The organism is Ruegeria sp. (assembly GCF_965221235.1).
Classification (GTDB): domain Bacteria; phylum Pseudomonadota; class Alphaproteobacteria; order Rhodobacterales; family Rhodobacteraceae; genus Ruegeria.
Genome location: NZ_CBDCRS010000004.1, coordinates 853,449 through 910,321 on the forward strand (window position 1 = coordinate 853,449; position 56,873 = coordinate 910,321).

At 58.5% G+C, this 56,873-nt stretch carries 55 protein-coding genes and 1 pseudogene (1 of these 56 only partly in view); 22 read left to right on the forward strand and 34 right to left on the reverse strand.

Annotated features, from left to right (window positions below; translation table 11 throughout):
- The first annotated feature begins 143 nt into the window (after positions 1 to 143).
- From ACOQOY_RS07270 to ACOQOY_RS07280, 3 genes are read left to right on the forward strand one after another with little or no spacing between them, the layout of a single operon-like run.
- On the forward strand, positions 144 to 620 hold the full coding sequence (locus ACOQOY_RS07270) for an MATE family efflux transporter (protein ID WP_420584796.1): 477 nt from the start codon (positions 144 to 146) through the stop codon (positions 618 to 620).
- Positions 621 to 647: 27 nt separating this feature from the next.
- Complete coding sequence (locus ACOQOY_RS07275; protein WP_420583443.1) at positions 648 to 1,751, forward strand: IS4 family transposase; 1,104 nt, start codon at positions 648 to 650, stop codon at positions 1,749 to 1,751.
- A 15-nt stretch (positions 1,752 to 1,766) separates the two neighbouring features.
- Complete coding sequence (locus ACOQOY_RS07280; protein ID WP_420584797.1) at positions 1,767 to 2,678, forward strand: MATE family efflux transporter; 912 nt, start codon at positions 1,767 to 1,769, stop codon at positions 2,676 to 2,678.
- Positions 2,679 to 3,232: 554 nt separating this feature from the next.
- Here ACOQOY_RS07280 and ACOQOY_RS07285 read toward each other — a convergent pair.
- Positions 3,233 to 4,153 (reverse strand): LysR family transcriptional regulator, encoded by a 921-nt coding sequence (locus ACOQOY_RS07285; RefSeq protein ID WP_420584798.1) that lies wholly within the window; start codon positions 4,151 to 4,153, stop codon positions 3,233 to 3,235.
- A 110-nt stretch (positions 4,154 to 4,263) separates the two neighbouring features.
- Between ACOQOY_RS07285 and ACOQOY_RS07290 the strand changes: the two genes are divergently transcribed.
- The 6 genes and pseudogenes from ACOQOY_RS07290 (at position 4,264) to ACOQOY_RS07315 (ending at position 10,997) form a co-directional block, all read left to right on the forward strand.
- Positions 4,264 to 5,187 (forward strand): SDR family NAD(P)-dependent oxidoreductase, encoded by a 924-nt coding sequence (locus tag ACOQOY_RS07290; protein ID WP_420584799.1) that lies wholly within the window; start codon positions 4,264 to 4,266, stop codon positions 5,185 to 5,187.
- Positions 5,188 to 5,204: 17 nt separating this feature from the next.
- Positions 5,205 to 5,579 (forward strand): DUF4345 family protein, encoded by a 375-nt coding sequence (locus ACOQOY_RS07295; protein ID WP_420584800.1) that lies wholly within the window; start codon positions 5,205 to 5,207, stop codon positions 5,577 to 5,579.
- 242 nt (positions 5,580 to 5,821) lie between these two features.
- Complete coding sequence (locus tag ACOQOY_RS07300) at positions 5,822 to 6,112, forward strand: hypothetical protein (RefSeq protein WP_420584801.1); 291 nt, start codon at positions 5,822 to 5,824, stop codon at positions 6,110 to 6,112.
- 113 nt (positions 6,113 to 6,225) lie between these two features.
- Positions 6,226 to 6,938 (forward strand): annotated as a pseudogene (locus tag ACOQOY_RS07305) (IS5 family transposase).
- Between the two features lie 619 nt (positions 6,939 to 7,557).
- Entirely contained in the window at positions 7,558 to 9,549 is a 1,992-nt protein-coding gene (locus ACOQOY_RS07310; RefSeq protein ID WP_420584802.1) for a DEAD/DEAH box helicase, read from the forward strand.
- 650 nt (positions 9,550 to 10,199) lie between these two features.
- Positions 10,200 to 10,997 carry a hypothetical protein gene (locus tag ACOQOY_RS07315; RefSeq protein WP_420584803.1) on the forward strand — a complete coding sequence of 266 codons (798 nt, stop codon included), beginning with the start codon at positions 10,200 to 10,202 and terminating at the stop codon, positions 10,995 to 10,997.
- A gap of 212 nt (positions 10,998 to 11,209) precedes the next feature.
- Here the strand turns inward: ACOQOY_RS07315 and ACOQOY_RS07320 are convergent, their stop codons facing one another.
- From ACOQOY_RS07320 to hutI, 12 genes are all read right to left on the reverse strand, one after another.
- Entirely contained in the window at positions 11,210 to 12,268 is a 1,059-nt protein-coding gene (locus tag ACOQOY_RS07320; protein WP_420584804.1) for a 2Fe-2S iron-sulfur cluster-binding protein, read from the reverse strand.
- Between the two features lie 12 nt (positions 12,269 to 12,280).
- The gene (locus tag ACOQOY_RS07325; protein ID WP_420584805.1) at positions 12,281 to 12,754 is read right to left on the reverse strand and encodes a hypothetical protein; all 474 of its coding nucleotides are present in this window, start codon (positions 12,752 to 12,754) and stop codon (positions 12,281 to 12,283) included.
- On the reverse strand, positions 12,751 to 13,932 hold the full coding sequence (locus ACOQOY_RS07330) for an aromatic ring-hydroxylating oxygenase subunit alpha (protein WP_420584806.1): 1,182 nt from the start codon (positions 13,930 to 13,932) through the stop codon (positions 12,751 to 12,753). Before ACOQOY_RS07330 ends, ACOQOY_RS07325 begins: the two co-directional genes overlap by 4 nt.
- 60 nt (positions 13,933 to 13,992) lie before the next feature.
- Complete coding sequence (istB, locus tag ACOQOY_RS07335; protein ID WP_420583779.1) at positions 13,993 to 14,796, reverse strand: IS21-like element helper ATPase IstB; 804 nt, start codon at positions 14,794 to 14,796, stop codon at positions 13,993 to 13,995.
- Positions 14,793 to 16,301, reverse strand: a complete 1,509-nt coding sequence (gene istA / locus ACOQOY_RS07340) for an IS21 family transposase (RefSeq protein WP_420583780.1) — start codon at positions 16,299 to 16,301, stop codon at positions 14,793 to 14,795. Before istA ends, istB begins: the two co-directional genes overlap by 4 nt.
- Before the next feature lie 231 nt (positions 16,302 to 16,532).
- Positions 16,533 to 16,796, reverse strand: coding sequence for a hypothetical protein (locus ACOQOY_RS07345; RefSeq protein WP_420584807.1), 264 nt, complete (start codon positions 16,794 to 16,796; stop codon positions 16,533 to 16,535).
- Complete coding sequence (locus ACOQOY_RS07350) at positions 16,793 to 17,383, reverse strand: TetR/AcrR family transcriptional regulator (RefSeq protein ID WP_420584808.1); 591 nt, start codon at positions 17,381 to 17,383, stop codon at positions 16,793 to 16,795. Before ACOQOY_RS07350 ends, ACOQOY_RS07345 begins: the two co-directional genes overlap by 4 nt.
- A gap of 67 nt (positions 17,384 to 17,450) precedes the next feature.
- Positions 17,451 to 17,627, reverse strand: a complete 177-nt coding sequence (locus ACOQOY_RS07355; RefSeq protein ID WP_420584809.1) for a hypothetical protein — start codon at positions 17,625 to 17,627, stop codon at positions 17,451 to 17,453.
- A 139-nt stretch (positions 17,628 to 17,766) separates the two neighbouring features.
- Positions 17,767 to 19,449 (reverse strand): urocanate hydratase, encoded by a 1,683-nt coding sequence (gene hutU / locus ACOQOY_RS07360; protein ID WP_420584810.1) that lies wholly within the window; start codon positions 19,447 to 19,449, stop codon positions 17,767 to 17,769.
- Positions 19,446 to 20,240, reverse strand: coding sequence for an N-formylglutamate deformylase (gene hutG / locus ACOQOY_RS07365; RefSeq protein ID WP_420584811.1), 795 nt, complete (start codon positions 20,238 to 20,240; stop codon positions 19,446 to 19,448). Before hutG ends, hutU begins: the two co-directional genes overlap by 4 nt.
- Positions 20,237 to 21,775: a histidine ammonia-lyase gene (gene hutH / locus ACOQOY_RS07370; RefSeq protein ID WP_420584812.1), complete on the reverse strand. Its 1,539-nt coding sequence runs from the start codon at positions 21,773 to 21,775 to the stop codon at positions 20,237 to 20,239. The genes hutG and hutH overlap by 4 nt, the downstream gene beginning before the upstream one ends.
- Positions 21,772 to 22,980 carry an imidazolonepropionase gene (gene hutI / locus ACOQOY_RS07375; RefSeq protein ID WP_420584813.1) on the reverse strand — a complete coding sequence of 403 codons (1,209 nt, stop codon included), beginning with the start codon at positions 22,978 to 22,980 and terminating at the stop codon, positions 21,772 to 21,774. Before hutI ends, hutH begins: the two co-directional genes overlap by 4 nt.
- A gap of 86 nt (positions 22,981 to 23,066) precedes the next feature.
- On the opposite strand from hutI, the gene ACOQOY_RS07380 reads away from it, so the two are divergent.
- On the forward strand, positions 23,067 to 24,428 hold the full coding sequence (locus ACOQOY_RS07380) for a formimidoylglutamate deiminase (RefSeq protein WP_420584814.1): 1,362 nt from the start codon (positions 23,067 to 23,069) through the stop codon (positions 24,426 to 24,428).
- Here ACOQOY_RS07380 and ACOQOY_RS07385 read toward each other — a convergent pair.
- A complete protein-coding gene (locus tag ACOQOY_RS07385) occupies positions 24,425 to 24,961 on the reverse strand; it encodes a HutD family protein (RefSeq protein WP_420584815.1) in 537 nt (178 codons plus the stop codon). The genes ACOQOY_RS07380 and ACOQOY_RS07385 overlap by 4 nt on opposite strands.
- 78 nt (positions 24,962 to 25,039) lie before the next feature.
- Between ACOQOY_RS07385 and ACOQOY_RS07390 the strand changes: the two genes are divergently transcribed.
- Complete coding sequence (locus ACOQOY_RS07390) at positions 25,040 to 25,741, forward strand: GntR family transcriptional regulator (RefSeq protein ID WP_420584816.1); 702 nt, start codon at positions 25,040 to 25,042, stop codon at positions 25,739 to 25,741.
- Between the two features lie 34 nt (positions 25,742 to 25,775).
- Here ACOQOY_RS07390 and ACOQOY_RS07395 read toward each other — a convergent pair whose 3' ends face one another.
- A complete protein-coding gene (locus tag ACOQOY_RS07395) occupies positions 25,776 to 26,378 on the reverse strand; it encodes a helix-turn-helix domain-containing protein (protein WP_420584817.1) in 603 nt (200 codons plus the stop codon).
- Positions 26,379 to 26,613: 235 nt separating this feature from the next.
- Between ACOQOY_RS07395 and lipA the strand changes: the two genes are divergently transcribed.
- From lipA to ACOQOY_RS07450, 11 genes are all read left to right on the forward strand, one after another.
- Positions 26,614 to 27,558: a lipoyl synthase gene (lipA, locus tag ACOQOY_RS07400; protein ID WP_420584818.1), complete on the forward strand. Its 945-nt coding sequence runs from the start codon at positions 26,614 to 26,616 to the stop codon at positions 27,556 to 27,558.
- A gap of 25 nt (positions 27,559 to 27,583) precedes the next feature.
- On the forward strand, positions 27,584 to 28,954 hold the full coding sequence (locus ACOQOY_RS07405) for an alanine/glycine:cation symporter family protein (protein ID WP_420584819.1): 1,371 nt from the start codon (positions 27,584 to 27,586) through the stop codon (positions 28,952 to 28,954).
- A 78-nt stretch (positions 28,955 to 29,032) separates the two neighbouring features.
- A complete protein-coding gene (locus ACOQOY_RS07410; protein ID WP_420584820.1) occupies positions 29,033 to 29,455 on the forward strand; it encodes a universal stress protein in 423 nt (140 codons plus the stop codon).
- A 16-nt stretch (positions 29,456 to 29,471) separates the two neighbouring features.
- A complete protein-coding gene (gene gcvT, locus ACOQOY_RS07415; protein WP_420584821.1) occupies positions 29,472 to 30,566 on the forward strand; it encodes a glycine cleavage system aminomethyltransferase GcvT in 1,095 nt (364 codons plus the stop codon).
- A 17-nt stretch (positions 30,567 to 30,583) separates the two neighbouring features.
- Positions 30,584 to 30,949 carry a glycine cleavage system protein GcvH gene (gene gcvH, locus ACOQOY_RS07420; RefSeq protein ID WP_420584822.1) on the forward strand — a complete coding sequence of 122 codons (366 nt, stop codon included), beginning with the start codon at positions 30,584 to 30,586 and terminating at the stop codon, positions 30,947 to 30,949.
- A gap of 143 nt (positions 30,950 to 31,092) precedes the next feature.
- Entirely contained in the window at positions 31,093 to 33,948 is a 2,856-nt protein-coding gene (gene gcvP, locus ACOQOY_RS07425; protein WP_420584823.1) for an aminomethyl-transferring glycine dehydrogenase, read from the forward strand.
- 88 nt (positions 33,949 to 34,036) lie between these two features.
- Positions 34,037 to 35,032: a helix-turn-helix domain-containing protein gene (locus tag ACOQOY_RS07430; protein ID WP_420584824.1), complete on the forward strand. Its 996-nt coding sequence runs from the start codon at positions 34,037 to 34,039 to the stop codon at positions 35,030 to 35,032.
- Between the two features lie 100 nt (positions 35,033 to 35,132).
- Positions 35,133 to 35,546: a VOC family protein gene (locus tag ACOQOY_RS07435; protein WP_420584825.1), complete on the forward strand. Its 414-nt coding sequence runs from the start codon at positions 35,133 to 35,135 to the stop codon at positions 35,544 to 35,546.
- A 202-nt stretch (positions 35,547 to 35,748) separates the two neighbouring features.
- Positions 35,749 to 37,416: a sulfatase-like hydrolase/transferase gene (locus ACOQOY_RS07440; protein WP_420584826.1), complete on the forward strand. Its 1,668-nt coding sequence runs from the start codon at positions 35,749 to 35,751 to the stop codon at positions 37,414 to 37,416.
- A gap of 19 nt (positions 37,417 to 37,435) precedes the next feature.
- Entirely contained in the window at positions 37,436 to 38,680 is a 1,245-nt protein-coding gene (locus ACOQOY_RS07445; RefSeq protein WP_420584827.1) for a DUF3179 domain-containing (seleno)protein, read from the forward strand.
- Positions 38,681 to 38,748: 68 nt separating this feature from the next.
- Positions 38,749 to 39,498 carry a porin family protein gene (locus ACOQOY_RS07450; RefSeq protein WP_420584828.1) on the forward strand — a complete coding sequence of 250 codons (750 nt, stop codon included), beginning with the start codon at positions 38,749 to 38,751 and terminating at the stop codon, positions 39,496 to 39,498.
- Positions 39,499 to 39,505: 7 nt separating this feature from the next.
- Here ACOQOY_RS07450 and ACOQOY_RS07455 read toward each other — a convergent pair whose 3' ends face one another.
- The 19 genes from ACOQOY_RS07455 to ACOQOY_RS07545 form a co-directional block, all read right to left on the reverse strand.
- Positions 39,506 to 40,018: a hypothetical protein gene (locus tag ACOQOY_RS07455; RefSeq protein WP_420584829.1), complete on the reverse strand. Its 513-nt coding sequence runs from the start codon at positions 40,016 to 40,018 to the stop codon at positions 39,506 to 39,508.
- A gap of 181 nt (positions 40,019 to 40,199) precedes the next feature.
- Positions 40,200 to 40,886: an ABC transporter ATP-binding protein gene (locus tag ACOQOY_RS07460; protein ID WP_420584830.1), complete on the reverse strand. Its 687-nt coding sequence runs from the start codon at positions 40,884 to 40,886 to the stop codon at positions 40,200 to 40,202.
- Entirely contained in the window at positions 40,883 to 41,632 is a 750-nt protein-coding gene (locus ACOQOY_RS07465) for an ABC transporter ATP-binding protein (RefSeq protein WP_420584831.1), read from the reverse strand. Before ACOQOY_RS07465 ends, ACOQOY_RS07460 begins: the two co-directional genes overlap by 4 nt.
- Complete coding sequence (locus tag ACOQOY_RS07470; RefSeq protein WP_420584832.1) at positions 41,625 to 42,611, reverse strand: branched-chain amino acid ABC transporter permease; 987 nt, start codon at positions 42,609 to 42,611, stop codon at positions 41,625 to 41,627. The genes ACOQOY_RS07465 and ACOQOY_RS07470 overlap by 8 nt, the downstream gene beginning before the upstream one ends.
- Positions 42,608 to 43,528, reverse strand: coding sequence for a branched-chain amino acid ABC transporter permease (locus ACOQOY_RS07475; protein WP_420584833.1), 921 nt, complete (start codon positions 43,526 to 43,528; stop codon positions 42,608 to 42,610). Before ACOQOY_RS07475 ends, ACOQOY_RS07470 begins: the two co-directional genes overlap by 4 nt.
- A gap of 52 nt (positions 43,529 to 43,580) precedes the next feature.
- Positions 43,581 to 44,711: an ABC transporter substrate-binding protein gene (locus ACOQOY_RS07480; RefSeq protein ID WP_420584834.1), complete on the reverse strand. Its 1,131-nt coding sequence runs from the start codon at positions 44,709 to 44,711 to the stop codon at positions 43,581 to 43,583.
- Positions 44,712 to 44,914: 203 nt separating this feature from the next.
- Complete coding sequence (locus tag ACOQOY_RS07485; protein WP_420584835.1) at positions 44,915 to 45,637, reverse strand: MbnP family protein; 723 nt, start codon at positions 45,635 to 45,637, stop codon at positions 44,915 to 44,917.
- Complete coding sequence (locus ACOQOY_RS07490; protein WP_420584836.1) at positions 45,637 to 46,758, reverse strand: cytochrome-c peroxidase; 1,122 nt, start codon at positions 46,756 to 46,758, stop codon at positions 45,637 to 45,639. Before ACOQOY_RS07490 ends, ACOQOY_RS07485 begins: the two co-directional genes overlap by 1 nt.
- A gap of 15 nt (positions 46,759 to 46,773) precedes the next feature.
- Entirely contained in the window at positions 46,774 to 48,072 is a 1,299-nt protein-coding gene (locus ACOQOY_RS07495) for a hypothetical protein (protein WP_420584837.1), read from the reverse strand.
- A gap of 98 nt (positions 48,073 to 48,170) precedes the next feature.
- The gene (locus tag ACOQOY_RS07500) at positions 48,171 to 49,292 is read right to left on the reverse strand and encodes an alpha-hydroxy acid oxidase (RefSeq protein WP_420584838.1); all 1,122 of its coding nucleotides are present in this window, start codon (positions 49,290 to 49,292) and stop codon (positions 48,171 to 48,173) included.
- Entirely contained in the window at positions 49,292 to 49,846 is a 555-nt protein-coding gene (comE, locus tag ACOQOY_RS07505) for a sulfopyruvate decarboxylase subunit beta (RefSeq protein WP_420584839.1), read from the reverse strand. The genes ACOQOY_RS07500 and comE overlap by 1 nt, the downstream gene beginning before the upstream one ends.
- Positions 49,843 to 50,349, reverse strand: coding sequence for a sulfopyruvate decarboxylase subunit alpha (comD, locus tag ACOQOY_RS07510; protein ID WP_420584840.1), 507 nt, complete (start codon positions 50,347 to 50,349; stop codon positions 49,843 to 49,845). Before comD ends, comE begins: the two co-directional genes overlap by 4 nt.
- 48 nt (positions 50,350 to 50,397) lie before the next feature.
- The gene (locus tag ACOQOY_RS07515) at positions 50,398 to 50,808 is read right to left on the reverse strand and encodes a universal stress protein (RefSeq protein WP_420584841.1); all 411 of its coding nucleotides are present in this window, start codon (positions 50,806 to 50,808) and stop codon (positions 50,398 to 50,400) included.
- Positions 50,809 to 50,831: 23 nt separating this feature from the next.
- Positions 50,832 to 51,812 carry an alcohol dehydrogenase catalytic domain-containing protein gene (locus ACOQOY_RS07520; RefSeq protein ID WP_420584842.1) on the reverse strand — a complete coding sequence of 327 codons (981 nt, stop codon included), beginning with the start codon at positions 51,810 to 51,812 and terminating at the stop codon, positions 50,832 to 50,834.
- A complete protein-coding gene (locus tag ACOQOY_RS07525) occupies positions 51,809 to 52,570 on the reverse strand; it encodes an SDR family NAD(P)-dependent oxidoreductase (RefSeq protein WP_420584843.1) in 762 nt (253 codons plus the stop codon). The genes ACOQOY_RS07520 and ACOQOY_RS07525 overlap by 4 nt, the downstream gene beginning before the upstream one ends.
- On the reverse strand, positions 52,563 to 53,870 hold the full coding sequence (gene hisD, locus ACOQOY_RS07530) for a histidinol dehydrogenase (protein ID WP_420584844.1): 1,308 nt from the start codon (positions 53,868 to 53,870) through the stop codon (positions 52,563 to 52,565). The genes ACOQOY_RS07525 and hisD overlap by 8 nt, the downstream gene beginning before the upstream one ends.
- 12 nt (positions 53,871 to 53,882) lie before the next feature.
- Positions 53,883 to 55,211, reverse strand: a complete 1,329-nt coding sequence (locus ACOQOY_RS07535) for a TRAP transporter large permease (RefSeq protein WP_420584845.1) — start codon at positions 55,209 to 55,211, stop codon at positions 53,883 to 53,885.
- A gap of 11 nt (positions 55,212 to 55,222) precedes the next feature.
- The gene (locus ACOQOY_RS07540) at positions 55,223 to 55,735 is read right to left on the reverse strand and encodes a TRAP transporter small permease (protein WP_420584846.1); all 513 of its coding nucleotides are present in this window, start codon (positions 55,733 to 55,735) and stop codon (positions 55,223 to 55,225) included.
- A gap of 112 nt (positions 55,736 to 55,847) precedes the next feature.
- A protein-coding gene (locus ACOQOY_RS07545; RefSeq protein WP_420584847.1) for a TRAP transporter substrate-binding protein crosses the window boundary here: on the reverse strand, positions 55,848 to 56,873 show its 3' portion. Its footprint extends 120 nt past the window's final position; only the last 1,026 of its 1,146 coding nucleotides appear in the window; its start codon lies beyond the right edge, outside the window — the gene reads right to left on this strand; it ends in the stop codon at positions 55,848 to 55,850.

The following is a 56,873-nucleotide window of genomic DNA, read 5'->3' on the forward strand; positions in this document are numbered from 1 at the left end:
TTTTAGAACCGGACGAAATCCACTGTCCAGAAAAGGACCCAGATCATGATTCTCCCGTCGCAAGGCTGAACAGCCCCTGATTATCCGGAGCGGAATGCTCCTCAGTGCGACTTTGTGGCCGGGCAGGTACCGGTTTTGGAATCATGACAGACCAGACCTTTGCTTCTCCGGCGACGACGCGCGCCGAATTGATACCGCTAATCAAGCTTGCAGTCCCACTAATGGTGGGTCTTGCCGCAGCTCTTTTGATTGGCGTGGTTGATACAGCGATGATTTCCCCGCTTGGGACCATACCTCTGGCGGCGGCTGGTGTGACGACTGCGGTATTGATCATTCTGATTTCCGCTCTCTGGGGTGTTATCACGGCTCTTTCAGTACAGATCAGTCAGGCCGAAGGTGCCCGTGACCCCGCAAAAGTCGCTCTCGCATTGCGGAGTGGGCTTTTGCTGTGCCTGTTAGGCGGCGGAGGCGCAGCACTGTTGATGATCGCTCTGTACCCTCTTCTTGGTCCGTTGGGCCAACCGGGGGAAGTTCTGGCGATCCTGCTGCCCTACTGGGTGTCGATGGCCGCACGGTACACGACGCTTCTTGAAACGAGGGGCGAAAAGGATTCGAATTGAAGATTCTTCACTACAAGGATCTTCAGGATGTTCGGATTTCTCCTCACCCCTCTGATGACAACGCTAAGCCCACATTTTGATCTGAGCAAGACGCGATTGGAGACCCTGGCCATAATGCTGATTGGTCTGGCAAACGGTCGAACTGTGAACCTTGGTCATCTGGCGAGTCAGTTCCCCGGCAGCGCTCTTCATGCATCGAGTTATCGCCGCCTTCAGCGCTTCTTCCAGCATGTTCGATTGGATGGAGATGTGGTTGCGCGGTTGATTATCTGCCTGCTTGATCTGAAGGGTCCAAAGCTCCTTGCGCTGGACCGGACCAACTGGAAGTTGGGCAAGACCGATATCAACTTTCTGGTTCTGGCGATCGTGACACGCCGCTTCAAGGTGCCTCTGATGTGGTCGCTTCTGGGTAACAGCGGTAATAGCTCAACGCGGCAACGCAAGAAGTTGATCCGACGATATCTTCGAGTGTTCGGGGCATCTTCCATTGAGGCTCTGCTGGCAGACCGGGAGTTCATTGGGGATAAGTGGTTGGATTTTCTCGCTGAAAACAACGTTCCATTCGTCGTCCGCTTACGCGAAAACATGCACATCCACACCGAAGACGGACGCCGGTTCCAGTTGCGTTCGCTGCTGCGCAAACGCCGCAAGGGCCAATGGAAAGGCTGGCTGGGCGGCATGGCGCACACGCCCAAGAACCTATTTCGCTTTCAGGGGAAACGGATCAAAGGTGGCGAGTTGATTTGGGTCGCAACAAACATCGACGCCCCAAAAAACCCACTCAAACTCTATCGCAAAAGGTGGGGCATTGAATGCCTCTTCGCAGATGCCAAAACTCGTGGCTTCAATATCGAAGACACTCACATCACCGACCCGCACAAGCTTGCGACACTCCTTACGATCGTTGCGCTGGCCATGACCTGGGCATACCGATGCGCAAGTCAGGCGATGGGCCGACAGGGGATCCCGAAAAAAGCCCACAAGCGGCGGGCAACGTCATGGTTCAGGGTCGGGTTCGACGCGCTCCGACGTTGGATCTTATATAACCCGGAAAAGGCTCTTCAGGCCTGGCGACGAACCTGCCCAAAGCGGTCGCTTTCAAGCCCCAAAATGGAGCGCGTTTGGCCATGAGTCGTGTACCATGCGATGGCCGTCTGGATTGTCCCGTTTACTTTGTTCTTCGGTCTAAAAGCGCTTTTTGATGCGGTGGGTCGACCTTGGACAGCCGTGTTTCTTTCCTATCTCGGCGTGCTTTTTAATGTGCCTGCAAACTATACCTTCATCCACTTGCTGGATCTGGGGGTTCTGGGCGCAGGTCTGGCCAGTATTCTGTCTCAATGCGTGTCTTTTGCAGCTGGTGTGGTCGTTCTGATGCGCACACCCGGACTAGCGGCATTTCGTCAAAAAGTAACGGTCGTTTGGGCAGACGTATGGGCACAGGCGAAGGACGCACTTCCACTATGCCTTGGCTATGCTGGTGAGGGTGGAACTTACGCTGTTGTCGGCCTGATGATGGGTTGGATTAGTGCCGAAGCACTCGCAGCACACCAGATTGTCAATGCGCTGGCAGGTCTGGCTTACATGATACCCCTTGGCATGGCTGGGGCCGTTTCCATTCGTGTGGGTCTTGCTGTCGGTGCGGGTGAGCACGCGCGTCTTCGACCAATCCTGAAAGCGTCATTTGTCATGGTGACACTTTGGCAAGCTGCTGCCGCCATCGTGTTCGTGACCGCAGGCCGGACGATGGCAGAAACCATGTCGGACGATCCTTCAGTGATCGACCTCGCCGTAGCACTGTTTTTCATCGTTGCGCTCTTGCAGGTCGCCGATGGTATTCAGGGCACTGCTCTTGGCGCCTTGCGAGGAATGTCTGACATGACTCTGCCGACGCTCATCACCCTGACCGCGTATTGGCCACTTGCCTTGCCGGCAAGCTACATTCTTGGCTTCATTTTTAATCTTGGTGCCACAGGGTTATGGATCGGGTACACAATCGGCCTGGTCGTCGCGGCTATTGCGCTTCCCGTACGATTTTGGTCGCTGACTAAAGCGCCATAGTCATATCACCCAATTCGTGATGCATTTTATGATGGCCCGAAGGCGACTTTCGAATACTCTTTCAATACTGTATTGCAAGGTTTGCAACACAGGCGTTGGGCAACCGCAACCAAAGCACTAGGCGTCTCACTTATTGGCGATCCGTCTAGATTAGGGCCGAAATCCGCTGCAACGTATTCGCCAATCCTTCCCCCCTCGGGCAACCCTATTAGACAAAAAAACCGTGTTCTCGACTGCGCCTACGGGCCGCACCACTATTGTCGAATAGCTTTGCCTCACCCCCATCCGCGTTCGCCACGTGGCAGATCAGAACGAAAAGGCGCACTCGGCGTCTGATCTGAAAATCAGCCCTGATTTCCTCAAATGTGGAACGTCACTGGTATTTGACTCAATCGACAGCAAAAACCTCAACAAATCGGTCGGTCACTCCATTTAATTCTGAACCAAACGTCAAGCATTTATGACCCATTACGAGTGATGGCTAATCAACGACGCTGCTGCTAGTGCCTCAAAAGAGTACAGTTTACCATCCATCTTTCCGAAAAGACTGACCGCTATTCCCGCTTTAAGGTTCCCGAAACCCAGAATTCGTTTCGCCTGGATCTGACCCGATCCGCAAGAAAATCGACAAACAATCGAACCCTTGCTGTATTCCGAAGATCCCGATGCAGCAGCAGCCAGATGCTCCGGTAAGGGATAGGCTTTTGGAACGGGGCACGGATCAGGCCGGAGTGCCGGTCTCCGAGGTTGCAAGCCAGATAGGCCATGCCGAGACCGGACGCCGCCAATGTGATCAACGGTACAAGCTCTGAAACACGGTGCCTGAGCTGGGCTTTCGGGTAATAGCTTTCTTTAACCCACTTGGCCGTGGTTGCCTCTTCGGGCTCGTGCCACCCGATCAAGTGCAGTCCTTCACCGCCATTGTCGCTGATCCGTTCGGCGTAGTCGCGTGTGCAATAGGCTGCCTGTGACATTTGGACGAGTTTCCGCCCAACCACATCGTCTGTCACTTCGTCAGCAATGCGCAACGAGACGTCGGCTTCCCGATGCATCAAATCGCGGACATCATTTGTGAAGTTCATGTTCAGGATGATATCCGGGTAGAGCTCTGCAAAGGCCGCAAAATCATCCATCAACGATGTCATCGCCAAACCATGGGGAAGAGTGATGTAGACCGTGCCCGAGGGCTGCGCATCTCGGCCAACAATGACGCGTGATGCAGCGGACATTTCCTGCTCGACCCGTTCAGCGTGAGGCATCAGATCTTCGCCCAGCTGTGTCAGGGCGAGGCCGGACTTTGAGCGATCAAACAACCGGCTGCCAACGCGTTCTTCCATGACCGAAACTCTGCGCGTTAGCGTAGTGTGGTTCACCTTAATACTGTCCGCCGCCCCCCTAAGAGTTCCGATTCTTGCAACGGCTAGAAAGTACTTCAGGTCGTCCCAATTTAGGGTGTGGCTTTCCTTGATCGACATGAACAACCTGTTTCATTTTTGAACCATCATGTCCAGTAATACCTATATTCAGATCATTTATTGACCGGACTACCTTGGACCTATCAATCGCAACCCAAGGACCTCACCCGATGAACCAGATACAATCTGTATTGATCACTGGCGCAAATGCCGGACTGGGCCGCGAGGCGGCTCGGCAGCTTGCGCTTCAGAAAGGCATATCCAAGATCTATCTGGGCTGCCGAAACCCATCCAAAGCAAAAGTCGCAAAAACAGCGCTGGAACGTGAGACTGGACGCAAAATCTTTGAAATTGTCCTGATGGACATGACCGATCAGGCCTCGGTTCGTGCCGCAGCAGCCGAACTTTCCACTCCGATTGAAGCGGTAATCCTGAATGCAGGCGGCACGGGTGGGCGGCATCCAAACAGCCTCACCAGCGAGGGCGTGACTAATATATTCGCAACAAATGTTCTGGGTCACGTGGTGTTGGTAGACGCGTTGCTGCAGCGCCAGTTGGTGACATCCACAATTCTCTATGCCGGATCTGAGGCAGCACGCGGCATTCCCAAAATGGGCATGCAGCGCCCGGACTTGTCCGATGGAACAGTGGACGAGTTCAAATCAATCGCTGATGGCAGCAAATTCGGCCCCGACAGCGATCCAATGCAGACCTACGGCTATGCCAAACTTACTGCGACCCTGTGGATGGGAGCGATGGCGCGTCAGCACCCTCATATTCGCTTTGTCACTATGAGCCCGGGTGGTACCGCAGGAACAGCTGGCTTTGACGACCTGCCACTTATGAAACGTATTGTATTTAAACACGTAGGTGGCGTTCTGATGCCACTGTTCGGCATGATGCACAGTGTGGAAGCCGGAGCAAAACGGTACCTGGACGGTTTGCTGTACCCGGAGTTCAAGACCGGCCATTTCTACGCCAGCCAAACCGGATATCCCACAGGACCGGTCGTGGATCAGGTCGACATCGACGGATCGCTGTCAGACGTCACTACACAGGACAACGCAAGCCAAGCGTTGCGCCAATTCGCCTGATCCAAAGGAGAAATGAAATGGAAACCACACTGAACATCTTGGTCATTCTCGCAACTTTCATGCTGTCTGGTCTCGGCATCATGTCGATGTTCGCCCCCCGGCGCATCGTCGCCAACTTTGCCGTCGAACCGGTGGGGACTGCTGGACTCAGCACAATCCGTTCGGTGATCGGCGGGTTGTTTCTGGCCTCAGTTGCCTTGCTGGTGATCGGTCTGACCACAGGGCAGACATTGGGCTTCTTGGCTGTTGCGATCCTGATGGCCGTTGTTGCTGTCGGGCGTATAGTCGGAATTCTGGCGGACGGGTTCGACAAAGCAGTATTGCCGCCTCTTGTCGTCGAGCTTGTCATCATCGCTGTGTTGATCACGGCATACACGCAGCTTTCCGCATAGTCGGGTTGGCTTGAGAAGGACGGTGGCTAGCATGATGTCGCCGCCGTCCATAGTTTTGACAAAAGCCAATAACCATCGTTCGTGCAAATCGCAGCGAAAGATATGTAAGAGTCCAAACTCACAACACATCATGTGAAAAATGACCCTTTACGTTTTTCTTTTTGCTTCGTTATCAGTGAGTTACAATTACACAGATGCGCTTATTTAGCGCCGCACGACAGCTCTAGCGTGTCGATTTCAAAATGCCCCAAAACCGTTTCGATAAACTCATGGACTTTGTGTGCGTCCGCTATGGCTCTTGTAGAGGCGTCAAAGACGGAAAACCAATGCATGTGACACATTTCATTCCTGAAAATGGGAACGTGTCTGCAAGTGAATTTTCTGAATGGGTGATGCTAGCTGAAAATATTGGCCCGGATTCGAACTTGGCTTTCCGTGAGCAGCACAAGAAGGACATAGAAGCTGAATTTTTCAGGACAATGGGAGACATTACTGTTTCTGGCACCGACCTAAGATGGGACGCCGACAACTAGGGTCTGTTGACATTTGGGATTCACAATTTGTCTGAACTCTGATTCAAGTTTCCAAAATGGAGGTTTGAATGGACGAAAACCGTTTTGTGATTTCGGATGATCTTTGGGAGAAGATGGCGCTGCTCCTGCCCGGCAAGGCCGGTGACCCGGGGGCGACGGGTCAGGATAATCGACGGTTCATGGAAGCGGTACTTTGGCGCGTACGAACAGGCGCGCCATGGCGTGACCTACCCAAGGATTTCGGTAACTGGAATTCGGTTTTCAAACGCTTTCGTCGATGGGCCAAAGCCGGTGTGTTTGAGAGTCTTTTCAATGCTATAAGCAGAGAGCCCGACCTCGAATACGCTCTGATCGACGGAACAATTGTGCAAGTCCATCAGAAGGCGTCGGGCGCAAAAGGGGGACTCAGCATCAAGCCATCGGACGCTCTCGCGGCGGGCTGACGACCAAGATTGTGGCCCTGGTCGATGCGCTCGGCAACTTGTTCCGTTTTCTGCTTCTACCGGGGCAAGCACACGACATGAAAGGAGTTGCTCCCCTGATCCAGGATGTCTCCTTCGGAGCTTTGCTGGCCGACAAAGCCTTCGATTCTGATTGGCTTCTGAAAGACCTTGATGAGCGCGGCGCTACTGCTGTTATCCCGCCAAAATCGAACCGAAAAATGCTGAGAGACTACGATACCCACATGTACAAGTGGCGTCATCTGATTGAAAATTACTTCGCAAAGATCAAGGAATTCAGAGGTATAGCAACGCGATACGACAAGACCGACATCAGTTACGCTGCTAACTGGCACCTCTGCGCTATGCTCGTCGCCGCACGCTGATTGTCAACAGACCCTAATCTAATTAGAAAAATGTAAGTTAAGAAAACGCAGTTTTGTCCGCACTTCGCGAGTTCAGGCAGCCTTTTGTTTTGCGCGCGCAGCGAACCGCAGGTTCGACTGGCCGCGCCGCAGTATGGAGGCTATGGAGTGAACGTCCGGAAAGAGCCAGTCGTATCAGCGGCCAATGTCGGCATTCGCCAATCGCTTCGAATTGTTCATGGTGCAGCATCTTGGAGGTTTGGGCACTTTCCAGACCTAGGCGAAAGTGCAGCATGTGCTCAGGATTCCAGCTAAAATCGAGCACCTTTGGCCCAAAGTTGCCGTTGGAGCCTAGTCGAAATCGCCGCGATCCGGCATGCGTTACACGGAACCCTCGCCGCAACACGAACCTTGCCAACTGAATTCACACTGTAAGAAACGCAGCGGCCATTGGTCGAGCAGGTGCGAAATCTGGTTCCGGTGATTGATACATTCTCTTTCGAGTGCACGTTACGGGCTATACATCTGAACCAAATACCACTATCGCCAAGTCTTTCCCGGCATTTGGTGACCTATGCAAGATTTCTCTGCCCTTCCGAACACTCTATCCGCGGCGCTGTCCCGTAAAGGCTATAGCGACTTGACGCCTGTACAAAAGGCGGCGTCAGACAATGCGCTGGCGGGAAAAGATCTGCTTGTCTCTGCCCAAACCGGTTCCGGCAAAACTGTGGGATTCGGACTGGCAATGGCGGGCGAGCTTCTTGACCAGCACGGTCGATTTGACCGACCTGCGGCGCCATTGGCCGTGGTTATCGCACCGACGCGCGAACTGGCCTTGCAAGTCCGGCGAGAGTTCGACTGGCTGTTCGCTGAAGCCGGGATCGTCACTGCATCGGCAGTAGGTGGAATGGATGCGCGCACAGAACGCAGGGCGCTGGAGCGTGGTGCGCATGTTGTAGTCGCCACACCCGGTCGGCTGCGCGATCATATCACACGCGGGGTCATCGACCTGAACGATTTGCGGACCGTCGTTCTGGACGAAGCGGACGAAATGCTGGACATGGGGTTCGCCGAAGACCTTGAATACATCCTTGATCAAACGCCTGAGAACCGGCGCACCCTGATGTTCTCGGCCACTGTTCCGCGCGGCATTGCCAAGCTCGCCCAGACTTACCAGAAAGATGACGCGCAGAGGATCAAGGTCGGAAACGCAGAAGCGCAGCATGCGGACATTACATATAGCGCCTTGAACGTGGCGCCATCGGATATCGAAAAAGCGATCATCAATTTGCTGTGCTATCACGACGCACAGACCGCGATTGTGTTCGCCAACACCCGATCCATGGTTGCGCGTCTGACCGCCAAACTCTCCAATCGGGGGTTTGCTGTCGTCTCACTGTCAGGGGAGCTCAGCCAGACTGAGCGCACCAATGCACTGCAAGCCCTGCGTGACAGGCGCGCGCAGGTCTGCGTCGCAACGGACGTGGCTGCCCGTGGCATTGATCTTCCGGGGTTGGAGTTGGTGATCCATGCTGACCTGCCCTCAAATGCGGAAACCTTGCTGCATCGCTCTGGACGAACAGGCCGTGCCGGGCGCAAGGGAACGTCGATTCTGATTGTGCCGGGTCGACACCGCTCAAAAGCGCAGCGATTGCTCAAAACGGCCAAATTGGAGGCCGAGTGGGGCGCCCCGCCCTCTGCGGATGAGGTGTTCGCACGGGAAGAAGAGCGCATCATTTCCAATCCCGCCCTTGATGAGCCGCCAAGTGCCGAGGAAACGGCTTTTGCGGAACGGCTGCTCAGGGGCAGAACTCCCGAGCAGGTCGCGGCAGCCTATTTGCGCCTTTACCGAGAGCGTCACTCGGCACCGGAGATCCTGGGAACGGTGCCAGAGTCTGGAAAACGCAACACTGACAGGCGCGCGGCGTTTGGACCAAGCACCTGGTTCTCACTTTCCTTGGGACGCAAACAGCGAGCAGAGCCGCGTTGGTTGTTGCCAATGCTGTGCCGCAACGCGGGTTTATCCAAAGACGCGATCGGCGCAATCCGCGTTCAATACCAAGAGACCTTTGTCGAGATTGCCAATGATGCAGTGCCTGCAATGAAAAAGGAGTTGGGGGCCGATCTCACCATAGAACAAGGTGCGATGCTGACCGAGCTGGCGGGCACACCAGATTTCGATGCCTCGCCAAAAGGGCCACCGGCGGCACCACATTCATCAGACGACGCAGCCAAAACCCGAGGGCCTCGTTCAGGCAAGCCTTCAAAAACTTCGCGTGTCTCTAAACGTTCCGATAAAGATGTGCAGATTACCTCCGAGCGCCCAATGGGAAAAAGAAAACCCACTGCAAACATATCGAATAAGAAAACAAGCGAAGACAAACCAAAGCAGCCCAAAGCTCTGCAAGCGCAGCCGACACGCGAGCGTGGAACGGCAAAACCTCAGCCCACCAAAAAGGACAAGAAACGGCAAAACCGCGACCAGAACGCTTCCGCCTCACCCAAGCCTTCGAAAGCACGCAAAGCGCCTTCCAAAGCCAACAACAATGCCTCAAACGCACCGCGCTCAAAAAGCAGAAACGGCAAGGGCGGAGAAGCAAGACCTTTCCGCAAGCCTTCGAAGAAAAATTGAGCGTGCGCAGCCGCGAGGCGACCTCGGTGATTGAAGCCGAAAACATTCATGAGCCCACATTGGGTGCCGTCTTTAACGAAATTGGCCTGATCACACTCTCGGGGGGGGAATCCCGATCGTTTATGAAGGCGCTGTCATAGGCGGCATCGGCATTGCGGGATCGCCGGGTGAGGACGCAACCGGCAAGGAGTTTGACGATATCTGTGCCGAAGCCGGTATTGCGGCTATCAGCGATCATCTGAAACCGTAGCGCAGTTTACATCGGACAGAGGGGCATCCTTGGGTGCTCCTCTGTCCAACAACCACCACTAAGTCAGCTTTTGATATGTCCGGTTAAATACGGCACGTAGCTGAACTCAAGCCGAGTTTCGAGGCAACACCGTTCCAAACAACATGTAGTTCCAGTTGGACGATCTGATGCACCACAGCTGATGGCAGCCATGATCGACCTTGCGCGAAACTGTGGTCAATATGGCTATTGCCCCCTGATACATCTCGACCAATGCGGGCCTTTCCAATCCGCGCCTTATCTTTGTCCCAAAGCCAGAATAGTGTGTCGCGCGAGCGTGTTAACCCCCCAAGCCTGGGTATTCGGAGACTATTCAATGCGAGTTACGAGCAATGGGGCTATCATAATTGGGGCATTAACCATGATGGCAATCATGGTCACAGCAATTGCGTATCAAAAGTTCTCTTTGTGGGTTTTACCGTTCTGCTTGTTGTTTCTGACAATTTTTGCGGGGATTCTGTGGACATGTTTCCTGAACCACCGCGAAGATAGATTTCGCCGCGCGTCCGAACGTGATTATCCGGATGAACCCTGGATGGGAGACATACGGTGGCGATCAGATCGCATGATGTCTCGAAGCAAGCCGGAATTCTGGGGAAATCTCGCCTTCGCTATAGTCTTGGGGGTATTTGCGCTGTTCGGCGTTGTCACCCTGAATTCAGGACTATCGGACGGGAACTATTGGGTATTGCTCAATATCATTCCCATTGCTGGCGCGGGCTACTTTGCGCATGGCACTTATCTTGCTTGGAGCACATGGCGTTTTGAGCGTGGCATCACGCTAACCTCCAAGACTCGGCCAGCATGGGTTGGCGCAGAATTCTTGGCAGTGATGAAGGCGGTAGACGTTCGGCGGGCCGACCAAGTCGAAGCGTGGTTGGAACAGGTGAAAGTCGTGCGTCGAGAAGAAAGTGATGGTGTCACTTTTGAGAAAGTTGTGGAACATAAACTGGCGGGCCAGACGGAAGTGGTAAGGGGCGGACAGATCGAAATCTCTGTCGACATCCCCGACAATTGCCCTGCCACGTCTTGGAGCGAAGACGAGCAAGAACGGTGGTGGGATTTAGTTATTGAAATTGACCTCTCGGGCAAAAAGTTCACTTTGAGATACGAAATACCCGTTGCCGACCCAGTTTTGCACCACCTTTCCAAAGCCTAAGGTCGTTGCGATTGTCCAATACGGGCCGCTCTAAGCGCTTCTCAGAAAATGCCCCCTCCCAAAATGTGTTGGTTCTCAAGGAAATTTCTGCCGGGGTGCGCCTTCAGGTTGCGGGCTAAACGCCTTGGCGAGTTCGAGGTCGCAGTTTCTGCAATCCCTCAGGTCTGATGCAGTCCCTTTTGGGCCCCAAAAGTCAGGATGAATGCACGAAATTACTCCTCAAAACTGACAGCAAGGCTCTTTTCTGTGGCGACACTTTGACAGCACAATATGAGACCCTTGGAAACATCATCGTCCTCAAGTGCAGCGCGGCTTCGCATGTGAACAGCCCCGTCGGTCAGGCGGGCCATGCAGGCGCCACAGACGCCGGACTGGCAGCTGAACGGCGGGTTCAGACCGGCTGCGACAGCGGCGTCCAGAAGGGTTTGATCAGCAGCCACCGGGACCTCATGCCAAGCACCGTTGAGCTGTATTCGGGCCGTCGCCGCGATCCCGGAAACGCTCAGGTCGCCTTCAGCATCTCCGCCAAAACTCTCTGTGTGAATGCGGTCATCGGGAACGTCGAGGTTCCGCAAAGCTGTGCGGATATCCTTGTTCATGCTGCCGGGGCCGCAGATCCAGTACTGGGCATCTTGCGCCACCGGGGGTGTCTCTGAAATGGCGGCCTCAATTGCGTCGGCATCCAGCCGCCCCGTGCGCCAAGGGCTGAACCAACTCAGCAATGCGGGATGGGATAGGACATGGCGCAGGGTGAACCGCTGTGGGTGTTGCGCTTGTAGCCGCTCCAACTCCTCCCGGAAAATGATGCTGTCGGCATTTGAATTGCCGAAAACCAGATGCGCCACGGAATGAGGCTCACCGTCCAAAACGGCGTTGATCATCGCGAATAACGGCGTAATACCGCTGCCTGCGCCAAAGAAATAGTGGGTGCGGCGTTTCAGGGCTCCGGGACTTAAGGTGAATTGCCCGAAGGGAGGCATGATGTCGACCCTATCACCGACCGACAGGGCGTCGCCGATATGGTTCGAGACGATCCCCCCCTTCACACGTTTGACCGTGATACGCAGCGCAGAGCCGGGCGGGTTCGATATGGTGTAGCTGCGCCTGTGCTCTTTTCCCTCGATCAGAAACCTAAGCGTCAGATGTTGTCCGGGTTCCCACTGAAACTGATCCGTCAGAGCTGGCGGGACATCAAAAGTAACACTGGTTGCCGCGCCTCCAATTTCCTTGCGAATTTCGGCAATGGTCAGAGCGTGAAAGTCACTTGGCATAAGAAAGCCCCGTCACCTGTAGTCATAGGTCGTGGTCAAAGACCGGATTACTTCCCCACCAAAATAGGGTGTAATAACGAACTCGTCCGTCTGGCGCATTTTCCCTTTGTACCCCTGCCAGTCATAGTCGACATGGGTCACCGCGGTCACATGAGATATCCCATCGTCGAGCCGCAGCGAAATCTCAGGGACCGATCGTGCGGTTTCTATATACCCGTCCAGGGCCTTTGCTACCTCCGGGTCCTCGCCTTCGCCTTCATCTGCGAGCCGATACGAAAAGACGTCATCCGGTTGCCCCATCCCATATTTGAGTATGACACGATGCGTGGCCTCGGGATGCCAGTCGCTCCACGTCGCCAGCAGCCTTTGTTCGTCCTGAGCCTCAAGGACACGCGCAGCGATATCTTCGGGTGCGTCGGCCTGTGCGGTCAGGACCAAAGCCGATGCCAACGCAACACCGATCAGGGTGGCTTGAACAGGTTTCATGATGTCTCTCCGCGGCTTTGGCTTTCCTGCATGAACTCAAGGACCGTTTTTTGGTGCTGGGTAACCGGGCTTTCGCCGATCCCCGCGGGGCCGACCTCAAAATAGGGGCTTTTCAGAGATTTCTGCTGCTGTTCGCAGGCGTAGATGTCCTCGGCCGTGAAATCGCCTGAGGCCATTGGGTCGTCTGTGCCAGCCGCATCATCCCCTTGGTATTTCGCGCCGCCGAAGTCCTTCCAGAAGCCCCAGCTTTTCCACTGCTGTTTCTGAAACGCCCAGTCCGATGCGTTGGCCAGCTTGGTGCGGTTTTCGACCCGTGTCAGATCGGGGGCCAGCGGAGTGATGATGAACAGGTTCCAGCTTTCCTCACTGGCCCCAATCCCAATGCCGGGAAACAACATCGGCACCCAAGCGCCGACGTGCGGTTCGGGGATCGTGCGCGGCATCGGCAGGTTCGCTTCGTGGTCCTTTGCGTACGCGGCTGATGGGGGTTCCCAGAAATGATAGTGCGGCCCCTTCCAGCCGTATTCGGCCTTGGCGTGGTCATACATATGCAGCGTGTTCGAATGCAGGTGGCTCAGATGATAGACGTCGATGTAGTTCTCGACGACGATCTTCCAGTTGGCCTTGATCTCATAGCTGTTCCGACCTTCTTTGTATTCGACCAAATCTTCGGGCTTGTGCGGACCAAGCAACGGATCAACCTCTCCGAACCATTCTGCAAGGGTTGGGGCATCCGGATCGGGATGCACAAACAGCATACCGCGCCAGACATCCACGCTGGCCGGTTTGAGACCCAGACAGGATTTGTCGACACCGTCCGGGAACTCAGACGCTTCGTCCGGAACCGAGATCAGATTGCCTTCCAGATCGTAGGTCCAGTCGTGGTACGGACAGGTTAGCGCTTTCTGCGTCTTGCCAACGGCGCGGATCAGTTGGGTGCCTCGGTGGCGGCAGATATTGTGAAATGCGCGCAGCCGGTGATCGCGCCCCATGACGATGAACAGATTGTTCAGGCCTGCCTGAACCGACAGGTAATGTCCCGGCCCTTCGATATCTTCGACCAGTCCAGCGAACCTCCACGTGCGGGAAAAGATCATCTGTTGTTCCCAATCGAACCAATCTTGTGCGGTATAAGCCTCGACCTGTACGCCGTCAACCATTTTGTCCGGTAGCGACAACCTCGTTGTCCGGTTTTAGCCGCAGTTCATGACGTGTTTATGGTCTGGTTTGCTTCTCCTTCAGGTTTTGGCTTTTCCGGTGGATTTTTGTTTTGGCCGACGTTGATTTTCAGCTGAGCGTCGCCTGTAGCTTTCGAAGTTCATCTCGAGGATCGTGGCGTGATGAACCAACCTGTCGATGGCTGCGACGGTAACAGCTTGGTCGGGGAAGATTTTGCCCCATGCACTGAATGGCTGGTTGGCAGCGATCGCAAGGCTTCGGTTTTCATAGCGCCGTGCGATAAGTTCGAAGAGAACAGAGCTTTCGGCGTGGTCTTTCTGGGCATATGTGATGTCGTCCAGAATGACGAGATCGAATTTGTCGAGTTTGGCCAGTGCAGTTTCCAACACGAGATCTCGCCGGGCAGCCTGAAGTTTCTGTACCAGATCGGTTGTTCGCGTGTAGAGGACGCGATTCCCGGCTTCGATCAGAGCATGTCCTATGGCGCAAAGAATATGCGTCTTGCCCGCGCCGGAGTTTCCGATGGCGATCAGATTGGCGCCGGTTTCAACCCAGTCGCCTGCTGCGAGCGCCTCGATCCGGGCTTGTGACAGCTCAGGTACGGCTTTGAACTCGAATGTGGCCAGGGTTTTTCCGCCGGGCAGGCCCGATTGGCCCAGGTGGCGTCGAATGCGGCGTTCCTCGCGCTCAGCCAATTCGATCTCGGCTAGAGTGGCCAGCAACCTGGCTGCAGGCCAGTTCTCGGTATCGGCCTGTTGCGCGAAGCGCTCCCAGTGGTGCTGGAAGCTGGGCAGACGCAAAGCGGTGAACAGGGCGGGCAAGGCGTGCACATCGACAGTTTGTGGTTTGGACACCTGTGTCATGTGCGCACCTCCAGCAAGCGATCGAAGCTGGACAGATCCGTCAGTCTGACCTTTCGGTCTTCCGGCAATTCCGTGCGTGACCCAAGGAGTTGTTTCCGCAGGGTTTTGGCATCTGGCAATGCGCCATTTGCAAAGTCCCCGGCGATCAGCGCGGCCAGGTCTGCCTCGCAGTTCTCGCTATGGGCCAGCCAGAGCAGATCGACCATGCGTTTGCAAGCCTCTTTGCGGGGCAAAACCTCGGAGAGGCGGTTCCAGGCCTCAGCGTATTCGGACCTGGGGAAGAGATTGTCGCGATAGACGGAATTTGCCAAAGCCTGAGGCTTGCGACGCAGGGCATGGATGACATGCCGGTAATTGATGCTATGGATACGTTTACCGTCCTTGCGCCCGCGCATGCGGGGATGGGAGACCACATGCGTGGCCCCGAGATAGGCTTCGATCCGGTCGTCATAGACGTGAACGCGCAAGCGCTGGCCGATGAACTGCGAGGGCACGGAATAGAACACGCTGTGGACCAGGAAACCTCCGGTCCTGACAACACGCACGACAAGTTCGGTGAAGTCGGTGGTGCGCTGCGTGGGCAGCGGCTTGAGGTGTTGCAACTCGACTTTTATCTTGTCCTCACGGCGGCGGTTGCGGCGGGCGACAACTTCGTCGACAAACCGGCGCCAGGCATCGATGTCGGGAAAGTCCCGCGATCCCCGCAGGATCAGAGCCTGATCCAAAGCCACCTTGAGATGATTGTTGTGTGCTTCGATCGCGCCATTCTCATGGGCTTCGCCGGGATTATTGCGGCTCGCGACCATCCCATAGTGCCGACAGAACGCCTCATAACGTTCGGTGACATCCCTGGTCGCATCCTTGTCGAGATTGCGATACGCGGCCGACAGGCTGTCGGTTCTGCTCTCCTGCGGCACGCCCCCAAGTGTCCAGAGCGCATTCTGAAGGTTTTCAGCCAGTGCCGTGAAACTCTCCCCGCCCAGAACCGGCGCGGCATGCTCCCAGCCGCTGTAGGCGAGAACAAAGTGGAAAAGCCGATGAAGCAGCAAATGACCGGCGATTGTCACGCCGAGTTCAGTCGCATCGGTGAAGTCCGACAGTCCCATACGCCCTGGCTCCGGGGACTGGCGAAAGATCACGTCGCGCTCGGGGCCATGCAGGGCGCGCCACTCCCGAACCCGTCGTTCCAGCGTCCGCCGGACCCGATCATCGGGGAAGCCGTCAGGATCCAGCATCTGCAAATGACGGAGCAACGTCACAGCTTGCACGGAAGAATCCCGTTCGAGGAGCGGGATCAGGATAGGCTGCCACACAGCCTCCAAAGGATCAGGGACGGTGCGACCACGGACTGGTTTGCGCTGCGAAGGCAGTACCGGGTTTGCTTCAATCCTGCGCCCGGTGCGTTCGCTGAAACCGGCACGGGCTGCGGCAACACGTTGGTTATGAAAGGGTCGGTCGGACATGTACAATCTCATTTGCTGGTCGGTGACGGGTTTCCCCGGCATTCGGAACCTCCGTATTCACGTTCAGAGGTCTCCAACCTACCGGGCCACAGCGGCCAGCACCTACCCCGTACCCCTCCCAAAAGGGCCGATCCGGTGGCTCAAACCTCCAATCGGGCTCCGCCCTCATTCCGGTTCAAGCCACCGGCCAACTTGGCTGTCGGTGCCGGTCAACTTGGTTGTCGCTCATCACTCGACCGGCAAATGGTGATACATTCTGGTCATCTTAACACCTTATGTAAGTAGATGGGCATATTGGGGAAACAGGCTGGCGGCGATCATCATCAGTCCCGACAGAGCCCACAGGCAGACTATGGCCCAATAGAGAAACGCGTCGTCGTCTCGGTTGACCTCGAAGATCAGAAAGGCCTGCCCGTTCAGGATGGTCGGGACGATCCACCAGACGAACAGCAACCCCCAGACCCAGTAGAGACCTAGCGCCGTGGCCACCAGAAGGATGGGCAGGGCAATGTAGTTTGATGATCTTGCAGCGCTCATTGTTTGGCCTCCAAAACCGAAGCCAAAAGCGTGGCAGCTTGTTTCAGCTCAGCGCGCCATTCTTCAGGCGGATTCAATGGTGTCAGAGCGTCCATGCTCACAAAAATCGCTGATATCCCCTGAGTGACCGCGCGAATACTTATATCCAGCGCGTCAGGTGCGGCACGGCGCAAGATAGCCTCGACCACATCGAAGAAATCCGTGAGACTGTCCATCAAACCTTGTCGGAGGTCAGGCCGGTCCGGAACCGTCGTCACCAAAGCTTGATAGGCCAGCATCAAACGGGGATCTGTCCCGACATCCTCGGCGAAAAGGGCATCCACCAGATCCTTAGCTGTTGATCCGTCATGCAACGCCCGACGCAGCCCGTCCAGAGATTCAGCGAAGCCCGAAACGACATAATCCGCCAGTGCGGTTATCATTTCGTCTTTATTGCCAAGGTAGTGACGCAGAAGGGGGCGCTTGACGCCAGCTTCTTCTGCAATCCGCTCCTGTGTCGCACCTTCAAGCCCGAACCGCGCCACGCAGGTGAGGTAGGCGTCCAGTATCTCTTGTGACCTTTGGTCCTTTAGCGATGGTCTTGGCATATATGTGCCCCTTAAACTGTCACCGCTGACAAATAACCATCAATATTAATTTGTCAACAATGACAATTTATAAATCTACGAGGTCAGAGCGATAATCCGACGTGATCGGCAATGACCTATTAGGTGTTTTGATGTTAGCGCGGCCAGCCTCCAACCAAAGCAACGCGTCCATTGCCGGAAGAAACGCCTCGGACACGATCCACGCGCCAACCCAGATGCCGCCGGATTGTTCATGTTCGTGCAAGATCGGTACCCCGAGTTATGCAGCGTACTGCTTAACTCGGGGGCAAGCAGAATGGATCATCCATGATCCGTGCTCGTTGTCAGAACCTTGAGACGCAAGGTGTCGATAAGCGATACGCCGAGGCTTCGGCCCGCTCAGGTCATCCCAATATGCCCGGCAGGCGCAAACCATGTTCCCGGGCACAGTCTTTGGCGAGGTCATAGCCCGCATCGGCATGCCGCCAGACACCCGAGGCGGGGTCGTTCCAGAGAACGCGTTCGAGGCGTTTGGCGGCCTCATCGGTGCCGTCGGCGCAGATGACGACGCCTGCGTGTTGACTGAATCCCATGCCGACGCCTCCGCCATGATGTAGAGATACCCAGGTCGCGCCCGAGGCGGTGTTGACCAGCGCATTCAGCAATGGCCAGTCCGAAACGGCATCTGAGCCGTCTTTCATCGCCTCGGTCTCGCGGTTGGGCGAGGCGACCGAGCCACTGTCGAGGTGATCGCGGCCAATCACAACCGGTGCTTTCAACTCCCCATTGCGGACCATCTCGTTAAAGGCCAGCCCGGCCTTGTGACGATCCCCCAACCCGATCCAGCAGATGCGCGCGGGCAGGCCCTGAAACGCAATGCGCTCCTGCGCCATGTCGAGCCAGTTGTGCAGATGGGTGTTCTCGGGAAAGAGCTCCTTCATCTTGGCATCGGTCTTGTAGATATCCTCGGGGTCGCCCGACAGCGCACACCAGCGGAACGGGCCTACGCCACGGCAGAACAGCGGGCGGATATAGGCAGGGACAAAGCCCGGGAACGCGAAGGCGTTTTCAAGCCCTTCATCCTGCGCCACCTGCCGAATGTTGTTGCCGTAATCCAGCGTTGGCACGCCTGCGTTCCAGAAGTCGACCATCGCGGCCACATGCTGTTTCATCGAGGCGCGAGCGGCTTTTTCAACCGCCTTGGGATCGCTTTCGCGTTTGGCGGCGGCTTCAGCCAATGTCCAACCCAAGGGCAGATAGCCATTTAGCGGATCATGGGCCGAGGTCTGGTCGGTGACGATATCAGGGCGCATCCCGCCCGCCTGCATCCTTCGATAGATCTCGGGGAAGATTTCGGCGGCATTGCCCAAAAGGCCTACGGATTTCGCCTCACCAGCCTTGGTCCAGCGGTCGATCATCTCAAGCGCGTCGTCCAGCGTCTCGGCCTTTTCATCCAGGTATTTGGTGCGCAGGCGGAAGTCGATGCTGTCCGGGTTGCATTCGACCGCCAGACAGCAGGCCCCGGCGAAGACAGCCGCCAAAGGCTGCGCGCCGCCCATACCACCCAGACCACCCGTCAAAATCCATTTGCCGGTCAGATCGCCGTCGTAGTGCTGGCGCCCGGCCTCGGCAAAGGTCTCGTAGGTGCCCTGCACGATGCCCTGCGTGCCAATATAGATCCACGAGCCCGCGGTCATCTGGCCGTACATCATGAGGCCCTTCTTATCGAGCTCGTTGAAGTGATCCCAGTTCGCCCAATGCGGCACGAGGTTCGAATTTGCAATCAACACCCGAGGCGCATCCGAGTGGGTCCGCACGATGGCCACAGGCTTGCCGGATTGGACAACCAGCGTTTCATCCTCTTCCAAGTCCTTGAGGCTGGCGACGATGGTGTCAAAATCCTTCCACGTCCGCGCCGCGCGCCCGATGCCGCCGTAAACGACCAGCTCATGCGGGTTCTCGGCCACATCCGGGTGCAGGTTGTTCATCAGCATCCGCAACGGCGCTTCGGTCATCCAGCTTTTGGCATTCAGCTCGGGACCGGTGGGCGGATAGACGTCACGGGTGTTCTTGCGAGGATCGGTCATGCGGCAATCTCCAATGCGGTGTCCTGGATCGCATCCAGTATGTCTTTGAGCCAACGGCGCAGGCGGTCGGCTTTTTTGGTGTCATAAGTCCAGGGCGCGGCCTCGGCGCTCAGGTATGTGGACTGGGCCAGTTCCATCTGGATGGCGTGCAGCCCCTCAGCCGGGCGGCCATAGTGCCGGGTCGTCCAGCCGCCCTTGAAGCGCCCGTTGAGGACGGTGCTATAGGGCGATGAGGCCGCAAATTCATGCGCAATGGCTTCGATTTCAGGGACGCAGGTCTCACCGTTATTCGTACCCAGATTCATGTCCGGCAGAATGCCGTCGAACAGAAAGGGGATGTGGCTGCGGATCGAGTGGCAATCGTAGAGGACAGCAAACCCATGGATCGCCTTCACCCGCGCCAGTTCGGCTGCAAGCGCTGCATGATAGGGCGCGTGGAACACCGCCCGGCGGTCTGCAATCTCAGCCTCGGATGGCGGCTGATCCCAAATATCCTGCCCGTTAAAATCCGTCAGCGGCACCAGCGTCGTGGTGTTCTGACCGGGATAGAGAGAAACACCCGAGGGGTCGCGGTTGGCGTCGATCACATAGCGATGGAAGGTGGCCCGCACCGTTGTGGCATCAGGCAGCAACCCGTCATAGAGCGTATGGATGTGCCAGTCGGTATCATCCAGCCCCCTGCCCCGGTCGTTCAGTTTTGCGTCGATCTCGGGCGGGACATAAGTGCCGGTATGGGGCAGACCCAGCACGATTGGGCTGTTGCCCTGCGTGATCTCAACCGGGTGGGTCATGCGCCAAGCTCCGGCATATTGACCCCTGTGTTATGGGCGATCTCACCGCTGGTGATCAGGGCCGAGGCCGCCTCGATATCCGGCGCGGTGTAACGGTCATCGCCCAACGGCAGCACCACCGCACGCAGCCGCGCCATCACGCCCTGCAGGGTCTCGCTGGTCGGAAGCGGGGCACGGAACTCGATCCCTTGTGTGGCACATAGCAGTTCGACCCCCAAAATGCGCTCCAAATTGGTCACCATCTGACCCAAACGCCGCGCGCCATGGGCGGCCATGCTGACGTGATCCTCCTGATTGGCCGAGGTCGGTGTCGAATCCGTCACGCAGGGGTTGGCCAAATGCTTGTTCTCACTCATCAGTGCCGCCGTGGTGACCTCGGCAATCATGAGCCCCGAGTTCAGCCCCGGATTGGGCGTCAGGAAGGGCGGCAGATCGAAGCTGAGCACCGGGTCAACGATCAGCGCGATGCGGCGTTGAGCAATCGCTCCGATCTCAGCCACGGCAAGGGCAATCATATCGGCGGCAAATCCTACCGGTTCGGCGTGGAAATTGCCGCCCGAGACGATCAGCCCTGCCTCGGACAGAACCAAAGGGTTGTCGGTGGCGGCATTGGCCTCGATCTCAAGCGTCGTGGCGGCCTGACGCAGCACATCCATCGCCGCGCCAACGACCTGCGGTTGGCAGCGGATGCAATACGGGTCCTGCACGCGCGTATCGCCCTCGCGATGGCTTTCGCGGATCACCGACCCAGCCAGCAGCGCCCGCATCGTGGCCCCGGCCTCGATCTGGCCGCGATGGCCGCGCAAGGTGTGGATTTCGGGCTGCAACGGCGCGGTCGAGCCCATGATGGCGTCCGTGGTCAGCGCCGAGGTGACCAGCGCGCTCTGCGCCGCCTGCCACGCGCCGAACAGGCCCGCCAGCGCAAAGGCGGTCGAGAACTGGGTGCCGTTGATCAGCGCCAGACCTTCCTTGGGGCCAAGTTCAACCGGGGTCAGACCAGCGGCAGCCAGCGCCTCGCCCCCCGGCATGACAGCTCCGCCGAACTCGGCCTCGCCCGCGCCCATCATAACAGCCGCCATATGCGACAGAGGGGCCAGATCGCCCGACGCCCCGACCGAACCCTGCGCAGGGATGACCGGGGTCACGCCCTTGTCCAGCATCTTTTCCAGCAGGTCGACCAACTCCAGCCGCACGCCGGACGCGCCGCGACCGAGGCTGAGCAGTTTCAGCGCCATCATCAGCCGCGCCACCGCGCGCGGGATCGCAGGCCCTACCCCGCAGCAATGGGACAGGATCAGGTTGCGTTGCAGGGTCGCCGTATCCTCGGACGCAATCTTAACGCTGGCCAATTTGCCAAAGCCGGTATTGACCCCGTACACCGCCGCCTCGCCCGCCGCCGCATCAGCAATACGGGCATGCGCTGCCTCAATACGCGGACGGCACGCCGCATCCAGCTGCACCGCGCATTCGTCACGGTAAACCTGCTCCAGTTGCGCCAGTGAAACAGCGCCGGGGGTGAGCGTCAGGGTGGTCAAATTTCGCCTCCGAAAATGCGTGTGTGAAGCGGGTTAAAACCGACGCGATAGGCAAGCTCTGCCGGATGGGATATGTCCCAAACGGCCAGATCAGCACGTAGGTTGGGGGCGATGCGGCCGCAATCGCTCAGACCCAATGCACGGGCAGCATGGGTGGTGACCCCTTGCAGCGCCTCTTCCGGCGTCATCCGGAACAGGGTGCAGCCCATATTCATGGTCAACAGCAGCGACGTCACCGGCGCCGAACCCGGGTTGCAATCGGTCGCCAGCGCCATGGGCACGTTGTGCTTGCGCAGCAGGTCGATAGGCGGGGCTTGCGTCTCGCGCAGAGTGTAGAAGGCTCCGGGCAGGATCACCCCGACCGTGCCCGCCGCGGCCATGGCCTCGACGCCCTCTTCATCCAGATATTCGATGTGATCGGCGGACAATGCGCCATAAGAAGCAGCCAGTTTCGTGCCACCGAGGTTGGAAAGCTGCTCAGAGTGTACCTTGATCGGCAGGCCAAGTTCTTTCGCCACATCAAACAGTGGCACCAGTTGGTCGGGCAGAAAGGCAATCCCCTCGCAAAACGCATCCACCGCGTCTACCAGACCCTCCTCATACGCCGCACGCAGGGTCGGAATGCAAACCTCGGCGATATAGGCGTCGGGGCGGCCTTGATACTCTACCGGAACCGCATGCGCGCCCAGAAAGCTGGTGACAACCCGCACAGGCCGATGATCGGGCAAGGCACGCGCGGCGCGCAGCATGTTCAACTCGGTGTCGCGATCCAGCCCATAGCCCGACTTGACCTCGATGGTGCAGATCCCTTCGGCCAGCAACGCATCAAGCCTGGGCAGAGCCTGCGCGATCAGGTCATCGACACTGGCCTCACGCGTGGCCTTCACGGTCGAGATGATGCCGCCGCCCGCTCGCGCGACCTCTTCATAGCTGGCCCCGTTCAGGCGCATCTCGAACTCAACCGCCCGATGGCCGCCATGCACCACATGTGTATGACAGTCGATCAGCGCCGGTGTCACCAAGCGACCTCCGAGCGCGGTGTGGGGCAGCGCTGCGTAGTCGGTAGGCAATTCGGCCTTTGGCCCGACCCACGCGATCCGGCCATCCTGAACGGCAATCGCCGCATCCTCGATCATTCCGTAGGCACCTTCACCAGTCATCGTGGCGGCGCGCAGATCGGTGAACAGATGATCGCGGGCTTGCATTCGATTCCCCCTTCTCCTGCAATTCTCTCTTTTCTGGTACAGGTCTTTATGTCATATGTCTATCCATAAAACTGGAGGACAGCGTGATGGCCATATTCGCAAACCGTGCCCTGACGGCGGCAGGATGGGTCGAGAATCTGCGTCTGGAAACCTCGGGTGAGCAGATCACGCGACTGACGCCGGGCGCTGAGGCGCAGCCGGGCGATACGCGTGTCGATACCTTGCTGCCCGCGCTGGCCAACCTGCACAGTCATGCCTTCCAGCGCGCCATGGCAGGGATGACTGAATACCGGCTTGCTGGTCGCGACAGCTTTTGGACATGGCGCGATCTGATGTATCGCTTCACCGCGCAGCTCACTCCCGAACAGGTGCAGGCTATCGCGGCGCTGGTGTATCTTGAGATGCAGGAGGCCGGGTATGCCGCGGTCGGTGAGTTCCATTACCTGCACCACCAACCGGGCGGGCAGCCCTATGACCGTCTCGCCGAACTCAGCGACCGGATCATGGCCGCCGCCGCAGAAACCGGGATCGGTCTGACCCACCTGCCGGTGCTTTATTCCTATGCGGGTGTCGGGGAAAAACCTCTTGAGCCGGGACAGGCCCGGTTCGGCAATGATGTCGACCGTTTCTGCACGCTGGTCGATCAGGCGCGCGGCGCGCTTACCGCCATGCCTAGTGACTGTCGCGTCGGCATCGCGCCGCATTCCTTGCGCGCCACATCGCCCACCGATCTGGCTCAGGTGGTAGCGGCACAGGGCCAAGGTCCAATCCATATCCACATTGCAGAACAGCCTAAGGAAGTGGCCGAGGTTCAGGCCGGAATCGGTGCCCGCCCGGTCGACTGGCTGCTGGCCAATGCGGCTGTTGATGGCAACTGGTGCCTGATACACGCGACTCACATGACCGAGGGGGAAACCCGCGCCATGGCCGCCAGCGGTGCCGTAGCTGGCCTGTGCCCTGTGACCGAGGCCAATCTGGGCGACGGCCCGTTTAACGGCCCAACTTACCTGTGCGCCGGAGGGGCCTTTGGCGTCGGGTCAGACTCCAACATCCTGATTTCCCTGACCGAAGAGCTGCGGTCGCTGGAATACTCCCAGCGCTTGCGAGACCTTTCGCGCAATGTGTTGGTGTTGGGTGAAGGCTCCGTGGGTCAAACGCTGTATTGCGGCGCGGCCTCTGGTGGCGCGCAGGCTCTCAGCCGTAACGCCGGAGAGATCGCCGAAGGCAAGCTTGCCGATCTTGTGGCTATTGACAGTCAAAACCCGGCACTTTGCGCGTTGCGGGCCGATCAGCTTCTGGACGGGCTGGTTTTTGCCGCCAAGGACCATGTGGTCACGGATCTGTGGTCCGCCGGACGCCATCAAGTGAAAGACGGCCGCCATGTGAACCGAGATCGGATCATCGCGAACTATCAAAGCGCCATAGCTGGGCTTCTGTCAGGTCTCTAGGTCGGCGTTTCGACAAATCGGACGTGCAGAACCGTAGCATCCGAGGCCAGAGTGATCGTGACAACCTCTTCCGGCCTGAACCCCTCACCCGCGACAATCGGGGCACCGCCTGCGGTAGCCTGCCCCGACGCCACAAACACAAACGCGCCCATCGCGACGTCGAATACCTGCGCGCCCGCGCGAACATCCACGTGGACCGCCACGACCCGAGGATCATAGATCACGTTAAAGGCCAGGCACGGCCCCTCCAGCAGCCGCGCGGTCAGGGCAAGCCCTCCGTCGAATGGCAAAGGCTCGAACGGTCGGGCTTTCAAAACGCCTATTTCCCCATGCAGGTCCAGCCCCGCCCCGGCGATAATCGTGTGCCACCGCGCCAGCCCCGGAAAGCACGAGAATGGCCCATCCCTTTCGATCTCGGCCACGCTGATGCGCCACACAACCCGATCACCGATCCGTTTCAGCGCCAACTCACGGGTAACGCCACCCCCGTTGGCCCAAGGGGTGGCTGCGCAGTCATCAAGTCTTATGCGCATACGGGTCGATTTCTTTACATGCTTCCCTTAATCTGGACATAATATGAATATGACCACCAAAAATACAGAGGGCAGAGCGTGACCGGGCAGAAGAATGTCGGCTTTCAGGCAATCCGCGACGAAGTGCTCAACCGCATCCAGACCCGCATCTGGCCGCAAGGCAGCCTCTTGCCCACCGAATTGGAACTGGCCGCCGAGTTCGGCTGCGCCCGCGCCACTGTCAATCGCGCCCTGCGTGAACTGGCCGATCAGGGTATTGTCACCCGCAAACGCAAAGGCGGCACACGCGTCACCACCACGCCGATCAAACAGGCCAAGCTGCCCATCACTGTGGTGCGCCAGACCATCGAAGAGATGAATGCCGAATACCGCTATGCTCTGGTCAGCCGCACTGTGATCGACTGCCCGGCCTGGCTGCAAGCCAAACTGGGCCTGTTTGAGGGCGCGCAGGTTCTGCACCTCACTTGCATGCACCACGCCGACAACCGCCCTTTCCAGTTTGAAGAGCGGTGGATCAATATCGACGCCGTGCCTCATGTGACCGGTGAGGACTTTCTTACGGTCGGCCCCAACGAATGGCTGCTAGCAGAGGTCCCATTCTCAAACGCGGAAATCGCGTTCTCGGCAGTCCCGGCCACTGGTCAATTACAGGAGTTCCTGTCAGTGCCACCCGGAACGCCACTGTTCCAGCTTGAACGCACAACATGGTTCCAAAACCAACCTGTCACATTCGTGCGAATGACGTTTCACCAAGGCTACCAAATGAGAACAACCTACTAAGCACGCTCGCCGCAAGGGCGGTTAAACCCCGGGGTCACTCCAGCGACACCCAAAGAACCTGAGCGTCTTCCTCGCTGGTCGACACGCAGCCATGCCCCATGCCGCTGTCGTAATAGAGGGAGTCGCCTGCCTTCATCGGCAACGGGCGGTAATGTTCCGAAATGAAAATCAGCTCTCCGCTGAGCACATACATGAACTCTTCGCCCGAATGCCGAACCCAATGCTCAAACTCTGAAATATCGCGCGCCCGGATCGTGGCGACGTAAGGCAGCATACGTTTGCTGGTCAGCTCGGAACACAGCAATTCGTGCAGATAGGTTGCGGTTTTGCGAATTTCACCCTGCCCTTTGGGCGTAAAGTCGCGACGGCCAGAGATACCGGACTGACCCGATTGCAGGAACAGTTGTGGCGGGTTCATGTCCAGCGCCTGCGTCAAACGCCGCACAATGTCAAAACTGGGCTTGGTCTGGTTGTTCTCGATCTTGGACAAGGTGGATCGCCCGATGCCAGCGGCCCGACCGGCCTCTTCAAGCGTCCATCCCTTTTCACGTCGCGCATCGCGGATCGAGCGTCCAAGCGCCGCGCCCTCGTCTGTATCCTCAGGCGGAGTGCCGTCAGATCTTGGGTCTTCTCCCATGGAATTCTCCTGTTTCCCACCAGACTAGCCATTCCCCTTTACTCAAGCAACTTTACGAATATGAGAAAAATGTTGCTTCAGGGGATATAATTCCACTATAGGAAACATTGTTTCGAACCGGAGATTCGAAAAGGAGGGGACCATGCTCAGAAAATCGCTACCGCAGGCCGAAATGATCATGGATTCCTGCCGCGCCACCCTGGCCCGCCCTGCCCACGCCTGAGAGAGAGCCGCCATGACCATCCAGCTACGACCGCGCCACCCCGAAAAGGCCAAGAAGGCTGACAGTGTCATCCCCCGCAAACCCAAGTGGATTCGCAAGAAAAAGGGCGACAGCTCCGAGTATTATGAAACCCGTCGCCTGATGCGCGAACATAACCTGTCGACGGTTTGCGAAGAGGCCGCCTGCCCCAATATCGGCGAGTGTTGGTCTAAGCGCCACGCAACCATGATGATCATGGGTGAGGTTTGTACCCGCGGCTGTTCCTTCTGCAACGTCGCAACCGGACGCCCGGATGCGCTTGACGCCTTTGAACCGGGCCGGGTCGCAGCGGCTGTCAAGAAACTGGGCCTGCGCCACGTCGTGATCACCTCGGTTGACCGCGACGATCTGGACGACGGCGGGGCTGAGCATATTGCCCAGACCATCCGAGCCGTGCGCCACCAAAATCCCGGCACCACAATCGAGGTTTTGACCCCCGATTTTTTGGGCAAAGGTGAAGCGGCGAACGTCGTATTCGAAGCCGCACCGGACGTCTTCAATCACAATCTGGAAACCGTCCCTCACCTTTATCCAACGGTCCGTCCCGGCGCGCGCTATTATGCCTCGCTACGGTTGCTGGATGACGCAAAGCGTGCAATTCCCGGCATTTTCAGCAAATCTGGTCTCATGGTGGGACTCGGAGAGACGCTCAGCGACGTGCGACAGGTAATGGACGACCTGCGTGCCGCGCAGGTCGATTTTCTGACCATCGGTCAGTATCTGCAACCAACCCCGAAACATCACCCGATTGACCGCTTCTGGTCTCCGGAAGAGTTCGCCCAGCTGGAACAGATCGCACGTTCCAAGGGCTTTTTGCACGTGTCAGCCACGCCGTTGACCCGTTCCTCGTTCCACGCGGACGAAGACTTTGCCGCCCTCAAGCAGGCCCGCCAGCGGGCCCTCGCCACCGGGGCATAAACCTAACGCTATTGGGAGGGAAACCATGGAAGCGTTAAATTCAATCGTAGGGGCCATTAATGGCGTCGTGTGGGGGCCGCTAATGCTGGTTCTCATCCTTGGCGTCGGCTTCTTCCTGCAGGTCGGCCTGAAATTCATGCCAATCCTGCGCATTGGCAAGGGGTTCAGCCTGCTGTTCCAAGGCCGTGAAGGTCAGGGCGAAGGTCAGATCAGCCCGTTTAACGCGCTGATGACCTCGCTGTCGGCGACCATCGGTACAGGTAACATTGCCGGTGTGGCCACTGCTGTCTTCCTGGGCGGTCCGGGCGCCTTGTTCTGGATGTGGATGACCGCCCTGGTGGGCATGGCTACCAAATATGCCGAGGCCGTCTGCGCGGTGAAATACCGTGAGAAGGACGAGCTGGGCAACTATGTCGGCGGCCCGATGTACTACATCAAGAACGGTCTGGGCGCGAAATGGGCTTGGCTGGGCGTCGCATTCGCTCTGTTCGGCGCAATCGCAGCCTTCGGCATCGGCAACGGTGTACAGGCTAACGGTGTTGCTCAGGTTCTAGAGTCCAACTTCGGCGTCAACACTTCGGTTACTGGCGTTGTTCTGATGGTTCTGACCGCAGCCGTCATTCTGGGCGGCATCACCCGCATCGGTGCGGTTGCCGGTAAACTGGTTCCGTTCATGGCTATCGCCTACATCATCGCCGGTCTGCTGGTTCTGCTGATCAACATCGGCAACATCGGTCACGCACTGTCGCTGGTCTTCACCTACGCCTTCACCCCATCGGCGGCCGAAGGTGGTTTCGCGGGCGCAGCCGTCTGGGCCGCCATCCGCTTTGGTGTGGCACGCGGCGTCTTCTCGAACGAAGCTGGTCTGGGTTCCGCTCCGATTGCACACGCGGCAGCCGAAACCAAAGGTCCGGTCAACCAGGGCCTGATCGCGATGCTGGGTACGTTCATCGACACCATCATCGTCTGCTCGATCACTGGTCTGGCGATCATCTCTTCGGGTGCATGGACTTCGGGGGAATCGGGTGCGGCTTTGACCTCGCTGGCCTTCGCAAACTCTCTGCCTGGTGGTGGTCACCTGATCGCAATCGCTCTGTCGATCTTTGCCTTCACCACCATCCTTGGCTGGTCGTTCTATGGCGAGAAATGCGTTGAGTTCCTGCTGGGTGTGAAATCCCTGATGCCGTACCGCGTTCTGTGGATCATCGCGATCTACTTCGGCGCAACGGCGGATCTGGGCTTCATCTGGTTGCTGGCAGACACGCTGAACGCCATGATGGCAATTCCGAACCTGATCGCATTGGCCCTGCTGAGCCCGATCGTCTTCAAACTGACGAAAGAGTTCTTTGCCTCGAACGGTCAGTCCGAAGAACCGGGCGGCAGCCCAGCGGAATAAACTCCACTCTGATAAAACGGAGGGCCATCCCGGCCCTCCGCCTTTGAAACAGAATTCCAAATCCCGAGGAGAGACGTGATGGCCACGAAAATCCTGCTGCCTATTGATCATACCGACGACCGCTCGTGGAAAAACGCCCTGCCGCTCGCGCTGGAGCAGGCCAAGTTCTACGGCGCCGAATTGCACGCGGTTGCCGTCATCCCCGAGATCATCCAGCTGCCGAACCTGCCCGCCAACTACGGCGCTGGCGCGAAAGAGCATGTACGCAATGCGGTTCAGGCCATTCTGGATCACGGCAACGCCTCCGACGTGGCGCTGCACGTCGAAGAAGGCAGCGTCTACCGCGAAATCCTGAAGCTCGCCTACAAAGACGGCTTCGATCTGATCGTCATGGCATCGACAAAAGGCGATTTCCCGAATTATGAGATTGGCCCGAACCTGGCTCGTGTCGTGCGCAACGCGCATTGCACCGTCACGGTTGTTCGCGACCAATCCCGCTGATTGAAAGGTTAGAACGATGACCGAACCGAAGCGTACGCCGCTGTACTCGTTGCATGTTGAGTTGGGTGGCAAGATGGTTGATTTTGCGGGCTGGGAGATGCCTGTTCAGTATCCGATGGGGATTATGGGCGAGCATAAGCAGTGTCGTGAGAAGGCGGCGGTGTTTGATGTATCTCACATGGGTCAGGTGATTTTGCGCGGTGAGAATGTGGGCGAGAAGCTGGAAGCTTTGTGCCCGCAGGCCTATGCGACGCTGAAGGAAGGCAAGGCGCGGTACGGGTTCTTTACCAATGCCGACGGCGGGATCATGGATGACCTGATCGTGTCGAATGCGGGGGATCACTATTTTGTGGTGGTAAACGCGGCGCTGCGGCATCAGGACATTCCGCATATGAAAGCGAACCTCGAAGGCGTCGAAGTGACCGAGATCTTCGACCGGGCGCTGGTGGCTGTGCAAGGCCCCAAAGCCGAGGATGTGGTGGGCGCGCTGTGCCCTGCCGCGCGCGATCTGAAGTTCATGGAAACCACCGTGGCCGACATCATGGGTGTCGAATGCCGGATCTCGCGGCTGGGCTATACCGGCGAGGATGGCTATGAGATCTCGATCCCCGAGGATAAGGCGATCGAGATCACCAAGGCTTTCCTGGCGCATGAGGATTGCGAACCGGCGGGTCTGGGCGCGCGCGACAGCCTGCGGCTGGAGGCGGGGCTATGCCTCTATGGCAATGACATCGACCAGAGCACCTCGCCGATTGAAGCCAGCCTTGGCTGGGCCATTCAGAAACGCCGCAAGGAAGAAGGCGGCTTTCCGGGCGCGGATCGCGTGCAAAAGGAACTGGCCGGGGGTGCCGCGCGCAAGCTGGTGGGCATCAAGCCCGAAGGCCGCGCACCGGCGCGTCAGGGCGTGGAAGTGCAATGCCTTGAGGGCAACACCATCGGCCAGATCACCTCGGGCAGCTTTGGCCCCACAGTCGGCGGCCCGGTTGCGATGGGCTATGTGAGCAAAGGCCATGGCGAGCCGGGCGAGAAGGTGAACCTCATCATTCGGGGCAAGGCACAACCGGCGCAGATCGTGGCGCTGCCCTTTGTCAAACAGAACTACAAGCGTTGAAGTCAGGAGAGAGAGACATGGCAACCTATTATTCCGAAGAGCATGAATGGCTGACCGTCGAAGGGGACGCGGCCACTCTGGGCATCACCAAACATGCCGCCGAGCAGCTGGGTGAAGTTGTGTTCGTCGAGCAGCAGGAAGCGGGCGACGAGTTCGAGAAGGACGGCGAGATCGGCGTGATCGAATCCGTCAAAGCCGCGTCCGAGCTGTACGCCCCGGTCGATGGCGAGATCGTTGAAGTGAACGAGGCGCTGGCCGACAACCCCGGCGCGCTGAACGACGACCCCGAAGGCGAGGCCTGGATCTACAAGATCAAGATCGCGGATGCGGCGCAGCTGGACGATCTGATGGACGAAGCTGGCTACAAAGCCTTCATCGGTTAAACCAAACTCGGAGCCCTGTTTCCGGGGCTCCGCCCGTTCGGACCTGAACCTGTCCACTGGACAGGTTCCAAGACGGCCCTCACCTTCCGCCGGAGGCTGCTGCCTGCCCGGCCGGACCTGACCTATTCGACAGGAGCGCACACATGGCCTTCAAACTGACCGACTACGAAGCCTATGACTTTGCCAACCGCCGCCACATTGGCCCAAGCCCAACCGAGATGCGCGACATGCTCAAGGTGATCGGCTTCAAGACATTGGACGAACTGATCGACGCCACCGTCCCGCCTGCGATCCGGCAGAAGGAACCGCTGGACTGGGGTCCGGCGATGACGGAACGCGATGCGCTGTTCCACATGAAAGAGGTGGCGAGCAAGAACACCGTTCTGACCTCGCTGATCGGTCAGGGCTATTACGGCACCACCACGCCGGCGCCGATCCTGCGCAACATCCTGGAAAACCCGGCCTGGTACACCGCCTATACCCCCTATCAGCCCGAGATCAGCCAGGGCCGTCTTGAGGCGCTCTTGAACTTCCAGACCATGGTCAGCGACCTGACCGGTCTGGACGTGGCCAACGCCTCGCTGCTGGACGAAGCCACCGCCGCTGCCGAGGCCATGGCGATGGCCAAGCGCGGCGGGCGTTCGAAAGCCAACAACGCGGCCTTCTTTGTCGACAAGAACTGCCACCCGCAAACAATCGCGGTGATCAAAACCCGGGCTGAGCCTCTGGGCATCGACGTGCAGGTGGGCGACCCCGATGAGCTAGAAGCTGGTGCCGTCTTTGGCGCGATCTTCCAGTACCCCGGCACGCACGGTCATGTGCGCGACTTCACCAACGAGATCGCGGCACTGCACGAACACAAAGCCATTGCCATCGTCGCTGCCGACATCCTGTCGCTGGCGCTGCTGAAGTCACCGGGTGAGATGGGCGCGGATATTGCCATCGGCTCGACCCAGCGCTTTGGCGTGCCGATGGGCTATGGCGGCCCGCACGCCGCCTATATGGCGACCACCGACAAGCTGAAGCGCTCGATGCCGGGCCGGATTATCGGTGTTAGCATCGACAGCCGCGGCAACAAGGCCTACCGCCTGTCGCTGCAAACCCGTGAACAGCATATCCGCCGCGAGAAAGCCAACTCGAACGTCTGCACCGCGCAGGCGCTGCTGGCCGTCATTGCCTCGATGTATGCCGTTTACCACGGCCCTGACGGCATCAAGGCCATCGCGCAATCGGTGCACCGCAAGACCTCGCGCCTGGCCGCCGGTCTGGAAGAGGCGGGCTTTGCTGTTGAGCCGGAGGTCTTCTTCGACACCATCACGGTTGAGGTCGGCCATCTGCAGAAGACCGTCATGGAGGCTGCCGTGGCCCGGGGCGTCAACCTGCGCAAGGTCGGTGACACGAAAGTGGGCATCAGCCTGGACGAACAGACCCGGCCCGAGACCATCGAGGCCGTCTGGGGTGCCTTTGGCATCGACCGTCAGGATGACAGCGCGAACGTGGCCTATCGCTTGCCGGAACATGCGCTGCGCGAAAGCGAATACCTGACTCACCCGATCTTCCACCAGAACCGGGCCGAGGCCGAGATCACGCGCTATATGCGCCGTCTGGCTGACCGCGATCTGGCGCTGGACCGGGCGATGATCCCGCTGGGGTCCTGCACCATGAAGCTGAACGCCACGATCGAGATGATCCCGGTCACCTGGCCCGAGTTCGGCAACCTGCACCCGTTCTGCCCAGAAGATCAGGCACAGGGCTATCACGAGATGATTGCCGATCTGAACGACAAGCTGTGCCAGATCACCGGCTATGACGCGATCTCCCAGCAGCCCAACTCGGGCGCGCAGGGCGAGTATGCGGGCCTGCTGACCATCCGCAACTATCACTTCGCCCGGGGCGAAGGGCAGCGCAATGTCTGCCTGATCCCGACCTCGGCGCACGGCACCAACCCGGCCTCGGCCCAGATGGTGGGCTGGCAGGTTGTGCCGGTGCAGGCGGATGAGAACGGCAATATCGACGTCGCCGACTTCCGCGCCAAGGCCGAGAAGCACTCGGACAACCTTGCCGCCTGCATGATCACCTACCCGTCCACCCATGGCGTGTTCGAGACCACCGTGCAGGAAGTCTGCCAGATCACTCATGATCACGGCGGTCAGGTCTATATCGACGGGGCCAACATGAACGCCATGGTCGGTCTGGCCCGTCCCGGCGACGTGGGCGGCGATGTCAGCCACCTGAACCTGCACAAGACCTTCTGCATCCCGCATGGCGGCGGCGGCCCCGGCATGGGTCCGATCGGCGTCAAGGCACACCTGACCGAGCATCTGCCCGGCCACCCGGAATACGGCACCGCCGTGGGTCCGGTCTCGGCAGCGCCGTTTGGGTCTCCGTCCATTCTGCCGGTCTCGTGGGCCTATGTGCTGCTGATGGGCGGCGCGGGTCTGACGCAAGCGACCAAGGTGGCGATCCTGAACGCCAACTACATTGCCGCGCGGCTCAAGGATGCCTATCCGATCCTCTACACGTCCGAGACCGGTCGTGTGGCGCATGAATGCATCCTCGACACAAGACCGCTGGATGCCGAGGCGCATGTCACCGTCGACGACGTAGCCAAGCGCCTGATCGACAGCGGCTTCCACGCGCCCACCATGTCCTGGCCGGTGGCCGGCACGCTGATGGTGGAACCCACCGAGTCCGAACCCAAGGCAGAGCTGGACCGCTTCTGCGACGCCATGCTCTCGATCCGCTCGGAAGCGCAGGACATCATCGACGGAAAGATCGACGCGGAAAACAACCCGCTGAAAAACGCCCCCCACACGGTGCGCGATCTGGTCGGCGACTGGGACCGCCCCTACACCCGTGAACAGGCCTGCTTCCCCCCGGGCTCCATGGGCGTCGATAAATACTGGTCCCCCGTCAACCGCGTCGACAACGTCTACGGCGACAGAAACCTCGTCTGCACATGCCCTCCAATGTCAGAATACGCAGACGCAGCTGAGTAAAACACAAACAACCCCCGCCACAAAAAAGCGGGGGTTTTTCCGGCGATGTCGAAGCTGGGCCAGCCCACTCAGACCAAGGAGAGGAGTAATGAAACACTGTGTTATTGGCGGCAGCCACGCGCAACCGGCCGACACGGTTTCGGACCGACAGCGACACATAGAGGTGTTTCTGAACGACGCCGAAGCGCAAGCCTCGACCGAGATGCTGCGCGAGTTCTTTCACGCTCTGAATGACATCGTTGAAAACCACACCTACACCGTGAATTTTCGCCACCTGTCAGAAGCCGCCGTTGGTGACCCGGCCTATTGGGCGGGTCGTACAGCGATTTTCTGGGGTGGTCTTCACAAGACCTGGCAATGCAGGGAACAGGAAAGAACCCGGGTGTCGCAGGTTTTGACCCTGGCGCCTCGCACGATTTTGGTCGGCAGCGCCGTTCTGCTGCTGGCACAAACCGGGCGGACTGACCAACCTGTCGCCGCCATTCATCCAAATTTCCTGGCTGCGGGAAAGGAAACCGGGCTGTCCGATAGCCCCAGTTATGTGCATCAATCCCCAAACGGACGCGTACACAGCGCGGCAACCAAACTGGCCGCCCTGCGCCTTATGACGGAATTTGTCGCTCTGGACCACGGAGAACATCTGGCTGAGACCCTCAGCAGCTATATCGGCCTGACCGAGCCGAAACGGCGCTGCCCCAGCCAACTTGCCAACCGACTTATTCAGCGCTCAGGCGCGGACCCAATGGTGCGGCAGGTCATAGAGCACATGCTACAAAACGTGGAAGAGCCGCTGAAGATCTCGGATCTGTCGCAAACCCTTGGCGCGTCGACCCGCCAGTTGCAAAGACGGTTTTTGAACAAGACAGGCGTCAGGCTGTTGACCACATACCGCGAGCTGCGGTTGGAGCGTGCGTATAGTCTGTTGCGATACACCGACATGCCACAGCTGGAGATTTCGGCTGCGACCGGATTTTCATCTTCGGCAGCGTTGGGCCGTGCATTTCGGATGCAATATGGCACCTCGACCGACACCGTCCGCAGCCATCGCTTTGCTGGTACGCTGTCTGGTGAACGCGCGACGTAACAAGCGGCGTGCGGACCCGCAAGAATTCAGCACGGGGCTTGCCTGCCCTCGGGACTTGAGATTTCCTGACCCCGTGTATCAACTAAAAGGCCGGGCCTTCATGAAGCTTGAATTCCACCACATCAATTTTGTCACCGAAGACGTAGAGCGGCTGCATAATTTCTACACGCAGGTGCTGGGTCTGGACGATATCCCGATCGAGAATTTCCCCCGCCCGGATGAAACCGACGATCAGGGGTACAGCGGCCAGATCCGGTTCGCGACCGATGGGGCCATGCAGATGCATCTGGCTGAACGAAATCTGGATGTCGCGTTCAAACATGGTGAGGCCATAAACCCGGTCGAACGCGGCCATATCGCCTTTCGTACTGACGACATCGAAGCCTTCAAAACGCTGCTGGAAAACAACGGTATCCCCTATTCCGACTACGGCACAGCTTTTGCGAAGGAATGGCACCAACTGTTCTTTCACGACCCCGAGGGCAATATCATCGAGGTTCATCAGGCCGTCTGATACCCGCTTGGCACAATGACGCAGGCGGCGGAACGTAGGATAAGTCGACCGCGCCCGCGAGGTCTGCGTCGACCCCTGATCTATAGACCAAACTACGCATCATTACAGTGCCATAGAAAACTCGAACCAAATATCGTAATGTATCAATGTGAAAGCGTGCGGCGCACCTGCTTGTCGTACGTCACAGTACATGGGGGATGGGATGGATTTGAGACGATGGATTGCACTGATCGCTGGTCTGGTGGTCACACCTGCGCAAGCGCAGGAAAGCCCTATTCAGCATGACGCGGAATTCTACATCCTACAGGCCCAGCATGCCGAACAATGGGCGCAGGATGACGACGCTGTTGACGAGGCCCTGACTGCTTTTCGGGACGGCAACGGCGGCAAACCTCCGAACATCGTCAGCGTCCTGATCGACGATATGGGTTTTGGCGACATGGGCATTCCTGAGTTGAATGCCGTACGGGGCTACGAAACACCAAACATCAACGACTTCTCGGATCAAGCTTTGCGAATGGTGCGGATGTACACCGAACCTTCCTGCACCCCGACCCGAGTGGCACAGATGACAGGACGTTTGCCGGTGCGCATGGGCATGGGCGACACGACCGTGGACATTGCCGGTTTTGGCTTGCCGGGGGCCGAGGTCACTCTGGCCGAGGTGCTGAAACAAGCGGGCTATGCCACCAGCCATGTGGGCAAATGGCATATGGGTGATATTGCCGAAAGCTGGGCGATGAATCAGGGCTTTGATTACGCCCAACATGCTATTCACCAGCAGGGTCAGCTGACCATCTTCAACGACGACGCGATCAAGGAACAGGTCTCAGTCGCGATCCGGGACTTCGACGACAAATACACGCTGGACGGCTGGTTCCGGCCCGATGCCGCCGCGATGATGACTGTGATCGAAGGTGAAACCGGCGGCCCGATCCGCGAAATCCGTATGGCAGAAGGTGAACGCTGGAACGCCGCCAAATATGACGAGATGAACCAGGCGTTTCAGGACAAGACAATGGAAGAACTGGATCGCCTCGCAGGCGGGGAAGAGCCGTTTTTCCTGCAATACTGGCCCATGATCCCGTTGGACAATACCCGCGCCGGACGGTCAGGACCGGAAAGCGTGAATGGCGGCCTTTATGTGGACAAAATGCAGCTGCTCGACGAGTGGCTCGGCGATCTGTTTGCCCGGATGGATGAGCTTGGACTGTCCAAGAACACCATTGTCGTCGTCATGGGTGACAATGGCCACTTCACTAAATACGCCCCGCAATCGGGCTTCACTCCGCTGATCTACAAAGGTGGCAAAGGCGACACGACCGAAGGCGGCGTCCGCGTTGATGCCTTCATCCGCTGGCCCGGCATGATCGAGGCCGATGGGCTGCTGAACAGTATCATCCACGTTTCGGACCTTTATACGACACTGTCCCGCTTTGCCGGGGCCGATCAGTACATCCCGCGGGATCGTCTGGTGGATGGGGTGGATCAATCCGCAGCCCTGTTGTTTGCCGATGAATCCAAAGCGCGCCGTGACCACGTCATCATTTATTCGGTCGCAAAACCCGAGGCCATTGTCAAAGACCAGCTCAAGCTAAAGCTGCCGGGACCCGGAGAAAGCGCAATTTTGGCAAAATTCTTCGATCTCTACCGCGACACCCGTGAAGAATACTCGGTATCAACCGAGGTCGGAGCCTGGGGCGGGCAGGAGTTCGCGCGGGTTCTGGGCCGACATATGGCACGAAAAGAGAAGTTCCCCGACACGCCCCCGGCCTATGGTGTGCCGTATGAGGGGATCGAGAACATCCGCCCGGAAACGCAACAGGCCGTCGACGCGTTCATGATCAAACGCGCTTCGCCGCAGCAATAACGCCGATCGGGAGATTTTGATGGCTGGACTCATCCTCTTTGCACTTGGCCTGATCGTCTCGCTCGGGATCGGCTTTGTCTATTTCCGCGATCTGGGTGACGTGTCGCAAATGCTTCTGAAGGTAAAGCGCGAGAATATGGTGCGCTTTATTCGGCATGAATACCGGCTGATCGGCGTGGGACTGGGCGGGTTTGTCGTTGCCACATTGGCGCATTTCATTCTGGGTGGCGGCCCATTTTGGCTGTGGATCATCTCGGCGCTGTTGGTACTGCTGCTGTACGGCTTTCCTTATGTCTGGGTGCATCTGGGCCTGCGCAATCAGTTGAACAACGCGGCCTTCTTTCCCATTAGCGAAGCGCAGAAATATGTCGGCCCAACCGCACCTGTCATCGTGATCGAACATAACGGCCATGCCCGGGCGCATCCGGATGCGCAGATCATGCGGCCTCATCTGGCGGGCGACGCGGACGGGCTGGGCGGCGAGGACGTGGTGATGACCTACTGCGCCATGGCCAATCTGGGTCAGGGCTACTCCCCCCGGATTGAGGGCAAAAGGCTGGACCTTGAGGTGCTGGCGCAGCACGGCAACAACCTGATCCTGCGCGACAACGAAACCGGCGAACCGATCCAGCATATCTACGGTTTCCGCGAAGCCGACCGCGACCCGAACGCGGACGGCCCCGCCTGCCCCATTCGTCCCGAAGCTCAGATGACCCCTTGGCCAACGTATCGGATGACGTTCCGGGGGTTTCAAAAAGCCTTTCCCGAGGGCGAGGTTTACCTGAACAAACCCTCGCCCAACCTTGTGTTGCGCTTGTTGGACATGGTGACAGAGATCACTTTCGGCTGGGGTATCGGCCGGCAGCATCAGGAAGATGCGCCTGTGATGGATAACATGGACCGCTCGGACGACCGGCTGCCGAACAAGACCTATGTCTGGGGGATCACAATCGGCAAGGACGCCGCCTGCTGGACCGATGATTTCGTCGTCGAGAACAACTGGATTATCAACGCCACTGTCGGCGGGCGAGACGTTGTTGTCAGCCTGGACCCGAAATACGAAAGCCTTGGCGTCTGGTATAATGACAGCGGTAAACCTGTGACCCGTTGCGATTTCTGGGGCATGTCGGATCAGGGCAGATTGCAACGCGTTGAGACCCTGCGCGCCGGGGTCTTTTGGCATGTCTGGTCGGAATTCTTCCCTGAAACCGACATCAACCGTGTGGGGCACACGACGACCAAGAAAGGGGAAGAGGCAGCTTGAGCAGGCTGCCCGAACGGAGATCAACCGCTAAATCATTGAATTTTCATTTGATTAACGAGGGGGAGATTATGATTTCGAAATGCAAACTGACAGGTTGCGCGGCTGGTCTGGCGCTGCTGGCCATTGCAACAACGGCGTCGGCTCAGCAATCCGGCTGGAAGTACGAGGCGACCTTTTATCTGTTCATGCCCGAGACGGAGACCAGCATTGAGACGCCTCGCGGCACGGTGGAAGGGACGCTCAGCTTTTCGGATGCGCTTGAAAATCTGGATTTTGCTTTCATGGGGGCCTTTGCGGCCACGAACGGCCAGTGGAGCGTTCTGTTCGACTACAATTACACCAACCTTTCCTTTGGAAACACGCTGGGCGGCCCTGCTGGCGGCAGCCTTGAGACCTCCGTCAAGACGCAGTTCGCCACGGCCATGCTGGGGTATCGGGTTCGGCAAAATCCATCGGCGGTCGTGGATCTGGCGGCTGGTTTGCGGTGGTACAGCACGGATACCGGCTTTACACTGACACCGGGCATGGCCCCGGTTCAAAACTTCGGCGCGGATGAAAGCTGGGTTGATCCAGTGGTCGGTCTGCGCGCGCGCTTCGATCTGTCCAGCAGATGGAGCAGCACGGCCTATTTGGATTACGGAGGATTCCGAAGCGGCAGCCAGACCTGGCAGGTGTTGGTCACAGCCGACTATGCCCTGAATGATCGGTGGCTGCTGCGCGGCGGATATCGCTATATCTCATTCGACCACGACATAAACGGCAGCGAATACGAGTTCTCGCAATCCGGGCCTATGATCGGAGCCACATATCGTTTCTGAAACTGCCTCAGGCCTCGTGCGCCCGCCCGGACACTTGGCTAAGGACTTTCACCGGCTGCGCATGAAACCCGGCGGCTTCGCCATGCCCGCCCTGATACACGGCCAAACTGTCGCGGACCCATGTCCGCCATTCTGACACAGGCGTTTTCTGCGCGGCCATGGACACCAGATTCCCGAGGTTCACAAGCAGGATCGCGCCACCAACTACAACCGTTGCACTTATGAACGGAGCGGCGGCTACCTCATGGCTCTGCGTCGTCACCACCCACAATGCGAACGCCAGCCGTGTAACGGCCACCGCATCTGTGATCTTCCGCAATCCCGGCAGGAAATAGGTTGTCGCTGCCGCGGCCACCACAACAGCGACCATGTAAATTAGGCCCGTGATCACAGGCACTGGCAGTCCCATCTGTGTTGCGTTGATATGAGAATACAGGACCACACCCGCAGAAAAGGACAAGAAGCCAATCGCGTACAGCCTGCGTCTTTCAAGATAAACATGTCGCAGGATGGACTGCACGGCTCATATCCTTTTGGGCTTCCTTGGGATATGTGTGAAAGGTGAATTTGTGGTTGATCTGGCGGAATAACGGCAGAAGTTGGGCTTTGTTGCTGGGCTGTAACCAGTACGGTGGCAGTATCGCTCAAAATTGCGCTTGCCCCGCGTGACACACGGTCAGCCGAAGTGGCTTAAAATAGGCTCACACGCCCACGTATTTCTCTGATATCTCTGGCGTCAGGTCAGCCATTGACCCGGACCAGACCGTCCGTCCACGCTCCAGAATAACGGCCTTGTCCGAGACGGTCGCCAATTCCTTTAACGATTTGTCGATCAGCAGGATGGCCACACTGGTTTCTTGCCGCAGGCGATGCAACGCGGCCCAGATCTCTTGCCGCACAATCGGCGCCAACCCTTCGGTCGCCTCATCCAGAACCAAAAGACGCGGGTTGGTCATCAAGGCTCGACCGATTGCAAGCATATGCTGCTCGCCCCCCGACAGCGACGCCGCTGCTTGCCCCTGCCGCTCTGCCAGTCGCGGGAACAGCTGAGTTACGCGCGACAACGTCCAGTAACCGGGGCGCGCGGCGGCAATCAGATTCTCGCGCACGCTGAGGTCGGCAAAACAGCGCCGCCCTTCAGGCACCAACCCCACCCCCAACCGGGCAACTTTATGACTGGGCAACGCATGGAGATCCTGCCCGTTCAGAGTCAGTGTACCTTGTGATTGGATCATCCGGCATAAGGCTTTGACGGTGGTTGTCTTGCCCATCCCGTTGCGCCCCATAAGCGCCGTTACTTCGCCTTCGGCCACATCAAGATCAACGCCATACAGGGCCTGACTTACGCCATAGCTGGCGGTCAGGTTCTCGACCCGCAGCAAGGTCATGCCTCATCCCCCAGATAAGCGTCACGAACCTTGCGGTCAGAGCGGATTTCATCGGCCGTACCCGTGGCAATGACCTTACCATAGACCAGAACGCTGATCCGGTCGGCCAGTGCAAAGACTGCGTCCATGTCATGCTCTACCAAGAGGATCGGTGCCTCTTGCCGCAACCCGTCCAGAAAGCCGGTCAGCCGCTTTGACCCCTCGGCCCCAAGCCCGGCCATCGGTTCATCCATGACAAAGGCCTTGGGCGACAAGGTCAGCGCCACGGCCACCTCTAATTGCCGCCGCTGACCGTGGCTGAGATTGGCGCAGCGCGTGTCGCGCTCTGCGCTTAACCCGACCCTCTCCAGCGCGGCTTCTGCTCTTTCGCACAGATTGGACAGTTTCAATGCAGGCCGCCAGAACCGCCAGGCCATACGCTCCGCCCCCATCGCGCCCAGCACGACGTTTTCCAGAACACTATCCTCCATGCAAAGCTGCGAAATCTGAAACGTGCGCCCCAAACCCGCCTGCGCCCGCGCCTGGGTGCTAAGGCCCGAAACGTCCTGATCTTTCAGAAAAACCTGCCCTGAATCTGGCTCCAAACCACCGCAAATCTGCTGTAAGAGCGTCGACTTGCCCGCACCGTTCGGGCCGATGATGGCATGGATTTCTCCGGGCCTCAGGTCGATCGAAACATCGTCGGTGGCCTTCAGAGCCCCGAAGCTCTTGTTCAGATTTCTTGTGGCGAGGACGGGATCAGACATGCGCGCCCTCTTTCCCGGTCAGCAGGCCGATCAGGCCACCACGTCCGAACAACACGATGCACAGCAGGACAACGCCGAGATAGACATGCCAGAAATCGGTGAGTTCGCCGAGGAAGTGCTCCAGCGCGACAAACACGCAAGCCCCGATCACCGGTCCCATCAAGCGTCCCACCCCGCCGATGATGATCAGCACGATCAACTCGCCCGACAGTTGCCAGCTGAACATAGTCGGCGAGACAAAGCGATTCAGGTCAGCGAACAGCGCCCCGGCCAATCCGGTGATCGCGCCCGAGATCACGAAAGCCAGCAGCTTCAGCCGCATCGGGTTCAGGCCCACGGTTTCAACCCGCGTGGCCGATTGCCGCGCAGCGTTCAGCGCCAGCCCAAAGGGTGAGGTCTGAAGGCGTGCGAACAGGAACAGAACCACGCAGAGCAGCGTGAAACATATGGCGTAGAACTGGATTGGAACCAGCGTGTTCAGGCTCGGGAAATCGTTGCGGACATAGATCGACAGCCCGTCCTCGCCCCCATATTGCGCCCATGAGATCGCAAAGTAGAAAAACATCTGCCCAAAGGCGAGCGTGATCATGATGAAGTACACGCCCGAGGTTCTTAGCGACAGCAACCCTATGAAGAAAGCGACCAGCGCCGACAGGATCATCGCCACCAACCAGATCACCGGCATGGACTTGGTGCCGTCGGTGCTGAACAGCCCAAGGTCCAGTGCTGTGTAGGTCTGCGCGTGATAGGCAAGGATGCCCATCGCATAGCCTCCGATCCCGAAGAACGCGGCGTGACCAAAACTGACCATGCCGCCGATGCCGAGGATGATGTTCAACCCCACCGCCGCCAGCGCAAGGATCACCGCCCTCGTCACCAGCGTGATCGTAAATGGCTGATCTGCAATCACGGCCCAAAGCGGCAGCGCCAGCAGACCGGCGATTACCAGCAGGTTGAGGTATCTTTCGTTCAACCTCATGCGCGGGCTCCGAACAGGCCGGTCGGTCTCCAGACCAGAACCAGCCCCATCAGCACATAGATACCCATCGAAGCCAGCGCCGAGCCGGTCTTTTGCGCCGCGCCATTGTCCATGAACAGCTTGAGCATCTCGGGCAGGAACACCCCCCCCAGAGTGTCGGTCAGCCCGACCAGCAACGCGCCGATGAAAGCCCCTCGCACCGAGCCAATACCGCCGATGACGATAACCACGAAGGCGAGGATCAAGACCGGCTCACCCATACCGACCTGAACAGACTGGATCGCGCCGACCAACGCTCCTGCTAGCCCGGCCAAAGCCGCGCCCAGCGCAAATACCAGCGTGTAGAGCTTCGAGATATCGACGCCCAACGCCGCGATCATCTCGCGGTCATTTTCTCCGGCGCGAATTTGAATACCCAAGCGGGTCCGCTCGATCAGTACCCAAAGTCCCACGGCCACGGCCAACCCGATGCCGATCAGGGTCAGGCGATAGAGCGGGTATTCGATCCCGCCCGGCAAAGTGACCGGCCCCGACAGCCCATCCGGGATGTCCAGAAACAAAGGAAATGATCCAAAGACCCAGCGTGTGCCTTCCGAAAAAATCAGGATCAGCGCGAAGGTGGCCAGCACCTGATCCAGATGCGGCGCGTTATACAGCCTTCGGATCACAACCATCTCGACAATCGCCCCGGCCAGAGCAGCAGCGGCCAACGCAGCGACCAGCGCCAATAGGAACGACCCCGTCGCCCCGGCCACAGCCGCCGCCGCAAAAGCGCCAACCATATACAGCGAGCCGTGCGCCAGATTGATCAGCCCCATCACGCCGAAAATCAGCGTCAGGCCAGCCGCCATCAAAAACAGCATGACGCCGAATTGCAGCCCGTTAAGGATCTGCTCGATAATCAGGATCGAGGACATGGAGACTCCGGTGGTCTGCCCGCCCCATCATCTGGGGCAGGCAGTAGGTCAGTTACATCTTGCACTCGGCCGCGTAGGCGTCGGAGTGGTTCTCCAGCGCAACGCCGAGGATCTTGTTGGTGAACACGTCACCTTCCTTGATCACCTCGCGCGCATAGATGGTCTGAACCGGGTGGTGGTTCGGTCCAAAGCTGAACTCGCCACGTGTGCTGTCAAACTCGGCTGCCCGAAGGGCTTCACGGAAAGCATCCGCATCGGACGGATCGGCCTTTTCCAACGCGGACAGCAGCAGGTTGGCCGTATCGAACCCCTGGCTCGCATACAGTGAGGGTAAACGCCCGTATTCCGCCTGAAAACTCTCGACAAACGCCGCGTTGGTAGGGTTTTCTATATCCTTATTCCACTGCGAGGTGTTCACCACGCCCAGCGCCGCGTCGCCGACTGCTTGCAGGATACCCTGATCAAAGCTGAAGGCCGGGCCGACAACAGGTTTGTCGATACCGCTGTCGGCATATTGCTTGAGGAAGGAAATCCCCATGCCGCCGGGCAGGAAAAAGAACACGCTGTCCGCATCGCTGGCCCGGATTTGGGCGATCTCGGCGGCGTAATCGGTCTGGCCAAGCTCGGTGTAGATCTCACCGGCCAGATCGCCCTCAAAGAACCGCTTATAGCCGGTCAGCGCATCAACTCCAGCTGGGTAGTTCGGAGCCATGATAAAGCTGTTCTTGTAGCCCGCGCCGTTTGCATAGGCTCCGGCGGCCTCGTGAAGGTTGTCGTTCTGCCAGGCGACGTTGAAATAGTTTTGATGACACCCTTTCCCGGCCAAGGGCGACGGCCCAGCGTTGGGAGACAGGTAAAACACATTCTGGTTCACCGCCGCAGGGACAACCGCCATGGCGAGGTTTGACCAGATGATGCCGGTCATCACATCAACCCGTTCGGACTGAATCATCTTGTCCGACAATTGCACGGCTATGTCGGGCTTGCGCTGGTCGTCTTCGATCACGACCTCGATGTCATCGCGCCCCGATTGCGCAATCGCCAGCATGAAACCGTCGCGCACGTCGATGCCCAACCCAGCGCCACCCCCCGAGAGCGTGGTGATCATCCCGACCTTCACCTCTGCCAGCGCCCCGGTAGCACACAGCGCAGACACCGCGGCAGCCGCTAGAAACTTTTTCATCTTCATCTCCCTTCGTTGGTCCTTTGAACGCAACTTACATCTGTTTTCCCCATGGTCAGCTTATGCCCCTGACCGGGCGTTCTTTTTTATTGCTTCGCTGACCGGACAAACAAACACCGATCATCCCCCGCCGTCGAGAGGGATTTCGGAATTTTTCCCGAACCTGCGTGGGTTGGAACATCGCGACGCCGGGCTTTGCGCCATTAAAAACCCAGCGTAATCATGGTTGCGTAATTCCGGGCCAACATCTCAGCGTCGGGGCGGTTGAATTTGACCGACGGTAGAGATTGCATGTCGATCCGGGCTGAACTGTCGAACAGCTTCGCCAGATCCACGTTCAGATGCACCTCACCGGCTCCGTCCTCCAGAACTTCGGGCGCCAGTGAAAATGCAATCTCCTGCGCGTTTTCGTCGAACCCGACGTGGTACACCAGCGGCGAGACCTCATCCCCAACCCGCAGCGCGCCTTCAAAGACGACGAATTTGTACCCGACCTCCCAATTCCACGCCATCTGGCTATTAGGGTCCAGATCGCCGCGCGCCTCGATTGAGCTGTTCGCTGCCGGATCGACCCCGATCAGGAACCGAATACTTTCGACCGAGGGCATCGGTACCTCTGGCAAAGTGATCGAATGCGTTTTCTCGGGGTTGTCGAACCGGATCAGGTGGTAGCTGTCGGGCTCAGCGTACGTTTCGCCTTGGTGCTCGAATGACAAGTTACTGAGATAAAACCTGAAATCCCGGACACGGAACTGACCCTCTCCGCCCGGGTTGTCATAGACGAACTGATCATGGATCAGAGGGTCCTCGCCCATCTTGGCGTGAAACCTCAGTGTGATCGGCGTCGTTTTCTTTGGCTGCGGAACCAGAAATATCCACGCGACGATCAGCAATGCAGCAGCCAAAATCGTAAGTATTAATCGCATCAGGAACCTCCATCAAACGGGCTCGAGAATTTGGGATCGGACAGGAAAGCCTCATCCGTCAGCGTGTGCAAGAACGCGATGATGGCCTGCATTTCGTCGGGTGTCATGCGCAGTCCGACCGTTTCCTGCCCTGCCTCGGGGGCGTTGTCGGCCTCAAGGATCAGCGGGCTGAGCGTATCGCTGACCACGATACCGTCATTGTAGTGGCCCATCACGTCTTCGAGCGTCTCGAACCGACCATCGTGCATATACGGCGCGGTAACGGCGATATTGCGCAGGGAAGGCACCTTGAAGAATCCTTTGTGTGCAGGATTTCCGGTCACGGCCATCAACCCGTCCGGCAACGCGCCATCCGGGTCCAGACCGTTGTTTGAGAACCCGTCCAGCGCGTCGCGAAAACCTGACGTCAGAAACTGGCTGTGACAGTCGATACAGTTCCCGCCGCGCAACGAAATCTTGGTATCCGGGTGCGCCATGAACAGCTTGCGCCCGTGCTCTTCTTGCGCGGTCAGCCGAACTTCTCCGCGCAGATATTGGTCGTATTTCGAGTTCGACGAGATCAGCATCCGCATGAAGGTCGCCAGAGCCTTGGCCGTGTTTTCCGGGCTGACCGCTCCATAGGCGTGACGGAACATTCGGCGATAAGGGCGCGAGGCGCGAAGCTCGTCCATCAGGGCGTCGATGTCCTGCCCCATCTCGTCCGGGTGCTGGATCGGCATTAAAGCCTGTTCTTCTAATGAGGTCGCCCGGCCATCCCAAAAGAACCTCTCTTGTCCCCATAACAGATTGGCAAGGCTCATCGAGCTGAACTCCAGCTCTCCGCCGGACAGCGTCGGGGATCGCGCGCGACCATCGGTGAAAGCCAGCGCTTGTACGTGGCAAGTGGCGCAGGACACCTCGTTATTTCCCGACAGAATAGGATCGTAGAACAAATGGCGGCCTAACTGAAAAGCTTCCTCGGTCAGCGGATTGTCGGGCGGTACGGAAAAGCGGCCGAACACAAACGGGGCCGAAAAATCGGCAATCGGGGGCGCAACAGGCGCGCGCAGCCGGTCCCAGACAAACCATGCCGCCACCGCGAGGATCGCGGCGGCGGTCAGGGTCAGAAGCACCCGATGCATAACGCCCTCGGGCCGTTAGTGGTGGTGGACAAAGCCCGAACCGAACAGGCCTTCGACGTTCTCCACCCCTTTGTTGTACCGCTCTTTGAAGTCGATCGTGGCGAGGCGTTCACCGGTTTTCAGATCATGAACCGTGATCGTGTGGCTTGCCAGATCGGCGATGAAGTCCACATCGGTCGGATCATCCTCAGCCCCATTGCCCAGATTGAGCAGGTTGTTCTGAATGGCGATCAGATCACGCCCCGAGGCGGATGTGTAAAAGATCATATGATGCGCCCCCGGATCAGCAACGATATCGGGGCCGCTGGACACCAGTTCAGGCAAAGCTGCCAGTTCATAGCGTTTCACCACACCCGGCAAGGCGTGTGAGATGAACAGCTCATCCTCGGTGCCGTAGAACTCAAGCGGTACAGCGGTCTCATTGGCGACACCGCTATAGATCACCTCAGCCTCACCAAAGCTTTTGCTGGCAGCGTCATAAGGCACCTTCCATGTCTCGAATCCGAACATGGTATTGGCCAGAATTGCAGGCTCGATCTCGGGGTGCATGGTGGGTCGGGCGAACAGCACCTCGACCGGGGAGGACGGGAAATTCAGCGGTTTTTCATTCTCGATCGTGATGTTCTGGATCGGCTCCAGCGCGTTCAGATCAATGATCGTCAGCACGTTCCCGACGCCAGTGGCCAAATCCGGATGCACGGTCGAGGTCACGACCATGCGGTCCTCAAAGGCGGAAATACCGTGCGGGTACATGATATAAGGCGCGCCATCGCCAACCTGACTTTTGCGGGCTTCGATGACTTTGACGACTTCGTTGGTCTGAGTGTCAAAAACACCAACGGAGCCGCCGTCATCGCCGCCCGTTCCCCCCATGAAGGTGACGAACATATACTCCTGCCCGTTCGAGTTTGCCCACATGATATCTTCGCCCACCATCTGACCTTGCGTGTCCAGACAGGTGAAGCCCGAGATCACCGGCGCACCACTTGAATCGCGGGACAGGCCGATCTCGGCCAGACTGCACGACGGATCCAGCCCGGTGGAATAGAGCCGACCGTTGGGGCTGTAGTACAAGTGGTGCAAAGGATGATCCATGTCCGGCTGTTCAACCTCGCTCAGGATTTCGCCGAAGCGGTCGGATTCCGGGTCCAGTTCAACAATCGCAATGCTGTGGCTTGTGTCCAGAGTAGGAAGCCCGCGCAGCAGAACCATGCCGTGGCTTTCCTCGCGGTCCTGAGACAATGCCGGTGACATGCTGACGGCAATCAGACCGGCCCCCAGCAGAACGTGTTTTGCAAGATAACGGAAACGCATGACATACCCCCCTTTTTGACAGGCGAACGCAAAAATCTTGAATGTGGGATCGTCTTACCCATGTCATACCACATCGTTGGGGATGCACCAAATCGGGGCTATTCGGGGCCGTTTACCGTTGCAGGGCGCAGATTTGTGACAGAAGTCGCTCCGATCTGCGCCATTGTGATGCTGAATTCATCGCTCAGAACGTCCCATAGTTGATGCAAGCCCGCTTCACCGGCTGCGGCGATGGCAAATTGCATCACCCGGCCGAAAAACAGGAAGTCCGCGCCATTCGTCAGAGCTTTGACCGCGTCCTCGCCCGACCGCAGCCCGCTGTCGTAAAACAAGGGATAGTCATCGCCCACAGCGGCGCGAATGTCGCGCAACGCCTCAAACGCCGCCGGAGCACTATCCAACTGTCGCGCCCCGTGGCTGGAGACCTGCACAGCATCCGCCCCCGCCCCCTTCACGGCCAGCGCATCCTCGGGGTCCAGCACACCTTTGACGACCAGATTGCCATCCCACTGGTCGCGCAGGCGGGTCAGCGTTTCCCATGTCGCCTTTGCCCGGCTTTCGGTGCGGTCGAACGCGTAGCCATCCGTCAAAAAGTTCGCCATCTGAGGTTTACCAGCCAATAAGGTCGCAAGCGACCATCTTGGGTGTAACGCGAAATCGACGAACTGGCGCGGGCCGATGCGGAACGGCATTTTGAAACCATGCCGCAGCTCTCGCGGGCGGCGACCAACCTCGGGGACGTCCACGGTCAGGACCAGTGTCTTATAACCCGCAGCCCTGGCACGTTCGACCAGCTTGAACGTGCCAGACCCATCTCCGCTGAAGTAAAGTTGGAACCAGGCGTTGCCCTCTGCAACTTCGATTATCTGCTCCATCGAGGTTGAAGCGACGGTCGACACCCCCAGCGGCACATCATAGCGCGCCGCCAGTCGGGCGAGCATCAGATCGGCGCCGGGGCCGGACAGGTTGCACATGCCCATCGGCGCAATACCAAAGGGGCGCTGCGCCGGTTTGCCAAACAGCGTGGTCGCCAATGACCGCTCGCTAACATCCCGCAGAACACGTGGACGCAGGGTCATCGCGTCAAGTGCGGCGCGGTTTCGGGCAGCTCCAACCTCGGCCCCTGCCGCGCCGTCGATATAGTCGAACACCATCCACGGCAGACGCCGCCGCGCAAGACGGCGGGCGTCCTCGGCGCTGTGGATGGCGCTGGCTGGCATTAGGCCTGAACGGCCTTCATAAAGCGGTCGCGGATCACCACCGGGTCCATCGTGATCGGTGGCATCTTGGCATTGCCGCTTTCGCACTTGCTGACGATGATGGTCATCTGCTTGGCGTCCAGCGCCCCTTGCAGCACCCGACCGGTCTCCTCGGCGGCGCACTCGATGACGCGCTCACAGCCCGCAGCCTCGGCCATTTTCGTCAGCGAAGTTTTCTGCCCCGCATAGGTCGGCTGGTCCCCGGTCGATCCATACGAGCCATTGTCCACGATCAGCAGGATGTAGTTGTCCGCCACATTGTTGGCGATGGTCGGCAGGGTCCCCAGATTGGTCAGGATCGAGCCGTCTCCGTCGATTACAATCACCGGCTTCGGCTGCGACAGCGCCAGACCCAGCCCAATGGACGAGGCCAGACCCATTGTGCCCAGCATGTAAAAGTTGGTGGGCTGATCGTCGATGGCATGCAGTTCCTGACTGGGGATACCGATATTGCAGACAACCAGTTGATCCCGCAGGATCGGGGCGATTTCTTTCAGAATCTCAGAACGGATCATTGGTCGCCATAGCCTCCCCAGAAATTGGCGTCGGTCAGGATGGCGACCGGCTTGTTGCACATGAAGGTGTATTTCAGGATCGCGTCCAGCTCTTCAACGTCCGCTTGATGGTGAAAGTGGTAGGTCGGGATATTCAATTGCGCCAACAGGGCCTTGGTGTGCACCGCCATCTCGACCTGACAGGCGATGGGTTCGCGCAGCTCTCCGCGATATGAGATCAGCATCGGCAGCGGCATCCGGTAGTATTGGATCAGCGTCGCCAGAGTGTTGATCGTGACACCGATGGCCGTGTTCTGCATGATGATGGCTGGGCGTTTGCCACCCATCCATGCACCTGCACACAGACCCATCCCCTCATCTTCTTTGTTTGAGGGGATGTGATAGATACCATCGCGCTGGTCGATTTCATCTATGACCCCGGCCAATTGTTTGCATGGCACGGTGGTAACAAACGAGATGTCGTTTGCGACCAGATCATCAGTGATCTTCTTGTCTATGTTCATATCCGGTCTGTCAGTCCTGTTTGGGGCGCACTGGGCGCGATTGACGGGTTAAAGTCTTCGATGGACGTGCACGGCACATCCGGCATGGCGCACGACCCGAGACGCGGTCGAGCCCAGGAAATAGTCGCTGATGTCAGGCTTGTGCGAGCCGATGACGATGCAATCCACGTCATTGTGATTGGCAAAGTCGATGATTGTCCGGGCAGTATGCCCCTTAACGATTTGAGCCGTAACGCCCTCAATACCTTCAGTCTTTTCGCGCAGCAGACGGGCGGCCGAGCGATAGGCCTCGGCAACCATTTCATCATCCAGATATGCGCTGACCGATCCCTGCGGCATCTCATAGACATGGAGTGCGATGATCTCAGCACCCTCTGCGGAAAGGGCGCGAGCAACCTCCAGCGTGTGCTGGGAAATGCCGTGATCCAGCGCCATTGGAACAAGAATTTTCTTATACATGTTTGTCTCCGTTTCTGACGGGCCTAGCCCCATGGGCCGAGGATGATTTTCGGCGCGGCAACATCCCCGTTGCGCAAGTCCCGGAACGCTTGGGCTCCGTCAGACAGAGCCCGCTCTTCGATCCAGTCCAATGCACCCAGGCGACCGTCAAAAATGGCTTGAGCCGTTTGCCGGAAATCCTCGACTGTATACGTATAGGTGCCGACAAAAGTGATTTCTTGCAAGGTCATGCGGCGGATATCCAGCCCTCCGGCATCCTCGCCCAGCCCCACATGCACGATCACCCCGCCCGGCAAAGCCTGCGCCGAAGCCAAGGCTCGCGTGGCCGCATAGCCAACTGCGTCGATCACCAACGGGAAGGCATCAGCGGTTTCCTTGACCACGTTGAATGCGCCTGTTCCCTTCAAATAAGCGCGTCGTGCCTCACTGGGTTCTACGATCACCACATCCTCGAGCCCCATCGCGGACAGGGCCAGAGCAGCAGCAACACCGATGGCCCCACCACCAATCACCAGGGCTCTGCGTTCCATCGCCGGGTGAAGGGTTTCAAGACCCAGACGGACTGCATGCCAGCTGACCGCCAGCGGTTCGGCCAGCGCGGCTTTGGCGAAACTCACATGCTCGGGCACTTCAACCAGATTAGCGTCGGGCATGGCAACGTATTGTGCGAACGCGCCCTCACGCGGTGGCATTGAGATGATCTGACGATTGCCGCACAGGTTCTCGCGCCCAGATAGGCAGGCCGAACAGGTACCACAGGTTACAAGCGGATTAATCGTCACGCGCGCGCCGTCCCGCGGACCGCCGATGATGGTTCCTGCCGCCTCATGCCCAAGGATCAACGGGGCCGGACGGCGTGCATCATGCCCCAGATAGGCGTGCATGTCCGAACCACAGATGCCCGCGGCCTCGATGCGGATGAGGTGTTCGTCAAGTTGCGGAGTGGCATCGGGAACATCCCGAAACGCCACCCGTTCGACACCCTCGTAGACCAGAGCCTTCATTTCGCCGTGAACCCCCCGTCAACCATCAGCACCTGCCCGGTGACATAGTCCGAAGCTTTTGAGCACAGAAACAGGATCGGCCCGTCGATATCCTCGGCCCGCCCATTGCGCCGGATACAAGTCTGCGCCGCGTTACGCGCCGCCCGCTCGGGGTCGTCGAACACAGCCTGCGTCAGTTCGGTCGGGAAGAAACCTGGCCCGATGGCGTTGGCGGTGATGCCGTGCGGCGACCACGCCTCGGCCATGGCGCGGGTCAATTGTCCGATCCCGGCCTTGGTCGCGCCGTAGGCGATGCCACCCGGGAAAGCCCGTGTAGTTTGCAATGAGGCGAAATTCACGATCCGCCCCCAGCCGCGTTTTTTCATAGCTGGCACCATTGCCTGGCTCAGAAAGAACGGCGCGCTGAGGTTCAGAGCGAGGGTCGTGTCCCAGCCTTCAGGCGAGACGTCGTCCGCTGCTTCGCGTGTGTTCACCCCGGCGGCGTGAATTACGATGTCCGGCGGGCCAAACTTGGACCCGATCTGCTCGACCGTCTCTTCGATTTTCGACCGGTCTGCAACATCAGCCACCACGGCATCGGCAGCTTCGCCGATCTCGTCTTTCATCTCAGTCAGTGCTTCTGCGCGGCGGGCCACGCCGACCACGCGCGCTCCGGCGGCGGCCAAGACAGCAGCAGCCCGCCGACCAAGGCCGGAACTGGCCCCGGTGACGCACGCCACCCGTCCCGTCAGGTCGAAAAGCATTCGGGGGTCATCCATCTGCGGTCAGATCGAACTGTTCATCAGGGAAATACTTGGCCAGACGCACATCCGCCGCGCGAGCATGCCCTTCCATCCCTTCCAGTCGGGAAATACGTGCGGTCGCCACGGCAATCGGTTTGGAGCCTTCCCGCGTTGCACGCTGCCACGTAACGATTTTCATGTATTTATGGACACTTAGCCCGCCGGTATAACTGGCCGCACCCGAGGTTGGCAGAACGTGGTTCGTCCCGGTGGCCTTGTCGCCGTAGGAAACGGTGGTCTCCTCACCTAGGAACAGCGAACCATAGCAGGTCAGCCGGTTGAGCCACCAATCCAGATCCTCGGCTTGAACGGTCAGATGTTCAGGCGCGTAGTCGTCGGAACAGGCAGCCATTTCTTCCCGGTCCGCACAGACGATCACCTCAGCATAGTCACGCCACGCGGCAGCGGCGTTTTCGCGGTTCAGTTCCGGCAGGTCTTCGATGAGGGCCGGAACCAGCTCCATCACTTTCTGCGCCAGTTCGCGGTCATCCGTCACCAGCCAGACGGGCGAGTTATACCCGTGCTCGGCCTGACTGACCAAATCGGTTGCAACCACATGCGCATCCGAAGTCTTGTCTGCAAGGATCAGGCTGTCCGTCGGCCCGGCGATCATGTCAATGCCGACCTTACCGTAGAGAATGCGCTTGGCCTCAGCCACGAATTGGTTGCCCGGCCCCACGAGGATATTGGCGCGCGGCAGCCCGAAAAGGCCATAGGTCATCGCAGCCACGCCCTGCACACCACCCATGGCCAGAATGCTGTCAGCGCCGCAGATATGCGCGGCATAGACAATTGCAGGCGCGACGCCCTCACCCGGACGGGGCGGAGAACACGCGGTGATGTGGCGGCACCCGGCCACCTTGGCCGTGGTCACGGTCATGATCGCGCTGGCGATGTGGCTATAGCGACCACCGGGTACGTAACAGCCGGCCGCGTCGACAGGGATTGCTTTCTGACCAGCGATGAACCCCGGAACGATTTCCATCTGCACATCCGAGACAGTGGCCTTTTGCGTTTCGGCAAAGCGGCGCACATTGTCATGGGCAAATCGGATATCGGCCTTCAGCTTTTCAGGAACCAGGGCGATGGCCGCGTCGATATCGGCCTGCGTCATCAGCACATTCCCTTCGAACTTGTCGAACTTGGCCGCATATTCCAACGCTTTGGCATCGCCGCCCGCCTCAATATCGGCAAGGATGGATTTGACCGTGTCATGCACTTCTGTGGCATGAGATTGCGCCGTCAAAGTCGCCTTTTTGAGATAGTCACGAGGCATGGTCAGCAGGTCCTATTGGTAGATTTCAGGAAGCAAGGTGGTCGACACCGCCGGAACATAGGCGATCAGGATCACCACGATCAGCATAGTCAGTACGAAAGGCACGGCCCGGGCGGCAATCTTCAGAATGGACTCACCGGTAATGCCAGATACAACGAACAGGTTCAGACCCAGCGGCGGAGTGATAAAGCCCACGCCCAGCGCGGTGATCATCATGATGCAGAACTGAATCTCGTTCATGCCGATATTGTCGGCCAGAGGTTTCAGGATCGGCGCGAGGATTACGATGTTCGGCGTCGTCTCCATCACACAGCCCGCAGCGATCAGGATGCCGATCATCAGCAGGATCAGCAGGTATGGGTCATCGGTCAGGTTGGTAACGGATGTCACAAAGCCCTGCGGTACGCCCATGATCGCCAACGCTTCGGCCAAGGGAGCGGAGAAGGCAATAATGGGAAGGATAACTCCGTTCACCTTGGCCGAGCTGACCAGCATCGACGGAAAGTCGGCCAGTGTCAGCGTGCGCAGGATGAAGCCCATGATGATAGTGACAACCACGGCGGTCGCGCCAGCCTCAGTCGGCGTCAAGCGGCCCGAAAAAATGCCATAGAAGATGATGCCGGGCACGATGAACGCATACCAACCGGATTTCAGGGCTTTGCCCAGATTGGCCAGCCACTCGCCCATCGTCATCATGCCGCCGCCCTCATAGGCGTAGATGCGGTTCATGATGATGTTGGTGATCAGGATCGAGATCAGAATGGCCAGACCGGGGATCAGCGCCGCCAGGAACAGTGTCGAGGCAGAGATACCCAGCACCAGACCAATGATGATATAGGCGATGGAGGGCGGGATCAGGATGCCGGTACAAGCCCCTGCGGCCACTAGCGCACAGGCGTATGGGCGCGGATAGCCGCTTTCGACCAGACGGTTGATGGTCATGCGACCCACGGCGGCAGCGCCCGCCGCGTCTGAACCCGAGATCGCCGCGAACATACCGCAGACCAGCACCGTGGCCGATCCAAAACCACCCTTGGCGAAGCACGTCAGCGCCTCGGCCACATCGAGGAATTTGCGCGATAGCCCGGTGCGGACCAGCACGTCTCCGGTCAGGATGAACAGCGGCACGGCGGTCAGGGCAAAGGCGTCAATGCCTGTAAACAGGCTTTCGCCCACAAGGCTCAGCGGCAGGTCGCCCGACATGACCAGCATGACGATCGCAGCAGTACCAATCGCTGCCCAGACGGGCACGGCCAGGGCGATCAGACCGACGAACAGGATCACAGGCAGGTAAAAATCCCAGCCCAGTTCAACGGTTTGATTGAGGGTATTCCAGAGCATTTGGGTTCTCCTCAGTCAAACAGCTTGTCGCCTTCGAAGACGGGCGTGCCGTCACGAAGGGATTTCACATCACGCAGGAAGGATTGGATCAGGCGCCAGATCATCAACGCGAACCCCGTGGGTACGGCCATCAGGAACCAGACCTTGGACACCCGCAGCCCGTCCGTCACCGATCCGAACTTGGCAGAGACGTGGACAGCTTCAAACGACCAGTACAAAGCAATGATCGCCACAACGAACATCACCAGATCGCCAAAGATATACAGCAATGCCTTGGGTCGCTGCGGCAGGTAGTGCATGATCACGTCAATGCGGATGTGGGCGCGTTCTTTGACCGCAGCCGCAGCCCCGATCCACGCGAGATAAATGAAGGAATAGCGGACGATCTCTTCGCCCCAGATCGAGGAGAACGCGAAAATCTCACGCCGCAGCACCTCGATGGCCATGGTAATGACCAGCATCACATAAAACACCAGCAGCAACCAGCGCTCAGCGTTTCGGTCTATGTTTTGAAGAACGGTCATCCGTATCCCTCGGCGATAGAACAGCCAGGCCGCAGCCTTCTGTTTCGGGCCCTCTCAGACCTGACTGTCAGTGGTAAAAATGGGGCGCCCGATGCAGGCGCCCAAGACGGCGTTACGCGTCGTGGACGTAGTATTTGCCTTGCGTACCGGCCGCCTCGACCAGCTTTTCAAAGTTGTCCATGGACCCGGCCAGTTCAGTCTTGAACGGGTCCCATTCCGAGCGCTGGTATCCGCCAGCATCCTGCCATTCGGCCAGTTGATCAGGGGTCAGCGACTGGAACTGAACACCGGCCTTGTTCAGCTCGGCCATGGCATACGCGCGGGCCGAGGGCACTTTGGACAGGTTCTGGTGGCTGGTCATTTCCGCCCCCCACATGATGCCTTCCTGCACATCGGCAGGCATCGAGTTGAACCATTCGAGGTTACAGGAATAGACCTGACTGTCTGGCACCGCCTGCGTGAAGGTCACATGGCTGAGGATGTCCTTAAAGCCAAACACGAACAGCGCACCGACGGACGGATCAAGCGCATCGGCAACGCCCTGTTTGATGGCCGAGGGTGTCTCACCCCAGGCAACAGGCGTCGGGTTCGCACCCACCATACGGTAGTATTGTTGCAGCATTTTCGATCCGGGAACGCGGAACTTGATACCGCTCATGTCGCCCGGCGTGACAACCGGGTTGCCACCCTGACGCACGGCAACGACGCGTGGGTCGATCACCACGTAGAACAATGCCTTAAAGCCCGCAGCTTCGACTTTGGGATGCACTTCGTTCTTCCACGCGTCCGAATGCACGAGATTGGTGAACCTCTGGTTCGAGCCGCAGAGATAAGGCATGTTGATCAGGTCAACGGTGGACGCAAACGGCGCGAAATTCGACAGCGAATGCTGCGCCGCCTGAATGGTGCCGCCCTGCACTTTCTGGACCAGCGATCCACCTGCGCCCAGCTGTCCACCCGGAGCCAGTTTGACGTAGACCTTGCCGTTGGTGGCGTTCTGGATGTTTTCCTTCAGGTCCAACTGCATGATCGGATAGCTGCGAGATGCGCCCAGCACGTAGGCCGTGGCGACGGTCATCACATGGTCAGCGGCTTTCTCACGCTCGCTTTCTTCTTTGGCGGTCTGCGCCGCGGCCTC

Bases quoted from the DNA above. Each gene is read 5' to 3' on its own strand.
- ACOQOY_RS07275 (WP_420583443.1), top strand. From the start codon at position 648: ATGTTCGGATTTCTCCTCACCCCTCTGATGACAACGCTAAGCCCACAT.
- hisD (WP_420584844.1), bottom strand. From the start codon at position 53,870: ATGCCTCGTGACTATCTCAAAAAGGCGACTTTGACGGCGCAATCTCAT.
- ACOQOY_RS07430 (WP_420584824.1), top strand. From the start codon at position 34,037: ATGAAACACTGTGTTATTGGCGGCAGCCACGCGCAACCGGCCGACACG.
- hutU (WP_420584810.1), bottom strand. From the start codon at position 19,449: ATGACCGATCCTCGCAAGAACACCCGTGACGTCTATCCGCCCACCGGT.
- ACOQOY_RS07490 (WP_420584836.1), bottom strand. From the start codon at position 46,758: ATGCATCGGGTGCTTCTGACCCTGACCGCCGCCGCGATCCTCGCGGTG.
- ACOQOY_RS07445 (WP_420584827.1), top strand. From the start codon at position 37,436: ATGGCTGGACTCATCCTCTTTGCACTTGGCCTGATCGTCTCGCTCGGG.
- istA (WP_420583780.1), bottom strand. From the start codon at position 16,301: ATGCCGGGGAAACCCGTCACCGACCAGCAAATGAGATTGTACATGTCC.
- ACOQOY_RS07385 (WP_420584815.1), bottom strand. From the start codon at position 24,961: ATGCGCATAAGACTTGATGACTGCGCAGCCACCCCTTGGGCCAACGGG.
- ACOQOY_RS07465 (WP_420584831.1), bottom strand. From the start codon at position 41,632: ATGTCTGATCCCGTCCTCGCCACAAGAAATCTGAACAAGAGCTTCGGG.
- ACOQOY_RS07395 (WP_420584817.1), bottom strand. From the start codon at position 26,378: ATGGGAGAAGACCCAAGATCTGACGGCACTCCGCCTGAGGATACAGAC.
- ACOQOY_RS07470 (WP_420584832.1), bottom strand. From the start codon at position 42,611: ATGAGGTTGAACGAAAGATACCTCAACCTGCTGGTAATCGCCGGTCTG.
- ACOQOY_RS07500 (WP_420584838.1), bottom strand. From the start codon at position 49,292: ATGCCAGCCAGCGCCATCCACAGCGCCGAGGACGCCCGCCGTCTTGCG.
- gcvH (WP_420584822.1), top strand. From the start codon at position 30,584: ATGGCAACCTATTATTCCGAAGAGCATGAATGGCTGACCGTCGAAGGG.
- lipA (WP_420584818.1), top strand. From the start codon at position 26,614: ATGACCATCCAGCTACGACCGCGCCACCCCGAAAAGGCCAAGAAGGCT.
- ACOQOY_RS07485 (WP_420584835.1), bottom strand. From the start codon at position 45,637: ATGCGATTAATACTTACGATTTTGGCTGCTGCATTGCTGATCGTCGCG.
- comE (WP_420584839.1), bottom strand. From the start codon at position 49,846: ATGATCCGTTCTGAGATTCTGAAAGAAATCGCCCCGATCCTGCGGGAT.
- ACOQOY_RS07440 (WP_420584826.1), top strand. From the start codon at position 35,749: ATGGATTTGAGACGATGGATTGCACTGATCGCTGGTCTGGTGGTCACA.
- ACOQOY_RS07350 (WP_420584808.1), bottom strand. From the start codon at position 17,383: ATGCCAAGACCATCGCTAAAGGACCAAAGGTCACAAGAGATACTGGAC.
- gcvT (WP_420584821.1), top strand. From the start codon at position 29,472: ATGACCGAACCGAAGCGTACGCCGCTGTACTCGTTGCATGTTGAGTTG.
- ACOQOY_RS07285 (WP_420584798.1), bottom strand. From the start codon at position 4,153: ATGTCGATCAAGGAAAGCCACACCCTAAATTGGGACGACCTGAAGTAC.
- ACOQOY_RS07405 (WP_420584819.1), top strand. From the start codon at position 27,584: ATGGAAGCGTTAAATTCAATCGTAGGGGCCATTAATGGCGTCGTGTGG.
- ACOQOY_RS07520 (WP_420584842.1), bottom strand. From the start codon at position 51,812: ATGAAGGCTCTGGTCTACGAGGGTGTCGAACGGGTGGCGTTTCGGGAT.
- ACOQOY_RS07290 (WP_420584799.1), top strand. From the start codon at position 4,264: ATGAACCAGATACAATCTGTATTGATCACTGGCGCAAATGCCGGACTG.
- ACOQOY_RS07495 (WP_420584837.1), bottom strand. From the start codon at position 48,072: ATGCGTTTCCGTTATCTTGCAAAACACGTTCTGCTGGGGGCCGGTCTG.
- gcvP (WP_420584823.1), top strand. From the start codon at position 31,093: ATGGCCTTCAAACTGACCGACTACGAAGCCTATGACTTTGCCAACCGC.
- ACOQOY_RS07540 (WP_420584846.1), bottom strand. From the start codon at position 55,735: ATGACCGTTCTTCAAAACATAGACCGAAACGCTGAGCGCTGGTTGCTG.
- ACOQOY_RS07325 (WP_420584805.1), bottom strand. From the start codon at position 12,754: ATGAAACCTGTTCAAGCCACCCTGATCGGTGTTGCGTTGGCATCGGCT.
- hutG (WP_420584811.1), bottom strand. From the start codon at position 20,240: ATGACCCACCCGGTTGAGATCACGCAGGGCAACAGCCCAATCGTGCTG.
- ACOQOY_RS07475 (WP_420584833.1), bottom strand. From the start codon at position 43,528: ATGTCCTCGATCCTGATTATCGAGCAGATCCTTAACGGGCTGCAATTC.
- ACOQOY_RS07270 (WP_420584796.1), top strand. From the start codon at position 144: ATGACAGACCAGACCTTTGCTTCTCCGGCGACGACGCGCGCCGAATTG.
- ACOQOY_RS07435 (WP_420584825.1), top strand. From the start codon at position 35,133: ATGAAGCTTGAATTCCACCACATCAATTTTGTCACCGAAGACGTAGAG.
- ACOQOY_RS07535 (WP_420584845.1), bottom strand. From the start codon at position 55,211: ATGCTCTGGAATACCCTCAATCAAACCGTTGAACTGGGCTGGGATTTT.
- ACOQOY_RS07280 (WP_420584797.1), top strand. From the start codon at position 1,767: ATGGCCGTCTGGATTGTCCCGTTTACTTTGTTCTTCGGTCTAAAAGCG.
- ACOQOY_RS07315 (WP_420584803.1), top strand. From the start codon at position 10,200: ATGATGGCAATCATGGTCACAGCAATTGCGTATCAAAAGTTCTCTTTG.
- ACOQOY_RS07320 (WP_420584804.1), bottom strand. From the start codon at position 12,268: ATGCCAAGTGACTTTCACGCTCTGACCATTGCCGAAATTCGCAAGGAA.
- ACOQOY_RS07345 (WP_420584807.1), bottom strand. From the start codon at position 16,796: ATGAGCGCTGCAAGATCATCAAACTACATTGCCCTGCCCATCCTTCTG.
- ACOQOY_RS07460 (WP_420584830.1), bottom strand. From the start codon at position 40,886: ATGACCTTGCTGCGGGTCGAGAACCTGACCGCCAGCTATGGCGTAAGT.
- ACOQOY_RS07515 (WP_420584841.1), bottom strand. From the start codon at position 50,808: ATGTATAAGAAAATTCTTGTTCCAATGGCGCTGGATCACGGCATTTCC.
- ACOQOY_RS07295 (WP_420584800.1), top strand. From the start codon at position 5,205: ATGGAAACCACACTGAACATCTTGGTCATTCTCGCAACTTTCATGCTG.
- ACOQOY_RS07480 (WP_420584834.1), bottom strand. From the start codon at position 44,711: ATGAAAAAGTTTCTAGCGGCTGCCGCGGTGTCTGCGCTGTGTGCTACC.
- istB (WP_420583779.1), bottom strand. From the start codon at position 14,796: ATGACACAGGTGTCCAAACCACAAACTGTCGATGTGCACGCCTTGCCC.
- ACOQOY_RS07300 (WP_420584801.1), top strand. From the start codon at position 5,822: ATGCCCCAAAACCGTTTCGATAAACTCATGGACTTTGTGTGCGTCCGC.
- ACOQOY_RS07410 (WP_420584820.1), top strand. From the start codon at position 29,033: ATGGCCACGAAAATCCTGCTGCCTATTGATCATACCGACGACCGCTCG.
- ACOQOY_RS07380 (WP_420584814.1), top strand. From the start codon at position 23,067: ATGGCCATATTCGCAAACCGTGCCCTGACGGCGGCAGGATGGGTCGAG.
- comD (WP_420584840.1), bottom strand. From the start codon at position 50,349: ATGAACATAGACAAGAAGATCACTGATGATCTGGTCGCAAACGACATC.
- ACOQOY_RS07450 (WP_420584828.1), top strand. From the start codon at position 38,749: ATGATTTCGAAATGCAAACTGACAGGTTGCGCGGCTGGTCTGGCGCTG.
- hutI (WP_420584813.1), bottom strand. From the start codon at position 22,980: ATGCAAGCCCGCGATCATCTGTTCACCGATCTGCGCGCCGCCACGATG.
- ACOQOY_RS07525 (WP_420584843.1), bottom strand. From the start codon at position 52,570: ATGGATGACCCCCGAATGCTTTTCGACCTGACGGGACGGGTGGCGTGC.